The organism is Actinoplanes aureus (assembly GCF_015704865.1).
GTDB lineage: Bacteria > Actinomycetota > Actinomycetes > Mycobacteriales > Micromonosporaceae > Actinoplanes > Actinoplanes aureus.
This window is the reverse complement of sequence record NZ_JADQTO010000012.1, coordinates 191,865-249,179: the sequence shown is the minus strand read 5'-3', so window position 1 is coordinate 249,179 and position 57,315 is coordinate 191,865. Positions and strand designations below refer to the sequence as shown.

At 70.9% G+C, this 57,315-nt stretch carries 51 protein-coding genes (1 of these 51 cut by a window edge); 28 read left to right on the top strand and 23 right to left on the bottom strand.

The window, feature by feature from the left end:
- Together I4J89_RS25670 and I4J89_RS25665 are read right to left on the bottom strand one after the other, a co-directional pair.
- Positions 1-1,882, bottom strand: partial view of a S8 family peptidase gene (locus tag I4J89_RS25670; protein WP_196416612.1) — the 5' portion only. The gene continues 1,775 nt to the left of window position 1, outside the view; the window shows 1,882 of its 3,657 coding nt (coding positions 1-1,882); it begins with the start codon at positions 1,880-1,882; the stop codon falls past the left edge of the window.
- Positions 1,883-1,965: 83 nt separating this feature from the next.
- The gene (locus I4J89_RS25665) at positions 1,966-2,586 is read right to left on the bottom strand and encodes a putative glycolipid-binding domain-containing protein (protein WP_196416611.1); all 621 of its coding nucleotides are present in this window, start codon (positions 2,584-2,586) and stop codon (positions 1,966-1,968) included.
- A 145-nt stretch (positions 2,587-2,731) separates the two neighbouring features.
- On the opposite strand from I4J89_RS25665, the gene I4J89_RS25660 reads away from it, so the two are divergent.
- Entirely contained in the window at positions 2,732-3,721 is a 990-nt protein-coding gene (locus tag I4J89_RS25660) for a serine hydrolase domain-containing protein (protein ID WP_196416610.1), read from the top strand.
- Here I4J89_RS25660 and I4J89_RS25655 read toward each other — a convergent pair.
- On the bottom strand, positions 3,710-4,243 hold the full coding sequence (locus I4J89_RS25655) for a DUF1990 domain-containing protein (RefSeq protein ID WP_196416609.1): 534 nt from the start codon (positions 4,241-4,243) through the stop codon (positions 3,710-3,712). The two genes, I4J89_RS25660 and I4J89_RS25655, sit on opposite strands and share 12 nt — an antisense overlap.
- A 193-nt stretch (positions 4,244-4,436) precedes the next feature.
- On the opposite strand from I4J89_RS25655, the gene I4J89_RS51285 reads away from it, so the two are divergent.
- Both I4J89_RS51285 and I4J89_RS25645 read left to right on the top strand, forming a co-directional pair.
- Entirely contained in the window at positions 4,437-6,116 is a 1,680-nt protein-coding gene (locus I4J89_RS51285; protein ID WP_196416608.1) for a serine/threonine-protein kinase, read from the top strand.
- Positions 6,113-6,655 (top strand): DUF6529 family protein, encoded by a 543-nt coding sequence (locus I4J89_RS25645; RefSeq protein WP_373688157.1) that lies wholly within the window; start codon positions 6,113-6,115, stop codon positions 6,653-6,655. Before I4J89_RS51285 ends, I4J89_RS25645 begins: the two co-directional genes overlap by 4 nt.
- Before the next feature lie 3 nt (positions 6,656-6,658).
- Here the strand turns inward: I4J89_RS25645 and I4J89_RS25640 are convergent, their stop codons facing one another.
- Positions 6,659-7,375 carry a hypothetical protein gene (locus I4J89_RS25640; protein WP_196416606.1) on the bottom strand — a complete coding sequence of 239 codons (717 nt, stop codon included), beginning with the start codon at positions 7,373-7,375 and terminating at the stop codon, positions 6,659-6,661.
- Positions 7,376-7,385: 10 nt separating this feature from the next.
- Positions 7,386-8,396, bottom strand: coding sequence for a DMT family transporter (locus I4J89_RS25635; RefSeq protein WP_196416605.1), 1,011 nt, complete (start codon positions 8,394-8,396; stop codon positions 7,386-7,388).
- A 72-nt stretch (positions 8,397-8,468) separates the two neighbouring features.
- Here I4J89_RS25635 and I4J89_RS25630 point away from each other — a divergent pair, with 72 nt between their 5' ends.
- The 3 genes from I4J89_RS25630 (at position 8,469) to I4J89_RS25620 (ending at position 11,179) form a co-directional block, all read left to right on the top strand.
- Complete coding sequence (locus tag I4J89_RS25630; RefSeq protein WP_196416604.1) at positions 8,469-9,389, top strand: LysR family transcriptional regulator; 921 nt, start codon at positions 8,469-8,471, stop codon at positions 9,387-9,389.
- A gap of 84 nt (positions 9,390-9,473) precedes the next feature.
- Positions 9,474-10,568, top strand: coding sequence for an LLM class flavin-dependent oxidoreductase (locus I4J89_RS25625; protein ID WP_196416603.1), 1,095 nt, complete (start codon positions 9,474-9,476; stop codon positions 10,566-10,568).
- Entirely contained in the window at positions 10,565-11,179 is a 615-nt protein-coding gene (locus tag I4J89_RS25620) for an FMN reductase (RefSeq protein ID WP_196416602.1), read from the top strand. The genes I4J89_RS25625 and I4J89_RS25620 overlap by 4 nt, the downstream gene beginning before the upstream one ends.
- Before the next feature lie 84 nt (positions 11,180-11,263).
- Here I4J89_RS25620 and I4J89_RS25615 read toward each other — a convergent pair whose 3' ends face one another.
- Together I4J89_RS25615 and I4J89_RS25610 are read right to left on the bottom strand one after the other, a co-directional pair.
- On the bottom strand, positions 11,264-11,443 hold the full coding sequence (locus tag I4J89_RS25615) for a hypothetical protein (protein WP_196416601.1): 180 nt from the start codon (positions 11,441-11,443) through the stop codon (positions 11,264-11,266).
- Entirely contained in the window at positions 11,443-11,592 is a 150-nt protein-coding gene (locus I4J89_RS25610; RefSeq protein ID WP_196416600.1) for a hypothetical protein, read from the bottom strand. Before I4J89_RS25610 ends, I4J89_RS25615 begins: the two co-directional genes overlap by 1 nt.
- Positions 11,593-11,757: 165 nt before the next feature.
- Between I4J89_RS25610 and I4J89_RS25605 the strand changes: the two genes are divergently transcribed.
- Positions 11,758-12,345 (top strand): hypothetical protein, encoded by a 588-nt coding sequence (locus tag I4J89_RS25605; protein ID WP_196416599.1) that lies wholly within the window; start codon positions 11,758-11,760, stop codon positions 12,343-12,345.
- A 113-nt stretch (positions 12,346-12,458) separates the two neighbouring features.
- Positions 12,459-13,958, top strand: coding sequence for an Nramp family divalent metal transporter (locus tag I4J89_RS25600; RefSeq protein ID WP_196416598.1), 1,500 nt, complete (start codon positions 12,459-12,461; stop codon positions 13,956-13,958).
- 528 nt (positions 13,959-14,486) lie between these two features.
- Here I4J89_RS25600 and I4J89_RS25595 read toward each other — a convergent pair.
- The 5 genes from I4J89_RS25595 to pgi form a co-directional block, all read right to left on the bottom strand.
- Positions 14,487-15,515 (bottom strand): alpha/beta hydrolase-fold protein, encoded by a 1,029-nt coding sequence (locus I4J89_RS25595; RefSeq protein ID WP_196416597.1) that lies wholly within the window; start codon positions 15,513-15,515, stop codon positions 14,487-14,489.
- 145 nt (positions 15,516-15,660) lie between these two features.
- Complete coding sequence (locus I4J89_RS25590; protein WP_196416596.1) at positions 15,661-15,879, bottom strand: hypothetical protein; 219 nt, start codon at positions 15,877-15,879, stop codon at positions 15,661-15,663.
- A 144-nt stretch (positions 15,880-16,023) separates the two neighbouring features.
- Entirely contained in the window at positions 16,024-17,355 is a 1,332-nt protein-coding gene (locus I4J89_RS25585) for a carbohydrate-binding protein (protein WP_196416595.1), read from the bottom strand.
- Positions 17,356-17,415: 60 nt separating this feature from the next.
- Positions 17,416-18,483: a winged helix DNA-binding domain-containing protein gene (locus I4J89_RS25580; protein WP_309238481.1), complete on the bottom strand. Its 1,068-nt coding sequence runs from the start codon at positions 18,481-18,483 to the stop codon at positions 17,416-17,418.
- A gap of 33 nt (positions 18,484-18,516) precedes the next feature.
- Positions 18,517-20,145, bottom strand: a complete 1,629-nt coding sequence (gene pgi / locus I4J89_RS25575) for a glucose-6-phosphate isomerase (protein ID WP_196416594.1) — start codon at positions 20,143-20,145, stop codon at positions 18,517-18,519.
- A 195-nt stretch (positions 20,146-20,340) separates the two neighbouring features.
- On the opposite strand from pgi, the gene I4J89_RS25570 reads away from it, so the two are divergent.
- The 5 genes from I4J89_RS25570 (at position 20,341) to I4J89_RS25550 (ending at position 26,358) form a co-directional block, all read left to right on the top strand.
- Positions 20,341-21,669 (top strand): SWIM zinc finger family protein, encoded by a 1,329-nt coding sequence (locus I4J89_RS25570; RefSeq protein WP_196416593.1) that lies wholly within the window; start codon positions 20,341-20,343, stop codon positions 21,667-21,669.
- Positions 21,666-21,821 (top strand): hypothetical protein, encoded by a 156-nt coding sequence (locus I4J89_RS25565; RefSeq protein WP_196416592.1) that lies wholly within the window; start codon positions 21,666-21,668, stop codon positions 21,819-21,821. Before I4J89_RS25570 ends, I4J89_RS25565 begins: the two co-directional genes overlap by 4 nt.
- Positions 21,818-24,499 (top strand): DUF7824 domain-containing protein, encoded by a 2,682-nt coding sequence (locus I4J89_RS25560; RefSeq protein WP_196416591.1) that lies wholly within the window; start codon positions 21,818-21,820, stop codon positions 24,497-24,499. The genes I4J89_RS25565 and I4J89_RS25560 overlap by 4 nt, the downstream gene beginning before the upstream one ends.
- Positions 24,500-24,793: 294 nt before the next feature.
- Complete coding sequence (locus I4J89_RS25555; protein ID WP_309238480.1) at positions 24,794-25,459, top strand: RNA polymerase sigma factor; 666 nt, start codon at positions 24,794-24,796, stop codon at positions 25,457-25,459.
- Positions 25,456-26,358 carry a CU044_5270 family protein gene (locus I4J89_RS25550; protein ID WP_230859556.1) on the top strand — a complete coding sequence of 301 codons (903 nt, stop codon included), beginning with the start codon at positions 25,456-25,458 and terminating at the stop codon, positions 26,356-26,358. The genes I4J89_RS25555 and I4J89_RS25550 overlap by 4 nt, the downstream gene beginning before the upstream one ends.
- A gap of 75 nt (positions 26,359-26,433) precedes the next feature.
- Here I4J89_RS25550 and I4J89_RS50930 read toward each other — a convergent pair whose 3' ends face one another.
- On the bottom strand, positions 26,434-27,990 hold the full coding sequence (locus tag I4J89_RS50930; protein ID WP_196416590.1) for a CBM96 family carbohydrate-binding protein: 1,557 nt from the start codon (positions 27,988-27,990) through the stop codon (positions 26,434-26,436).
- A gap of 158 nt (positions 27,991-28,148) precedes the next feature.
- Between I4J89_RS50930 and I4J89_RS25540 the strand changes: the two genes are divergently transcribed.
- Positions 28,149-29,318 (top strand): dipeptidase, encoded by a 1,170-nt coding sequence (locus tag I4J89_RS25540; protein WP_196416589.1) that lies wholly within the window; start codon positions 28,149-28,151, stop codon positions 29,316-29,318.
- Positions 29,319-29,851: 533 nt separating this feature from the next.
- Here the strand turns inward: I4J89_RS25540 and I4J89_RS25535 are convergent.
- Positions 29,852-32,275, bottom strand: a complete 2,424-nt coding sequence (locus tag I4J89_RS25535; protein ID WP_196416588.1) for an APC family permease — start codon at positions 32,273-32,275, stop codon at positions 29,852-29,854.
- Between the two features lie 120 nt (positions 32,276-32,395).
- On the opposite strand from I4J89_RS25535, the gene I4J89_RS25530 reads away from it, so the two are divergent.
- On the top strand, positions 32,396-32,662 hold the full coding sequence (locus I4J89_RS25530) for a hypothetical protein (protein WP_196416587.1): 267 nt from the start codon (positions 32,396-32,398) through the stop codon (positions 32,660-32,662).
- A 231-nt stretch (positions 32,663-32,893) separates the two neighbouring features.
- Here the strand turns inward: I4J89_RS25530 and I4J89_RS25525 are convergent, their stop codons facing one another.
- Positions 32,894-33,544 carry a response regulator gene (locus I4J89_RS25525; protein ID WP_196416669.1) on the bottom strand — a complete coding sequence of 217 codons (651 nt, stop codon included), beginning with the start codon at positions 33,542-33,544 and terminating at the stop codon, positions 32,894-32,896.
- Entirely contained in the window at positions 33,541-34,773 is a 1,233-nt protein-coding gene (locus tag I4J89_RS25520) for a sensor histidine kinase (RefSeq protein WP_196416670.1), read from the bottom strand. The genes I4J89_RS25525 and I4J89_RS25520 overlap by 4 nt, the downstream gene beginning before the upstream one ends.
- A gap of 144 nt (positions 34,774-34,917) precedes the next feature.
- Between I4J89_RS25520 and I4J89_RS25515 the strand changes: the two genes are divergently transcribed.
- The 6 genes from I4J89_RS25515 (at position 34,918) to I4J89_RS25490 (ending at position 43,217) form a co-directional block, all read left to right on the top strand.
- Positions 34,918-35,829 carry an ABC transporter ATP-binding protein gene (locus I4J89_RS25515; protein ID WP_196416586.1) on the top strand — a complete coding sequence of 304 codons (912 nt, stop codon included), beginning with the start codon at positions 34,918-34,920 and terminating at the stop codon, positions 35,827-35,829.
- A complete protein-coding gene (locus I4J89_RS25510) occupies positions 35,826-36,581 on the top strand; it encodes an ABC transporter permease (RefSeq protein WP_196416585.1) in 756 nt (251 codons plus the stop codon). Before I4J89_RS25515 ends, I4J89_RS25510 begins: the two co-directional genes overlap by 4 nt.
- 221 nt (positions 36,582-36,802) lie before the next feature.
- The gene (locus I4J89_RS25505) at positions 36,803-38,746 is read left to right on the top strand and encodes an immune inhibitor A domain-containing protein (RefSeq protein ID WP_309238479.1); all 1,944 of its coding nucleotides are present in this window, start codon (positions 36,803-36,805) and stop codon (positions 38,744-38,746) included.
- Positions 38,747-38,915: 169 nt separating this feature from the next.
- Positions 38,916-39,497: a MerR family transcriptional regulator gene (locus I4J89_RS25500; RefSeq protein WP_230859555.1), complete on the top strand. Its 582-nt coding sequence runs from the start codon at positions 38,916-38,918 to the stop codon at positions 39,495-39,497.
- The gene (locus tag I4J89_RS25495; RefSeq protein WP_196416582.1) at positions 39,494-42,178 is read left to right on the top strand and encodes a VIT domain-containing protein; all 2,685 of its coding nucleotides are present in this window, start codon (positions 39,494-39,496) and stop codon (positions 42,176-42,178) included. Before I4J89_RS25500 ends, I4J89_RS25495 begins: the two co-directional genes overlap by 4 nt.
- Before the next feature lie 145 nt (positions 42,179-42,323).
- Positions 42,324-43,217, top strand: coding sequence for a ricin-type beta-trefoil lectin domain protein (locus tag I4J89_RS25490; RefSeq protein ID WP_309238484.1), 894 nt, complete (start codon positions 42,324-42,326; stop codon positions 43,215-43,217).
- 181 nt (positions 43,218-43,398) lie between these two features.
- Here the strand turns inward: I4J89_RS25490 and I4J89_RS25485 are convergent, their stop codons facing one another.
- The gene (locus tag I4J89_RS25485) at positions 43,399-43,821 is read right to left on the bottom strand and encodes a DUF2000 family protein (protein WP_373688155.1); all 423 of its coding nucleotides are present in this window, start codon (positions 43,819-43,821) and stop codon (positions 43,399-43,401) included.
- A gap of 50 nt (positions 43,822-43,871) precedes the next feature.
- On the opposite strand from I4J89_RS25485, the gene I4J89_RS25480 reads away from it, so the two are divergent.
- On the top strand, positions 43,872-44,345 hold the full coding sequence (locus I4J89_RS25480; protein ID WP_196416579.1) for an AraC family ligand binding domain-containing protein: 474 nt from the start codon (positions 43,872-43,874) through the stop codon (positions 44,343-44,345).
- Positions 44,342-44,575, top strand: a complete 234-nt coding sequence (locus I4J89_RS25475; RefSeq protein WP_196416578.1) for a hypothetical protein — start codon at positions 44,342-44,344, stop codon at positions 44,573-44,575. Before I4J89_RS25480 ends, I4J89_RS25475 begins: the two co-directional genes overlap by 4 nt.
- A 338-nt stretch (positions 44,576-44,913) precedes the next feature.
- Here I4J89_RS25475 and I4J89_RS25470 read toward each other — a convergent pair whose 3' ends face one another.
- The 4 genes from I4J89_RS25470 to I4J89_RS25450 all read right to left on the bottom strand — a co-directional run bounded on the left by I4J89_RS25470 (position 44,914) and on the right by I4J89_RS25450 (position 51,027).
- Positions 44,914-45,435: a flavoprotein gene (locus tag I4J89_RS25470; RefSeq protein ID WP_196416577.1), complete on the bottom strand. Its 522-nt coding sequence runs from the start codon at positions 45,433-45,435 to the stop codon at positions 44,914-44,916.
- The gene (locus I4J89_RS49825) at positions 45,432-48,161 is read right to left on the bottom strand and encodes a molybdopterin-dependent oxidoreductase (protein ID WP_230859554.1); all 2,730 of its coding nucleotides are present in this window, start codon (positions 48,159-48,161) and stop codon (positions 45,432-45,434) included. The genes I4J89_RS25470 and I4J89_RS49825 overlap by 4 nt, the downstream gene beginning before the upstream one ends.
- On the bottom strand, positions 48,158-48,946 hold the full coding sequence (locus tag I4J89_RS25455; RefSeq protein WP_196416576.1) for an FAD binding domain-containing protein: 789 nt from the start codon (positions 48,944-48,946) through the stop codon (positions 48,158-48,160). The genes I4J89_RS49825 and I4J89_RS25455 overlap by 4 nt, the downstream gene beginning before the upstream one ends.
- A gap of 167 nt (positions 48,947-49,113) precedes the next feature.
- On the bottom strand, positions 49,114-51,027 hold the full coding sequence (locus I4J89_RS25450) for an ATP-binding protein (protein ID WP_196416575.1): 1,914 nt from the start codon (positions 51,025-51,027) through the stop codon (positions 49,114-49,116).
- A 372-nt stretch (positions 51,028-51,399) separates the two neighbouring features.
- On the opposite strand from I4J89_RS25450, the gene I4J89_RS25445 reads away from it, so the two are divergent.
- Both I4J89_RS25445 and I4J89_RS25440 read left to right on the top strand, forming a co-directional pair.
- Positions 51,400-52,011, top strand: coding sequence for a DUF6230 family protein (locus tag I4J89_RS25445; RefSeq protein ID WP_196416574.1), 612 nt, complete (start codon positions 51,400-51,402; stop codon positions 52,009-52,011).
- A gap of 79 nt (positions 52,012-52,090) precedes the next feature.
- Entirely contained in the window at positions 52,091-53,482 is a 1,392-nt protein-coding gene (locus I4J89_RS25440; RefSeq protein WP_196416573.1) for a DUF6114 domain-containing protein, read from the top strand.
- Here I4J89_RS25440 and I4J89_RS25435 read toward each other — a convergent pair.
- Positions 53,469-53,858: a DnaJ family domain-containing protein gene (locus tag I4J89_RS25435; RefSeq protein WP_196416572.1), complete on the bottom strand. Its 390-nt coding sequence runs from the start codon at positions 53,856-53,858 to the stop codon at positions 53,469-53,471. The genes I4J89_RS25440 and I4J89_RS25435 overlap by 14 nt on opposite strands.
- A 38-nt stretch (positions 53,859-53,896) precedes the next feature.
- Between I4J89_RS25435 and I4J89_RS25430 the strand changes: the two genes are divergently transcribed.
- Entirely contained in the window at positions 53,897-54,166 is a 270-nt protein-coding gene (locus tag I4J89_RS25430) for a DUF2277 domain-containing protein (RefSeq protein ID WP_196416571.1), read from the top strand.
- 116 nt (positions 54,167-54,282) lie between these two features.
- Here the strand turns inward: I4J89_RS25430 and I4J89_RS25425 are convergent, their stop codons facing one another.
- Positions 54,283-55,500, bottom strand: a complete 1,218-nt coding sequence (locus I4J89_RS25425; RefSeq protein WP_196416570.1) for an NADH:flavin oxidoreductase — start codon at positions 55,498-55,500, stop codon at positions 54,283-54,285.
- A gap of 201 nt (positions 55,501-55,701) precedes the next feature.
- On the opposite strand from I4J89_RS25425, the gene I4J89_RS25420 reads away from it, so the two are divergent.
- Together I4J89_RS25420 and I4J89_RS25415 are read left to right on the top strand one after the other, a co-directional pair.
- Positions 55,702-56,385 (top strand): CBS domain-containing protein, encoded by a 684-nt coding sequence (locus I4J89_RS25420; RefSeq protein ID WP_196416569.1) that lies wholly within the window; start codon positions 55,702-55,704, stop codon positions 56,383-56,385.
- Between the two features lie 302 nt (positions 56,386-56,687).
- Positions 56,688-57,263, top strand: coding sequence for a DUF1062 domain-containing protein (locus tag I4J89_RS25415; protein ID WP_309238478.1), 576 nt, complete (start codon positions 56,688-56,690; stop codon positions 57,261-57,263).
- Positions 57,264-57,315 lie beyond the last annotated feature (52 nt).

Genomic DNA, 57,315 nt, shown 5'->3' with positions numbered 1-57,315 from the left:
TCGCGCCGGCCCGGTCCCGGATCGTGACGGTCAGGTCGTGCCGCTCGTCCTCGGCGTACAGGCCGAGCTGGGTACGCGCCCGCACCACCCCGCCCGAGCTGGCGGTCACCTCGCCGAGGTAGCGCCGCCCGTCCTGAGCCGCCTTCGGATGCGCGGTCGCGGTGACCGACGCGGTCCCGTGCGCCGGCACCACGACCCGATCCGCGGAGAGGGTGAACATGTCCGGTGCCGGGGTCCCCGCGCCGGCCCGCGGATCCGTGTCGTACGGCCCGCCGGCGATCTCGCCGCGCACGGTCAGATCCAGCGTCACCGCCTGGTCGCCGGTGTTGGTCCAGGTCAGGGTCCGGTCCACGGCGGCCGGGTCGGGATGCGGCCAGCCGGTGAACCCGAAGTACGCCGACCCGGTCCCGGTCAGTGTCGAACCGGCGGCCGCCCGTACGTCCACCCGTCCCGCACCGACCTGGTACGCGTCACTCCCGGCGATCGCGGCGGCCGAGCTCATCAGCGCGTTCTTGAGTTCGGCGGCCCGCCACTGCGGGTGCTTCTGAGCCAGGATCGCCGCCGCTCCCGCGACGTGCGGGGTGGCCATCGACGTGCCGCTCATCGACTGGTACCAGCCGTCCCCGGCGGTGCCGCCGGCCTTCGCGGCGAGCACGTCCACGCCGGGCGCGACGAGGTCCGGCTTGAGCCCGTAGTCGCCGAACCGCGGCCCGACGCTGGAGAACGAGGCGGGCCGGTCCTCGGCGTCGACGGCGGCCACGGTCAGGGCGGCGTCCGCGGCGCCCGGGGCGCTGATCGCCCCCTCCGCCCCGTTGTTGCCGGAGGCGATCACGAACAGCGCGCCGGTCTGCTCGGTCAGCCGGTTGACCGCGGTGCTCATCGGGTCCGTGCCGTCGCTCGGCTCGTTGCCGCCGAGGCTCATGCTGATCACCCGGGCGCCCTGGGCGGCGGCCCACTCCATCCCGGCGATCACCCAGGAGTCGGCGCCGGAGCCGGAGTCGGCGAGCACCTTGCCGACGAGCAGGTTCGCCTTCGGCGCGACACCGCGCTCGGTGCCGCCGGACGCCTCGCCGCTGCCGCCGACGGTGGAGGCGACGTGCGTGCCGTGGCCGTTCCGGTCGTCGACGCTCTCGCCGGGCACGAAGCTCACCGCGGCGCCGAGCCGGCCGGCCAGATCGGGGTGGTCGGTGTCGGCACCGGTGTCCAGCACCGCGACCGGCACGCCGGCGCCGTCCAGCCCGGCGGCCCAGGCGGCGGGCGCACCGATCTGCCCGGTGCTCTGGGCGAGGTCGGCGTGCACCTTGCCGTCGAGCCAGACGGTGGCGATGCCGCCGGGCCGTTCGGTGATCGCCTGCCAGGTGCGCCGGGCCTGCCGTTTCGTGGCCCGTACCGCGCTGCCGCGGACGCTGGCCAGCGAACGCACCTTGGACGTCCCCGCCGGTGCGGGTCCGCGCGCGGCGGTCGGGTCGGTGTAGCTCACGATCAGCGGAAGGCCGTCGGTGTGCCGGTCGTCGTAGCCGTCCCGGATCAGCTCGGTCACGTTGAACAGCCGCCGGTCGACGCGGTCGCCGGCCAGGTACGGCAGTGCCTCGTCCGGGATCACGTAGAGGTCCTCGCCGATGGTCTGCGCGTGCACCCCGCCGAGGGCGCCGTCCGGGCGCTGCACGTCGGTGGCGTACCGCCCGCCGCCGAGATCGGTGACCCGCACCCGGTGACCGGTGATCAGGGTGACCGTGTGAGCGGACGCGGCGGGCCGGACGGAGGCCGGTGCGGCGACCGCGGCGGCGGCCGGCGCGGGGAGCAGCGGCAGCGCGGTGAGGACGGCGACGGCCGCGGCGAAGGTGTGCCGGGCACGCCGCCGGACCGAGATCATCGGGGGCATGCCGAGAGTCCTACCTGGACCTCGGCGGTCTTGAAAGGGCTTCGCGTTGGCTGATCACTGCCATGGCAGTGATCAGCCAGACGTCACCGGACCAGGCGCAGGCGTCCGGCCTGGTAGGCGACCACTCCGGCGGGGTCGAGCTCGTACGTCACGCCCGGGCCGTCACCGGTGACCCGCAGCCGATTGGGGCCGACCAGGTGATAGGTGGCGGTGCCGGTGGCCAGGGTCAGCGACGGCAGCAGCACCCGTACCGACGGGACCGTCACGGCGCCGGCCTCGGCGGTGAGACGAAGCCGGCGTAGCGCCCAGGTCACGAAGATCGGTGAGTCGGCGAGGCGGATCACCGCGTCCGGCGCGATGCCGGGCGGCTCGACCGCACCCGGCGCGGGCATGCCGGCGTCACCCGACTCCTCGGCCCGGCAGGTCCACTCCTCGCCGGTACGCGCCAGCTCGATGCCGCGGCTCCACCCACCACCCCGGCAGGTGACGCTGAGCTCCCGGACTACCCCGTCGCTCTCGAACCCGGCGCGCCACTCCATCGCGTACGGCGTGGCACCGTGCACGACGGCCGTGCCGCTGCCGCACGGAAAGACCAGTTCGGTGCCGACCACGTCGGTACGCTGCCAGGCCATTGGCCCGGACGGCAGGGTCTCGAGCCGGTCCGCCGGGCCGGTACCGGCCCGGCCGACCAAGGTCTCGGACATCTTCGGCCTCCTTTGCCGCCGTGCCGGATTCCCATCGTGGCATCCGGCGAACAAGGATGCCGACAATACGCCCGATAGGGGCAGGCCGGTCACCCCTTTATCCCCGGGTTTCGACCCGTTGTGCCGGACGCCCATGATGGAGGGCATGAACGATCTTGAACAGCTGACCCGGGCCACCGTGACAAAGCTGGCCGCGAAGCGCAACGGGGTCGTGGTCGCCGCGATCGCCGGCGACACCGTCGAGATCCAGGGCAGCGGCGGGCTCGGCGCGGACACCCGCTTCGAGATCGGGTCGATCACCAAGGTCTTCACGGCACTCGCCCTCGCCAAGCTCACCGTCGCCGGCGTGACCAGCCTCGACGAGCCGCTGCGCGATCTGCTGCCGGCCGGCACGACGGTGCCGACCCGCGACGGCCAGGAGATCACCCTGCGGCATCTGGCCACCCACACCTCGGGGCTGTCGCGCCTGCCCACCGGCATGCTGCTGGGCGCGATCCTGCGGCCGCGCCAGCCGGACCCGTACGCGCACTGCACGCGCGAATACCTGCTCGGCGCGCTGGGCCGCGCCAAGCTCGGCGCGGCGCCCGGGCGCCGCTTCCGCTACTCCAACTTCGGCGCCGGCCTGCTCGGCCTCGCGCTCGCCAACCGCGCCGGCCTGAGCTACGACGCGCTCATCAGCCGCGAGATCAGCACGCCGCTGGGTTTGCTCGGTACGAGCACCGGAGGCGACACCACTCAGGGCCACCGGGCGAACGGCCGTCCCGAGGCACCCTGGCAGCTCGTCGACCTGGCCGGCGCCGGCGGCCTCCGGTCGACCCCCGCCGACGTGGTCACCTTCGTCCGGGCGCACCTGTCCCCCGGCGGCGAGCTGGCCCCGGCCATCCGGCTGGCCGCGGAGACCGAGCACCGGGTGAACCCGTTCCTGACCGTCCGGCTCGGCTGGATGGCCCAGCGTCTGCACGCCAAGCAGGGCGGCCATCTCCAGGTCTTCCACAACGGCGGTACCGGCGGGTTCTCCTCGATCGCCGCCTACGACCCGGACACGAACGTCGGCGTGGTGGCACTCAGCGACACCCAGCGTTCCGTCGACGCCCCCGCGTTCGAGCTGCTCAAGGCCCTCCAGTCAGGGGCGTGACAGCCGGCGCAGCGCGGACACGTAACGGTTCGTCGCGATCTCCTGGACCAGGACGCCCACCGGCCCACCGGCCCGGGCCAGCAGCGTGGCCGGGCGGGAGAACGCGGTGATCCGGAACCGGACCTGGCCGGACGCGGTCAGCTGCACGGCGAAGGCCTCCTCGCCGCGCTCCGGATGTCCCGGCAGGGTGCCGTAGGCGAACCCGCGCAGCCGGGGCTGCTCCAGGCAGTACACGACCCGGCACGGGATCTTCAGGCTCAGCGGTCCCCAGCCGAGCCGCAACAGCACCTGTGCGCCCGGCACGGCCTCCGCCGCCGAGCCGGGCGCCACCGCGAGCCCCGCCGCCCGGTGCATCCGCCAGCTCATCAGGGCCGCCGTGGCCCGCTCGAACACCGCCGCACCCTCGCCGATCACGACGTCACGCCGTACATGCCGGTAGCCCGCCGGCAGCGGCGCGTCGCGGGTGGCGCCGACCTCCGGGTATGTGAGACCGAGGTTCGTCGGCGCGGGTGATCGATCCATCTCGCGATTGTCCAGCACCGTCCTGGGAGATCCCCGTAGATCGACAATCGCCATCGTCTAATTGGCAGGCGATTGCGATGATAGGCGGGTGGTGCCGACAATGGCAGTCCGAGAGCATGAATTGGATCAATTGCGCGAGCAATTCCGAAACATCATGACCGCCGGCGGATAAAGATCATCGAGAGGTACGGGGATGGCCGCTGAGGAGCCGCTCGGCCGTGGATATCTGCTGCACGAGGAGATCGGCCGCGGCGCTGTCGCGGTCGTCCGGCGGGCCACCAGCCGAGACGGCGGGCCACCTCTCGCCGCGAAGCTGCTGCGCCCGGAGTACGCGGCCGACCGCCGCGTCCGCGAGCTGTTCCTCCGCGAGGAGGCGGCCCTGCGCGACCTCGACCACCCGTCCGTCGTCCGGCTGCGTGACCTGATCGTCGAGGGCGGCACGCTGGCGCTGGTGATGGAGCTCGTGGACGGGCCGAACCTGCGGCGCTACCTGTCGTACCGGGACGGGCGCCTCGATCCCGCCGAAGCCACCGCGATCACCGCCCAGGCCGCCGCCGCGCTCGCCGCGGCCCACGCGCAGGGCATCGTCCATCTCGACCTCAAACCGGAGAACGTGCTGGTGGCGCGGGGCTCCGTGCCGCCCTCGGTGCGCATCACCGACTTCGGTGTGGCGGTGCTGCTGCACGACGCCGACAAGGGCGCGGTCGGCGGGACGCCCGGCTACACGGCCCCGGAGATCTTCACCGGTGCGGCACCCACGGCGACGGCGGACGTGTGGTCGCTCGGGGTGTTGCTGGTGGAGATGGTCACCGGCAACCCGCGCGGCAACCCGGAAGAGCTGCCCGCGCCGTTGAACGCGGTGGCCCGCGACTGTCTCGCGGCGGACCCCCGGTACCGGCCACCGGCACGCCGGGTCGCCGCCTACCTGCACCAGCTCATCGCCGGACTCTCCGTCTCTCCTGCGCCCGGCACGCCAAGTCCTGCCCCAGTCGATGCGCCCCAGCCGGCTGCTCCCGCGCCCGGCACGCCCTATCCGGGCCGCCCGACCGCCCAGAACCTGGCGCACTGGGCCGGGCAGCTACCCGAGGGCGGGCAACGCGAGACCCGCCTGCGCCCAGGGTTCACCCCGCCCGCCCCACCGCGGGCGACCCCGCCACCTCGGCGCAAGGCCCGCTGGCGGCGCGGTCCGCTGCTCACGCTCGGCGCGGCCGCGCTGGTCGCGGCCGTCCTGGCCGGCCTCAACATGACCGCGTCGGCCGGCGAACGCCAGTTCCAGGCGGTCCAGCAGGTGAGCCTGCCGCCGCCGGTGACCCCGCGGACCGGCACCGTGGCGCCACCGGCGTCGCTGCCGCCGACCACGAAACTGGCGGCGCCACCGGCCAGCGCGGTGGAGGATCTGCGGGTCACCCTGGCCGGCGAGGTCGAGGACGACGCCGGGACCCTGGCCGTCTCGATCCGGGACGGGCGTGCCATCGCGTACGTCTGCGACGGCGACCGGGTCGAGGCCTGGCTCCAGGGCACCGCCAGCGCCGGGGCACTGGAGCTCAAGGGCAAGAACGGCAGCCGGCTCACCGGGACGTTCGACGCCGAGCGCGCCCAGGGACGGATTACCGTCGAGGACGAGACCCACGACTTCCGGCTCGGCACGGTCCGCAAGCCGTCCGGCCTCTACCGCCTCGCCACCCGGGTCCGCGGCGCCCAGCTCAACGGCGGGTGGATCGTGCTGCCGGACGGACGGCAGGTGGGCGTGCTCACCGAGAACGGCGTGCCGGCCCCCGCACCGCGGCTCGACGTCGCGAGCCGGACCGCCACGGTGGAGGGCACGACGGTCACCGCCACCACCATCGACGCCGACAGCGGCGAGGGATTCTGACCGTGGACGCCGGCGCCCTGGGGCGGCCCCGAGTGTGGCTGCCCGTGGTCGCCGGCGTCGGTGTCGCGGTCGCCCTCGGCGTCTACGGCCGGTTGCACGACCCGGCCGGCACCTCCGGGTTCGCCGCGTTCCTGCGGTTGCAGGACACCAAGGTGTGGCTGGCCACCACGGTCGCCGTCCTGGCCGTCGTGCAGCTGGTCTCGGCCCTGACCCTGTACGGCAAGCTGCCCTCCACCGGCTGGACCCCGGCCCTGCACCGGTGGAGCGGCCGGCTCGCCGTGCTGGTGTCCCTGCCGGTCGCCGTGCACTGCCTGTACGCGCTCGGCTTCCGCGGCGACAACCCGCGCGCGCTGGCCCACTCGCTGCTCGGCTGCCTGTTCTACGGCGCGTTCGTCGCCAAGATGCTGCTGTTGAGCCGCCCCGGCGAGGGGCGCGCCTGGGCGCTCCCGCTCGCCGGAGGGCTGGTCCTGACTGCCGTGGCCGGACTGTGGCTGACCTCGTCGTTCTGGTTCTTCACCACGATCGGCCCGGGCTGGTAGCCGTCACTCGGGTTCGGCCACGCCCAGCGACATGTACAGCACCACGCCGTCCTCGACCTCGAACCGCATCGTCCACCCGGAGTGCCCCTCGACCGCCAGCTCGTAGAAGTTCTCGTCGATCTCCTGAAGCTTCGGGTACGCCGACTTCAGCTCGGCCAGCTGCGAACCGCGCTTGATCCCGGCCTCGGTGGCCGCGCTCTCCGGCGCCGCGATGGAGACCAGCTTGCCGCCCGCGAAGCTGGCGCCGCCCGCCTCCATGTAGGCGATCAGCCGGTCCGAGATCCGCTGAGCCGACTTGGCATACGCCTCGGCGGCAGCGGCGTCGCCCGCCGCGGAGTCACCGAACCCTCCCTCGTCGGCCTTCACCACGTCCTTCTCGATCTTGTCGTCCGCGGCCATCCGGCTCGGGTCCGGCTTCGGCCCGCCGGTGAACGAGTAGACGTTCTTCCCCAGCACCGTCGACACCGGCTCGGTCTGGAGGTCTCCGGTGGCGAGCGCCTCGCTCTCCGACATGGTGATCTTCAGTTTGCCGAACCCGTCCGGCCCGAAGTGGGCGGCCGCTGCCGCCGCCGAGCTCGACGTGGCCTGCGGACCGCCGGCGTTCTCCGAACCCTTGTCGGAGTCCGAGGTACAGGCGGTGAGCAGGCCGGCCACCAGGGCGAGCGCGCCGGCGGCCGTACGGAATCGGTAGTTATTGTGTCGGTTGTCCCCGTGATGCATGGCGGCCAGCCTAGTGAGATCGACCAAATTGATCTTCCCGCCCCTCCCGGCGCGTCTGCGCCGCCGGGACCGTCCCGACCAGCACGGACACCTCCGGTTCGGGGTTCGGTAGCGCGGGTGATCCGTCGCCGGATCGTGATCTCGCGCGGTGCCGGGTCTCCACGCGCAGGCCGAAGTGGGTGCCGGCGAGGACCAGGGCGATGCCGAGGACGGTGGTCGCGCTCAGCTGTTCGCCGCCGAGTCCCACGCCGATCAGGACCGCCCACACCGGCTCCGTGCCGAGCAGCAGGCTGGCCCGTGAGGCGGAGGTGCGGCGTACCGCCCAGAGCTGCACCAGGAACGCGAAGAGGCTGCACCCGAGTGCCAGGTAGAGGACGCCCAGCCACTCCGCGGGGCCGAACGCGTGCACCGCGCCGGCCAGAACCGGCGCCGCGGCCGCGGTGAACACGACCGCTCCCACCACGGTCTGCACCGCGGTGAGCGTGACCGTGTCGTACGCCCGGTTCCGGGTCAGGTGGCCGGAGAGGGTGACGTGCGCGGCGCGTACCACCGCCGCGGCCAGCATCAGCGCGTCGCCGGCTGTCGGCGCCCGCAGGCCGGGCCCGGCCACCAGCAGCACCACGCCGCCGAACGCCACCGCCGCGGCCAGGAAGAACCGTCCGGGCAGCGGGCGCCGGCCGATCGCACCCTCCAGGGCCGGGGTGAGCAGGATGGTCAGGCTGATCAGCACACCGGCGTTCGTCGCGCTGGTGAGCGACACCCCGTACGTCTCCAGCACCAGCACCGCCGCCTGGGTGAGGCCGAGCAGCGTGCCCACCCCGAGTTCGCGCCGGCTCGGCCGGGCCGGCCGGCGGGCCGCCACGACCGGGACCATCGCGACGGCCGAGACCAGGAAGCGCAGAGCGAGCACGGCGAGCACCCCGCCGACCACGACCAGGCTCTTCGCGGCCAGGTAGCTGCTTCCCCAGATCACCGCCACCGCCAGCAGCAGCAGATCGCCCCGGCTCCGCAATATCGACATGGGGCCAGCCTTGGCCGTGCCGATGATGTAGACAAGACAGCAACCTCTGAATCAACGATGTAGTGAGGCCTTATGGATCTGCATCACCTGCGACTCCTGCGCGAACTCGGCGACCGGGGCAGCGTCGCGGCGGTCGCCCGCGCCCTGCACATCACCCCGTCAGCGGTGTCCCAGCAGTTGAAGGCGTTGCAGCGGTCCGCGCGGGTGCCACTGACCGAACTACGGGGCCGCCGCCTCGCGCTCACCGACGCCGGCCGGGCCCTCGCCGGCGTCGCGATCGAGGTGTCGACCGCCCTGGATCGGGCGAATCGGATCGTCGATGCCTACCTCGACGACCCGGGCGTACCCGTCACCGTGTCCGCCTTCCACAGCGCCGGGCTGACCTACTTCCCGCCGCTGCTCCGGCACCTGGCGTCCACCGGCGGCCCGCCGGTCCGCTGCTCCGACGCCGACGTGGCGCACGCCGACTTCCCCGGCCTGGTCGCCGACTACGACCTGGTCCTGGCGCACCGGCTGGCGCACAGCCCACCCTGGCCGGCCGACCGGGTCACCGTCGTCCCGCTGGTGCACGAACCGCTCCACGTCGCCATGCCCGCCACCCATCCGCTCGCCGCGAAGTCCCAGGTCACCGCGGCCGACGTCAGCACCGAACCGTGGATCAGCGTGCACGACGGATTCCCCCTGGAGGGCATCCTCACGGCGATCGCCGCTGCGGCCGGGCGACCGCTCGCCATCACCCACCGGATCAACGAGTTCACCGTCGCCGCCTCCGTCGTCGCCGCGGGCGCCGCGCTCGCGCTGCTGCCGGTCTACACGACCGTGCCCAGCCCGGGCATCGTCCTCCGGCCGCTGGCCGACCTGCGCGCCGGCCGCTACATCGACGTGCTCACCCGCCCGGAGAACCTGCACCGGGCAGCGGTCCGCACCGTCCTGGACAGTCTCCGCCGGATCGCGACGGCCGGTGTGACCCCCGCCGCAGCACAACTTCTTTGAATCTGAAATAGTTTCCCCGTCAAGGAAGTTGTGCAGGGCAGTCCGGGACGTCAGAGCCCCGGCCGGATAGTCCAGGAGCGGGTCATGCAGTTCGGCATCTTCAGCGTCAGCGACATCACCACCGACCCCACCACCGGCCGGACCCCGACCGAGGCCGAGCGCATCAAGAACATCGTCACCATCGCGAAGCACGCGGAGGAGGCCGGTCTCGACGTCTTCGCGCTCGGCGAGCACCACAACGAGCCGTTCTTCTCGTCCTCGCCGACCACCACGCTCGCGTACATCGCCGCGCAGACCAGCACGCTGCAGCTCAGCACCGCGACCACGCTGATCACCACCAACGACCCGGTGAAGATCGCCGAGGACTTCGCGATGCTCCAGCACCTCGCCGACGGCCGCGTCGACCTGATGCTCGGCCGCGGCAACACCGGCCCGGTCTACCCGTGGTTCGGCAAGGACATCCGCGCCGGCATCCCGCTGGCGATCGAGAACTACTCGCTGCTGCACAAGCTGTGGCGTGAGCACGTCGTCGACTGGCAGGGCAAGTTCCGCACCCCGCTGCAGAGCTTCACCTCCACGCCGCGCCCGCTCGACGAAATCCCGCCGTTCGTCTGGCACGGCTCGATCCGCAGCCCGGAGATCGCCGAGCAGGCCGCCTACTACGGCGACGGCTTCTTCGCGAACCACATCTTCTGGCCGGCCTCGCACACCCAGCGCATGGTCCAGCTCTACCGCCAGCGCTTCGAGCACTACGGCCACGGCTCCGCCGACCAGGCCATCGTCGGGCTCGGCGGCCAGGTGTTCATGCGCAAGAACAGCCAGGACGCGGTCAACGAATTCCGCCCGTACTTCGACAACGCCCCGGTCTACGGCCACGGCCCGTCCCTCGAGGACTTCACCCGGGAGACCCCGCTGACCGTCGGCAGCCCGCAGCAGGTCATCGACCGTACCCTCGGCTTCCGTGACTACGTCGGCGACTACCAGCGCCAGCTGTTCCTGATGGACCACGCCGGCCTGCCGCTCAAGACCGTCCTCGAGCAGCTCGACCTGCTCGGCGCCGAGGTCGTCCCGGTCCTGCGCAAGGAGTTCGCCGCGCTGAAGCCGGCCCACGTGCCGGACGCGCCGACCCACCGGTCCCTGCTGGCGTCGAAGAACATCAAGGAAGAGGTCCAGGCATGAAACAGCGCAAGCTCGTCGTCATCAGCGCGGGCCTGAGCCAGCCGTCCTCGACCCGCCTGCTCGCGGACCAGCTGTCCGCGGCGGCGGGCCGGGCCGCCGCCCAGCTCGGCGTCACCCTGGATGCCCAGGTCATCGAACTGCGCGACCTGGCCCACGAGATCACCGACCACATGCTGACCGGCTTCCCGCCGGCATCGTTGAAGCAGGCCCAGGAGGCGGTCACCGCCGCTGACGGCCTGATCGTGGTCACCCCGGTGTTCAGCGCCGGCTACAGCGGCCTGTTCAAGTCCTTCTTCGACGTCCTGGACAACGACGCCCTGGTGGACAAGCCGGTCCTGCTGGCGGCCACCGCCGGCACGGCACGCCACTCGCTGGTCCTGGAACACGCACTGCGCCCGCTGTTTTCGTACCTGCGGGCCGCGATCATCCCGACCGGCGTCTTCGCCGCCAGCGACGACTGGGGCGCCAACTCCGTCGAGGGCCCGCTGCGCGGCCGCATCGACCGCGCCGCGGCCGAGCTGGCCCGCGAGATCGACCGCCGCGAGCCGGTCACGGTGACGGACCCCTTCGCGCTCACGGCCAGCTTCGAAGACCTGATGAAAAACCTTTAGGCGTACGCCCACGCAAAGTCCCCGAACACTCCGCGGCGGCCCGGGCACGACCCCGGGCCGCAGCGCCGTTTCCGGGCTGATGCGTCAGACCGCTGCCAGATTCAACGCCTGGGTTTGCAGGACGTCGTCATGGCGAGCGATCTCCTCGCCGTCGCGGTAGACGGTCACCCCGTCGCGCCACGCGCAGTACGTCACGCGCTCGTAGCGGGTGACACGGTCGTCATGATGGCGGACCTCCAGCACGTCCGCTGCCGTCGCGGCCATCAGGCGGCCTCCCGTCCCCGGGCCTGCGCGGTGCGCGCCCAGTCCGCGAAGTCGTAGTTGGCGCGGGCGTCGGTGTAGGGCCAGGCCTCCCGCAGCGCCGTGTCGCGAATGGCCCGCTGTTCGGCGCTGCCGCGTTTGCGCTGTCGCATGTCGCTGTCCTTCCGCGATGGGTGCGGGGCGAGCCCGCACCCTCACGTTGGAGTACGCCGAGCGGGCCACGGCGGCTCGACGATGTGAGACGGCTCAAATCCGGGAGACGGTTTGGCACACTCCCAGCATCGACGCGGCCACGCAGCGTTGACGAAAGTGGTCAGGTGAGCACTCCCCGGGCCCGGAGGCTTCTCGCCGTCGCGCTTCTGCTCTGCTGCGGCCTGGCGGGCGTCGCCACGCTCCCGGGCGTCCGCTCTCCAGCCGCGACCGACGTCGCTCCAGGCGTCGCGGCCGACGGTCCACACGTCGCGGCCAACGCTGCAGGCGTCGCGGCCCGCGCTCCAGGCCTCCCGGCCCACGCTCCAGGCGCCGCGGCCCGGGCTCCAGGCCTCGCCGCCCACGCCCCAGGTGCCGCGGCCCAGGCCCCAGGCCTCGCCGCCCACGCCCCAGGCCTCGCCGCCCACGCCCCAGGCCTCGCCGCCCACGCCCCAGGCCTCGCCGCCCACGGTCCAGGCGCCACGTTGCACGCTCCACGCGTCGCAGCCCGCGCTCCAGGCGCCGCGGCCCGCGGTCCACGCGTCGCGGCCCAGAAGGGCGCCCGGATCGGACGCCGGTGTGCACCGAACGGGGCGATCGGCCGCACCGAGCAGAACGTGCTGGTGATCTGCGGACCCGACCGCCAGGGCCGGGACCGCTGGCGGCCGATGACCCCGGCCACCGTGCGCCTGCTCGCTTCCCGCAGCCGGGACTAATTGACTGATGTCGATCAGATTTCCAGATCACGCACCGAATCGCGGACCGCCTTGCCGCGCCGCAAGGGGAGGGCCAGATTGAGGGCTCGGGGTTCCCACCGAGGAGGCGCCGCATGGATCAGGAAACCGCCGCCCGCTCGTACCCGCTCGGTCGCAGCCGCCCGGACCTGGCGCTCGACGACCTGCCCGAGCCGGAGCAGGTCTTCAAGATCGACCGAATCGGCCCCCGCCAGCTGTTCATGTACGTGGTCGGCCCCAGCCTCATCGCACTCGGCATCTCGATCGGCAGCGGCGAGTGGCTGCTCGGCCCACAGGCCGTCGGCCAGTACGGTTTCGTCGGCGTCGGCTGGGTCATCCTGGTCTCCGCGGTGCTGCAGACCTTCTACAACGTCGAGTGCTCCCGGTACGTACTGGCCACCGGCGAGACCCCGGTGGTCGGCTGGGGCCGGGTGCCGCCCGGCTACCTGCTCTGGGTGCCGCTCTCGGTCTTCATCGTGATCTTCGCGTTCATCGCCGGCGGCTGGGCCGCGTCCGCCGGCCAGGGCATGTACGCGCTGGTGCACGGTGAGATCGCTCCCGCCGGCGCCGAAGAGCCCCGGCTGTGGGCGATCGCCCTGCTCATCGTGGTGTTCCTGCTGACCGCGTTCGCCCGGCGGATCAGCCGCACCCTGGAGCTGGCCAACTGGCTGATGGTCGGCACGATCCTGATCGCTCTGATCCTGATCGACCTGTTCGTGGTGCCGTGGAACGTGTGGTGGGAGGGCATCCGCGGGTTCGTCACCCCCGCTGCCCCGCCGAAAGGCATCACCGCGACCCAGCTCGGCGGCCTGGCCGGCTTCACCGCCCTGGCGTCCGGCCTGAACTGGTACGTGATGGGCCACTACCGCGACAAGGGTTACGGGATGGGCTACCGGACCGGCTTCATCTCCGGCATGCGCGGCACCCAGCAGAAGATGCTGGACGTCGGGGTGACCTTCCCCGACGACGCGGCCAACCAGAGCCGCTGGCGCCGCTGGTACCGCCTGCTGCTGGTCGACATGTGGGGCGTCTTCTTCATCGGCGCCATGATCGGCATGCTGCTGCCGACCATCCTGATGGCACACGCGGTGGAGGTCTCCGGCACCCGGCCCACCACCGCCGACGTGCCCACCTTCGTCGCCTCCGTGCTGGACGCCGAGTACGGCCGCGGCATGTTCTACATCGCGCTGATCCTGGGTGTGCTGATCCTGTTCAGCACCCAGCTCGGCATCTTCGAGGCGATGGTCCGCGTGACCACCGACGCCGGCCACGCCACCAGCCCGAAGCTGCGCGCGCTGATCGAGGGCGACCCGCGCCGGTTCTACTTCCCGTTCATGCTGTTCCTGCTGGTAGTGATCTCGGTGATCCTGCACCTGGCGCTCCCGGTGAACCTGGTCCAGTGGTCCGCGAACATGTCCAACCTGGGCGCGCTGATCTACCCGTTCATGCTGATGTACCTGAACAGCAAGCTGCCGAAACCGGCCCGCCCCCGCCCATGGCACTACGTACTCCTGGCGGCGAACGTACTGTTCTTCGGCTTCTTCTTCATCAACTTCATCGCCGACTTCTTCGGCGACCCGCTGGTCACCTTCTAGCACCTTCGCGGTCAGGGTCTTATCCAGCCCAACGTGGGTGCTGTCTGGTGGCCGCTGAGACAGCGTTGAGCGTGGGCCAAGCCACGCCGGCCACCCCGACTCGGCCCGCCCGCTCATGCGCACCACGCCCGCCGTTCCCACCCCGGCCCACTCGTCCCACCGCCGACGCCGACGATCCCCGCCACGGCTGACCCGTCGCTCACTCCACCCCGCCATCCCTCACCCGGCGCGCCCTTCCCTCACCCGACGCCGACCATCCCGACTCCGGCCATCCCATTCGCTCACCCCCCGCCCGCCATCCCCACCCCTGCTGCCCCCTTCGCTCACTCCACGCCCGCCACCTCCACTGCGGCTGACCCCCCGCTTCCTCCACGGCGGCCATCCTCACCCCGGCTAACCCCCCTCGCTCACCCCACGCCGCCATCTCCACCCGGCTGACCCGTCGCTCACCCCACCGGTCCCGTCGCCACCCCCGGCTGACCCCTCGCTCACCCCACGCCCGCCATCCCGTTCCGGCGTGCCGTTTCCTCAGTCGCGGCGCAGCCGTTCGGAGAGCCAGGCCACGGCGAGGGGGTAGCGGTAGTCGATGCCGCCGTGCTTGCCGGGGAAGAGCTCGAAGGCGATCTTCTCGTCCGGGACGCCGATCCGCTTCAGGCCGTCCTTGAAGGCCTCGGCGCCCAGGTCGAGGAACCATTCGTCGCTGGTTCCGGCGTCGATCCAGGCCGCGCGCAGGGAACGCAGCGCGTCCGCGTACCGATCGATCATGCGGATCGGGTCCCAGGCCAGCCACCTCTCCCAGATCTCCGGGATCAGCTGGCCGGAGCGCGGGTCGAAGGGCAGCCGCGGCGTACCGTCCTCGTCGGCGGAGAAGGCGGCCGTGCAGCCGAGCAGCAGCACGAGCGACATGTCCTCCTCCTTGGTGAAGGCGACCCGCGACCGGAAGTCCTTCCACCAGGCCTGGATGTCGTGGTCGTAGGCGCGCAGCGACCGCACCGCCTTGGCGAAGTCGTTGAGGTACATGTAGTCGTAGAGCGCGTCACCGGCGTGCGTGGCGAGCGCGCCGAACAGGTCCGGCCGCAGCATCGGGGTGATCATCGCGCCGAACCCGCCGGACGACTTGCCGGAGATGGCCCGCGACTCGCGGTCGGCGATGGTCCGGAAGTGGGCGTCCACCCAGGGCACTACCTCGTCGCAGAGGTACGAGTGATACTTCCCGGTGCCCGGCGAGTCGACGAACTGGGAGCCACCGTAGGCGGTCCAGGCGTCCACGAGGACGAGGATGCAGCCCGGCGCCCGCTCCTCGGCGAAGAGCCGGTCCGTGTTCTCGATGAACGAGTCCCGGAACGGCTGCTTGTTGGCCCACATCGTGACCTGGCCGGAGTAGCCCTGAATCACGTAGATGCTCGGGTAGCGGGTGTCGCCCTGCTCGTAGCCGGGCGGCGTGTAGACCCAGAGCGGCCGGACGTGCGGATCTCCGAGCGGGTTGTCCCGCAGCAGCGCCGAGTCGATGCTCTCCTGGTGCAGGGTCCCGGCGAGTTCACTTGTCCATATCGACATGAGGCCGAGTCAACTATCTTTTCCCGACGCCCGCACCCCGGATGGCTCGGCCGGGCAGCCGCGGCCTGCGAACGCCCGCCGGTCAGCGCACCGGCATCCAGCACGGCCGTGCACTTCGGCGTGTCGTGCTTGTCGGCACCGCAGATCACGCCGGGCGCGGTGCCGGGCAGTCGCACCAGGCGGTGGCCGGGATCGTGGTGGCGGCGGCCCGATCGCCGCCGCGGCTGACGACGATGAGCCGGTCGCGGGCCAGCGGCGCCGGCTCCTCGTTCACGCGGGCGAGGAGCCCCTCGGAACCGGTGCACCACGATATGCGCTCCGGGTGGGTACCGATCTCACCACCGGTGGCCGGGTCGGCGAACACGTCGCCCCGCTCCGGTCCAAATGTTCGAACCGGCCACAGTTCGCTCCCGCCAGAACCGGTAGTCGCAGCGACGTTCGTAGATCGACATCGTCCCGTGCCGGCCGCCTCAGGGACGGTCCTGGGCGGCCGGCACAGGACCACGCGTCAGCGACCCTGCAGGGCCTTGACGTTGTCGCCGAAGGTCCAGTTCTTCGAGCCGTCCCAGTTGATCGACCAGGTCATCAGGCCCTTGATGCCGGGGACGCTGTTCCAGGCCTGGGTGACCAGCGACGGGGCCATGTAGCCGCCGCCCGCCCCGGACTGCGCCGGCAGGCCCGGGACCTGCTTGTCGTAGGGGATGCGGATCGTCGTGCCCTGGATGGTCAGGCCGTTGGCGAGGCACTGGGTCTGCACGGTGAAGCCCTGCACGGTGCCGGCCGCATAAGAGTCACCGGAGCACCCGTACATGCTGCCGTTGTAGTACTGCATGTTGAGCCACCAGAGCCGCCCGTTGTCCAGGTACTTCTTGATGATCGGCAGGTAGGAACCCCAGATCGAGCCATAGACGACGCTGCCGCCGGTCACGTACGCCGTCTCCGGCGCCATGGTGAGCCCGAAGTTCGACGGCATCGCGGCGAGCACCCCGTCGATGATCCGGATCAGGTTGGCCTGCGAGGTGGAGAGCGTGTTGATGTTGCCGCTGCCGGTGAGCCCGGTCTCGATGTCGATGTCGATGCCGTCGAAGTTGTAGGCCTTGAGGATCGGCACGATCGTCGCGACGAACCGGTCGGCGACCGCACTGGAGCTCAGGTCGATCCCGGCGGTGGCACCGCCGATGGACATCAGGATGGTGGCACCCTGCGCCTTGGCCGCGCAGATCTCCGCCGCGGTCGGGACCTTGACGCCGGCGTCCATGCCGTTCTCCCAGAGCACGGTCCCGTCGGAGCGGATCACCGGGAAGGCGGCCATCAGTACGTTGTAGCCGTGCGCCGTGATCCGGCTGTCGTTGATCGGGATCCAGCCCATGCCGGGGTGCACGCCGTTGGAGGCGCCGTCCCAGTTCTCCCAGTAGCCCTGGAGCACCTTGCCCGCCGGGCGGCCCTTGATCGCGCAGGCCGGCTGGCTGGTGGACGGCGAGGCCGACGGGGACGTGGACGGCGAGGTGGACGGCGACGCGGAGGGTGACTTCGACGGCGACGGGGAGACGGACGGGGACGGCGAGGTGCCGCCACCGGTGCAGGCGCCGAGGTCGCGCCACAGGGTCGGGGTGGCCGCCGGGTTCCAGCCGGTGCCCGCGTAGGCGGTGTGCGTGACGAGCGCCTGGTACAGCTTGGACTGGTAGGTGACCTGCTGCCCCGCCGTGTAGGTGGGACCCTCGGCCCACACCGTCGACGAGCAGGCGACGGCCGCGGCCCCGGTCGGCGAGAACGCCACCACGGACCCGGTCGCCACCACCACTCCGGCGATCATCGCTATCAACCCGCGTCGAACTCTCATGGCGGCTCCCTGACACAAACGGACGTGTGCCCCACATAGTGGCGTTCACATCCATGAATATCAAGGGTTCTTAACTATTAACGGCAGACCGAGGTAGCCGGCGAATCCTTCCAAGGCCGGCCGGGCGTCGTCGAGGTCGAAGTCGGCGAGCGGGAGCACGGTCACCGTGACCGCCTTCTTGCCCAAGGTCCGTTTCCAGGTCGCCATCACCCGGCCGTCGTGCACCAGGGTGGACTGGAAGACGCCGTTGCCGCCGGGAACGATCTTGGCCAGCTGCTCCTTGGTGGCCATCATCGAGCGGTCCTTGTAGCCCAGCAGGTACTCGTCGAAGCCGGGCAGCGCCCACCACCCGGTCACCGGCCCGGCGTCGAGCGCCTCCGGATCGGCCCACATCTCGACCCCGTCGACATCCACGGCGACCAGGCCGGCGGCCGCGATGCCCGCTCGTGAATCGGTGAGCGTGAGGGTGGTCCAGCCGGCGAAGTCCTTTACCGTGGCCGGTCCGTGTGACCGGAAATAGCGGCGGGCCAGGATCGCCAGGCCCTCCTCACGCGACGGCCGGTTCCGCGTCGGGACCCACTCGTCGAGAAGCACGAACGTCTGCTCCGCTCCGGAATTGGGCGCGATCGCCGTCAACGAGCGCTGTGACGCGTACCAAAGCAGGTGGTAGCCCCGCTGACCGGTCACGTCGAGGCCGCCCTCGGCGAGCGCGCCCAGGCACTCGGATCGCGGCAGTCGCCCGCCGCCGGCCGCCAGGGCGGCGGCGAGAATCTCCATCGCGCGGTTGGCGATCTTCTCGTCCAGGCCCAGGTAGTCCCAGCGTTTGTTGACCGCGGTGAGCTGGCGGACGCCGGTGAGATCGAGCATCCAGTGCGCGTCGGCGGACGGGATGAGGTGGACGGTGCCGCGCATCGGCCAGGTGCGCACCACCTGCCGTTGCTCGGTCTCGGCGACGATCTCGGGCAGCGTGCGTCCGGGCAGGCGGGCGCCCAGCGACCAGAGCACGCTGTTGAGATCCTGTGCCTGCATGGCGCCGAACCACTCGACGATGCCGGGCACGTCGTCGACGGATCTCGCACCCAGGAGCAGGCTGGTCATGCGCAGGCTCAGTGCCGTTCTCACATCCACGGCACTGAGCCTAGAAGCAGGGTCTGACAGAAATCAGCGGCCGCGCTGCGAACGGTAGCGCTTGATCAGGACATTCGTGGAGGAGTCGGCGTCGTCGGCGGGCGCCGCAGCGGAGGTCAGCTTGGGCGCGAGCTGGTTGGCCATCACCTTGCCAAGCTCCACACCCCACTGGTCGAACGAGTTGATCTCCCAGATCACGCCCTGGGTGAAGGTGATGTGCTCGTAGAGCGCCACCAGCTGCCCGAACGTGGCCGGCGTCAGCCGCTCCGCGAGGATCGTCGTGGTCGGGTGGTTGCCCTGCATGACCCGGTGCGTGGCCACCTTCGCGTCGGTGCCCGCGGCCTGCACCTGCTCCAGGGTGCGGCCGAAGGCCAGCGCGCCGGTCTGGGCCAGGAAGTTCGACATGAACAGGTCGTGCATCTCGCCGATGTCGTGGTTCGGCACGCTGAAGCCGATGAAGTCCGCCGGGATCAGCTTCGTGCCCTGGTGGATCAGCTGGTAGAAGGCGTGCTGGCCGTTGGTGCCGGGCTCGCCCCAGAAGACCTCGCCGGTCTGGAAGGTGACCGGGTCGCCGTTGAGCCGCACCGACTTGCCGTTGCTCTCCATGGTCAGCTGCTGGAGGTAGGCGGCGAAGCGGTGCAGGTACTGCGCGTACGGCAGGACGGCGTGCGACTGGGCGCCGAGGAACGTGTCGTACCAGACGTTGAGCAGGCCGAGCAGGGCCGGCACGTTGCGCTCGATCGGCGTGCTGCGGAAGTGCTCGTCGACAGCGTGGTAACCGGCGAGCATGGTCCTGAAATTGTCCGGACCGATCGCGATCATGACGGACAGGCCGACCGCGCTGGGCAGCGAGTAGCGACCGCCCACCCAGTCCCAGAAGCCGAACATGTTATCGGTGTTGATACCGAAGTCGGCGACCTTTTCGGCGTTCGTGCTGACGGCGACGAAGTGCTTGGCCACCGCTGCGTCGTCGGTCAGGGTCTTGAGCAGCCAGGAGCGGGCCTCCTTGGCGTTGGTCAGTGTCTCCTGGGTGGTGAAGGTCTTCGACACGATGATGAACAGCGTCGTCGCCGGGTCGAGGTCCCGCGTCTTCTCGTAGAGGTCGGTCGGGTCGATGTTCGACACGAAACGGCACTCGATGTCGCGCTGGGAGAAGTCCTTCAGTGCCTCGTACGCCATCACCGGGCCCAGGTCGGAGCCGCCGATGCCGATGTTGACGACGGTCTTGATGCGCTGGCCGGTGTGCCCGGTCCACTCGCCGGAGCGGACCTTGTCGGCGAACGCGCCCATCCGGCCCAGGACCTCGTGCACGTCGGCGACCACGTCCTGGCCGTCGACGACCAGGGACGCGTCCCGCGGCAGCCGCAGGGCGGTGTGCAGCACGGCCCGGTCCTCGGTCACGTTGATGTGCTCGCCGGAGAACATCGCGGTGATCTTCTCGCTCAGCTTCGCCCGCTGCGCCAGCGCGAACAGGGCGGTCAGCACCTCGTCGGTGACCAGGTTCTTGCTGTAGTCCACGTACAGGTCGGCGACCTCGGCGGCATATCGCTCGCCGCGCTGCGGGTCACTGCCGAACAGGTCACGCAGGTGCACGGCCGAGAACTTCTCCGCGAGTCCCTGAAGGCTCTGCCATTCGGCGCTGTCGGAAACGTGTTCGCTCATCTCTCCCACTCCGAACCTGGACGTCGCACAAATCGTGGCACGAACCGGTGTCTCGCACCTGCGAACCGGCCCGCACGGACGACTACCCGCGAGGTTAGTCCCACGAACGGCCTAGGCATGCCAGGGGTACCGAATTGTCCCCTGGCGCGAGGTCCCGGTCAGAAATTGTCGTACCTACGTTCTAAGTTCTGCGCCATGGTTTCCGCGGCGTACTCGTATCTGGGCTCGTCCACCCTGGACGGCGACCTCACCCTGCAGACCTCCGGCGGTCCGGCGGCGCACCCCCGCTTCTTCACCGGCTTCCTCACCGATCCCGGCGCCGCGGCGACCGGTCTGCTGGCCGTCGCCGAGGTCGCCCGGACCAGATACTTCCGGCCGGTCAGCCCGGCCAGCCTGGACCCGGTGGTGACCGCCGGCTCGGACCGGCTGCGGTTCGAGTCGTTCTCCGGCTGCTGCGGCGTCTACGCCCGGATGGACGTGCTCCCCGCCGGACTGGATGGTGAGATCGTCGCGCACGGCACCACCAATGTGGACGTCAACCTGCCATTGCAGCGGGCGCTGACCCGGGTCGGGCGGACCGATCCGCTGCACGTCGCGGTCGGCCCCGACGACCTCACCGTGACCACGTTCGACGGTCCGCTGGTCGAGCGGAAGGTGCCGCTGCCGGCCCGCTGGCTGCGCGGCTTCGCCGAGGCGCAGGTGCTGACCGCCCGGTTCGACCCGCGGGCCGAGATCGGCGTGGCCGAGGCGCGGGTGCTGCTCAACCGGCTGCCCGCCAGCGACAGGTCGATCCTCTGGGCGATCCCGGCCGGCCGTTCGCTGCGCTTCACGTCCCGGCCGGTGCCGGGCGCGGTCTGCCTGCCGGGCGCCGGCCGGCTGTCCGCTTTCAAACCCTTCCTTCGGTACGCGAACACGCTGCGGGTGTACGGGCCGCCGGTTGCCGCCGGTAACGGGCCGGTCGCCAGCACCTGGGAGCTGAGCATGCCGGCTCTGCGGCTGTCGCTGACCCTGTCGCCGGAGCCGTACCGCGGGTTCTCCGGCGAGGGCGCGGTGCTGGGGTCGCTGGCCAGTGACGACGCGGCCGACGACGCCGACCTGATCAGCGCCCTGCTCTCCTGGGACCCGACGATCGACGTGGACGCTCTGGTCACCGCCTCCGGTCTGGACGCCCGCCGGGTGCATGACGCGCTCACCCAGCTCGGCACCGCCGGGCGGGTCGGCTACGACGTGGCCGAGGCGGGCTACTTCCACCGCACCCTGCCGTATTCGGCGGACGTGGTGGAAAGGATGAACCCCCGGCTGGCCGGCGCCCGGGCGCTGGTCGCGGAGGGGGCGGTCACCGCCGGGGCGGAGGTGTCGGTGGTGCGCAGCGGCGACGAGACGTACCAGGTCCGCGACGCCGCCTCCTGCACCTGCCCGTGGTGGGCCAAGCACCGCGGTGATCGCGGGCCGTGCAAGCACGCCCTGGCCGTCCAGATGGTCGTGGCCGGCGCCGCCACCGAGGACGCCGAGGTGCCGGCATGACCCTGAGCTGGGAGGTCCTGGACCGGCTGGCCCGCAGCGGCGACCTGGCCGCCGACAGCACGGTGACGCTCGGCCGGGTCGTGCCGGCCCTTGCCGATGCCCACCGGGCGGGCACCTCGAGGCTGCCGGCGGTCACGGAGGGCCGGGCATGAGCGGCACACTCACCTGGCCGGCCGTCGACAGCGCCGCCCGCGCCGGCGACCTCGACGGCATCACCGCCCTACTCTTGTCGGCGACCGAGGCGGAGCGGCTGGCGGCGGCGAAGCCGGTGGAGGCCGGCATCCGGGCCGCCGATCCGGACCTGTGGTGGCGGTCCGACATCAACCCCACCACCGGGTGGGCGCTCGCCGTGATCGGCTGCATGCCGACCGCCGCACGGGCCGCGGCGCTGCTCGGCCGGCGCAACATGCAGATGTGGAACCGGACCGCACCGGACCGGTTCCTGGCCGTCGCCCGGGCCCGGGAGCTCCCCTGGGTCGGTGACCTCGGCGTCCGCCTGGCCGAACGCCTCCCGGCCCGCGACGTCTGGTTCGAGGACTGGCGGTTCGCCGCGGCCCTGCTGCGGGCCGGCGCAGCGGAACCGCCGGCCACCGAGGGCTTCGTCCGGGGCTGGCTCAACCAGTTGCTCCGCACCCAGCGGCAGCCGCCGTCACTGCACCAGCGGCTGCGTGACGACCCGTTCCTGGACCGGCTGCTCCCCGGGGTCTTCGAGATCGACGGTCTCGGCGCCGACGCCGGTGTCGGTCACCTCAGTGCCCGGACCGGACGGTGGGACACCACGCCACGCTTCCCTACCGTCATCGCCGACCTGGTCGCCGAGGGCCGGCTGGACCGCAAGGTGATCCTGGACGCGACAGTGGACCGGCTGGCCCGCGGTGACCGGGTCAACGCCCTGCGCCCGTTCGTGCTGCTGCACGACGCGCTGGCACTCACCGTCGACGAGTTCGCCACGCATACGCCGGACTATGCCCGGCTGCTGCCGGACGCGCCGCCGGTGATCGCCGGTCTGGCTCAGCGCGCACTGCGTACTGTCGACGACGCCGGCCGCCTGGAGATGCGGACCCTCCTCGAGGTCAGCGCCGCCACCCTGCTGCGCACCGAGAAGACGCTGGTGAAGGCACAGCTCTCCTGGCTGGAGCGGGTGGTGCGCCGGGAGCCGGACCGGGCCGGCGAGATCCTGGAGACCGTGGCCGCCGCGTTCGGCCATCCCGCCCTCGACATCCAGGAACGCGCCCTCACCCTGATCGGCCGGCACACGAGCCGTCTCGACCCGGGCACTGTCGCGCGCCTCGCCGACGCCGCCACCGGGCTCGCCGGTGACCTGCCGGCTCGCAGCGCGGAGCTGCTCGGCGTCGCCGCGCCCGAGGAGGAGCCCGCCGCGCTTGCCGAGCTGCCGCCGCTCCCGCCGGTGACCACGGTTCCGCCGCCGATCGCGAGCGCGGCCGAGCTGGCCGAGGAGGTGATGCTTCTGACGTCCGAGGAGACGGGGCTGCGCTGGGAACGGGTGCTGGCCGCCCTGGTGAGCCTGCGCGAGTCGAGCCACACGGCCGATCTGGCGACGGCGCTGGCCCCACTGCTGGACCGCTACCCGCACCACTTCGCGGAGCAGATCTGGTATCAGCAACGCACCGCCTACCTCGGCGACGCGATCCGCGTCGTGACCGGGGTTCGGCGAGGCGGCGGCCTGTGGAACCGGATGATCCGCGCCCTCAAGATCGTCTGGGGCTCCGGCCGGCGTGGTGGTGCCGACTCGCCGTTCGAGCAGAACCCGGAGGGCGTGCTGTCCGCCCGGGTCGCCGAGGTGGCGCTGGAGATCTCCCGTTCCCCGGTTCCGCTGCTGCTCGCCACACCCACCCACGTCAACGGCAGCCTCGACGCCGAGGTGCTGCTGGACCGCCTCGCCCGCCTGGAGGCGGACGGCCGGCGTCCCTGGCCGCTGGACCTCCAGCAGGCCCTGTTGCGTCTCCCCCGCCCGGCCGCGCCCGACCCGGCCCTGGCCGAGCGCGCCGCCGGGCTCACCTCGCCGGCCGGCCTCCAGTTCGCCGCCTGGCTGGCCGAGGGTGGCCTGCCCGATCCGGCCAGCTCCAGGATGGAGCAGTGGGTCGGGGCGAAGTCACCGGGCTCCAGCCGCCCGGACCGGATCCTCGTCGACCTGCGGCCGGCCCGCACCGGTGGGCTCCTGCTGGAGGAGCAGTTGCTCACCCTGAAACGCCCGCGGATCCCCCACCACCTGCCGGCCGACGGCCCCGCCGAGTCCGACATGGTCACCATGGTCCTGCCGCACCACCGCGAGGCCGTCGCGGCGTGGGCGCTGACCGGCCTGGCCTCCCTGGCCGATCGGGACCAGCGCGGCGGCGGACGCCTGCTGCCCCTGCTGGCCGAGTGCACCGGCCCGGTCGGCCCGGCGATGACCCTCGCCCTGGCATACGTACTGGCCGCCCGCCACGAGGCGGACCGGGTGGCCGGGGTGGACGCCTTCCTCACCCTCGCCGCCGGCCCCGAGCCGTTCGCCGCCGCCCTCGGCACCGAACTCGGCCGCCTGTGCGGCCCCGACAGCCAGATCAAACTCACGCGCGTAGTCCCCGCCCTGACCGACGCCCATCGCGCGGGCGCCACCGCCGCGGTGTGGCAGGTGCTGGCGAACGCCCTGCCACTGCTGCTGCCCAAGTCCCCCCGCGGCCTGCCCGACCTCCTGGAACTGGCCACCCAGGCCGCCCGCGCCGTCCAGGCCCGCGCCGACATCCCCGAGCTGACCGCGGTCGCTTCCCGCAGCGGCTCATCCCGGCTGTTCAAGGAGGCGAGGCGCTTGCACAGCATCCTGACCACCTGACACCGCGACCGGGCGGCCTCAGCCTCGGCCGGCCGGCGGCGGCCCCACCAGTCACTCAGCTCTAGAGAGCCTTCGCGGTCACGGTCTTGTCGGCCCAAACCTGGGTGCTGTCTGGCGGCCGTTGAGACAGCAGTGAGCGTGGGCCAAGCAAGATCACCGCCTGGGACCCTGACTACGGAAGCCCTTTAGCTTCGCCCGCCACCTGCCGTCCCGGCGCGGGCCTTGCGGGGGCCTAACGTCGGGCGCGCGCTGGATCCGGATGGAACTCGATGTCGTTAGCGGACAGGACACGGTGTGACTGGAGAGATGCGGGCCCGGATACGGGCCGGTGACCAGGACGCCTTCGGCGACCTGTTCGACGAACACGCGCGAGCCGTCTACCGCTACGCCGTCTGGACGGAGGGCGACCCCACGAACGCCGAGGACGTGGTGTCGCTGACCTTTCTGGAGGCGTGGCGGCTGCGGGCTTCGCTGCGGCCTGACGGTGAGAGCCCGCGCCCGTGGCTGCTCGGCATCGCGACGAATGTGCTGCGCAACCGGCGGCGGGCGGCCCGGCGGCATCGTGCGGCGCTGTCCCGGGTTCCGGCTGCCGACGCGCTGCCCGACTTCGCCGACGAGGTGGTGGGCCGGATGCACGACGCCGCGCAGCTCGCCGCCGCGACCGCCGCGTTGCGCGCGTTGCGCCGGGCCGACCGGGAGGTGTTTCTGCTCTGCGTCTGGCATCAGCTGGACTATGCGGCCGCCGCCGAGGCGCTCGGCGTGCCGATCGGGACGGTCCGGTCGCGGCTGTCCCGGGCACGGAGCCGGTTGCGCGTACTCACCGAGGCCGAGCTCGCGCAGGGCCCGACCGTGACCGGGACGGCGTCGACCCCGACGACCGAATCGGTGCTCCTTGAGGAACGGGCGGCTTTTACCCGTACCCAACAATGTTTTTCGATCTTGCCGGAGGAGACGCGATGAGCGACTTGATGACGGCCCCGCCCACCGGCCCGGATCTGCCGGAGGCCCGCTTGCGGGCCCGGCGGGCTCACCTGATGGCCGAGATTCACGGCTCGCCGAAGCCGGCTCGCCGCTGGATGCTCGTCGCCGCGCCGGCGGCGTGCCTGCTTGCCGCGGTGATCGCGGCCGCTGTGATCGCGGCGCCGTGGATCGACTCGGTGAAGCCGAATCCGACCGCTCAGGTGCTGCCCGGCGATCGCGCGGCCGCGCTGGTCTTTCTGGATCGGCTGGCCGCGGCCGCCGGCGTCACGCAACCGAGCACTCCCACCGAGGGCCGCTACCTGTACGTGAAGAGCCGCATCGCCTACATGGAGTTCACCGACGACGGTGGTGAGCTCGACGAACTGCACGACCGGGAGATCTGGCTCCCGCTGTTCGCCGGTGGCCGGGGACGGCTCAAGGAGGCCGAGCGGCCCTCCGACCTGGGAGTGTTCACCGCCGAGCAGGTGCACGCCGACCTGCCCGACGACCCGGACGAACTGCTCGCGAAGATCTACGCCGAGTCGGCCGGGAAGGGCCACAGCCGCGACGGGCAGGCGTTCACCGTGATCGGTGATCTGCTGAGCGAGGCCATGCTCCCGGCGCGGACCACGGCGGCGCTCTACCAGGCCGCGGCGAAGATCCCCGGGGTGGAGCTGATCGCGGACGCGGAGGACGCGGCCGGCCGGCACGGCGTCGCCGTGGCCCGCGTCGAGCAGGGCGAACGCCGCGAGTGGATCTTCGACCGGGAGAGCGGTGAGTATCTCGGCGAGCGATCCTACCTGGTCGAGGACCAGCCCTACGGCAAGGCGGGAATGATCACCGCGACCACCGCGGTGACCGCACGGGCGGTGGTCGGCAACCTCGGCGACCGACACTGACATGCCCGGCCGGGAAAGCAGGAAAGCGCCGCCCGGCGGGGGACCGGACGGCGCTTTCCTTGAGGGAGGGCTAGGTCAGCCGAGCTTCACGTTGAAGATCGGGTTGGCGGCCAGCTTCTTGAAGGCGGCCAGGCCGGCCGGGGTGCTGTCGATGCTGATGTCGCGGTTGCCCTCGTCGTCGGCCTTGGTGTCGAAGTGCACCATCGCCTTGATCGCGGGACGCTTGACCAGCTCGGCCATGACGCTGTTGTAGACCGCGGACTTGTCGGTGGTCTTGCCGATGCGGTGGTAGCCGCCCCACTCAGCGATCATGATCGGCTTGCCGGCGTGCTTGGTGGTGGCCCACTCGTAGAAGCCCAGGCCGCCGCCCTTCGGGGCACGGTCGAGCAGGTCGGCGAAGTCACCGAAGTGGTAGTAGCCCTTCTCCACCGAGACGTACGAGTCCAGGCCGATCCAGTCCACGATGTCGTTGCCCGGGTAGAGGTCCTTCCACCAGGTCTGCGCCATCCACTTCTCGTTGCCCATGTAGGCGAGCACGTTCACCACGTTGGTCACGCCCTTGGCACGCAGGCGCTCGATGGTGTGGCGGTACATGGCGGCGAAGTCCTTCGCCTCCCAGCCGGAACCGGCCTTGGCGACGACGTCGTTCTCCGGCTCGTGGTTGAGCACGAGGAAGGTCTTCTTGCCGTACGCCTTGATCCGGGTGGCGAACGCGTCGATCCGCTTGTCCTGCTCACCCTTGGCGACCTTGGCCCAGTTGGAGCCGTACGCGATCTTCCAGTTCAGCAGGAGCACGCGCGGGTTGGCGGCGTCCTTGGTCATGGCGATCTCGGCCTTGGTCGGGAACGGCTCGTCGCCCTTGTGGTACGTGTGGAAGATCGTCGCGGTACGGCCGCTCAGCTTCTCCCAATTCTTGTGCTCGAGGTCACGCGGCTTGCTGGTGAAGCCGCCGGCCGCGCCGCCCCACAGCACGCCGCAGGAGGGCACGAGCTTGGCGTCGGTGACGCAGTTCTTGTAGTCACCGGCGGCGACCGGCTTGGCCGGCTTGGCGGGCACGGCAGGAGCGGCGGCCTTGCCGTCGGTGGTGATGACCAGCTCGGGGCCGCCCTTGGCCTTGTTCTCGGCCGACTGGAAGCGGTTGAGGCTGGTGGCGGTCACCGCGAACGAGTAGGTGCCGGGGCCGGTGACCTCGGCGCTCAGGTCGAACCCGACCCGGGTGTCATCCGTGCGAGGGGTCACCGAGGCAACCGCGAGACCCAGCTTGGGCGCGTTACCGGAGGTCAGCTTGCCCTCGGTCCACGAGTTGTCGACAACCCGCGACACGGTGACCTTGCCGGACGGCTTGCCCGACGGGCTGAGGAACAGCCGCGCGGCCTTGACGTCGGTGCCGGCCGGAACCGTGAACTTCAGGAAGGCGGTCTTGCTGTCCTTGCCGCTCTTGCCGGCAGCGAGCTTGTCCTCCGCGCCGAACGCGGCGGTCTTGCGGCTGCTTGAGGTGTAGCTGTCGTCGGCGGCCTGAACGGCCAGCTCGGCGTTGGCCGCGTTAGCGGCACCCGGCACCAGCACAGCGCTGGTACCAGCGAGTACGGCGGTCAGAGCTGTCAGAGACTTCGGCAGCTTGGCGCGTCGCAATGTAAATCTCCCCCGGTTTGTCCGGCCCATGTCGGCCGGGCATGTGAAAGAGATTCCAGGTCGGCGGGTGCACGCCAAGTGCCCGTGCAGGTGCTGGCAGGTTGCGGTGTTTGCGGGTTCTGCTTGCACCGCGGGCCGGGGAACGGTAGCCAGAGAGCATGCTGCTGATCATCGACGGCCACAACGACCTCCCGATGCGCCTGCGCGAGTGGCACGGGTCGAGCGTGGCGGGGCTGGAGCAGGAACGCCCACCCCTGCACACCGACCTGCCACGACTGCGCGCCGGCGGCGTGGGCGGCCAGTTCTGGTCCGTCTACGTCCCGTCCGACCTGCCCGAGCCGGTCGCTCTCGCCCACACCCTGGAGCAGATCGACGTGGTCTACCGGATGGTCGCCGCGTACCCGGACGACCTGGAGCTCGCCTACACCGCGGACGACGTGGAGCGGATCATGGCGGCCGGGCGGATCGCTTCGCTCATCGGCGTGGAGGGCGGCCACAGCCTGGCCGGTTCACTCGGCGTGCTGCGGTCGCTCGCCCGGCTCGGCGTGCGCTATGTGACGCTCACCCACAATCACAACACCGCGTGGGCGGACTCGGCGACGCAGCCGCCGGCTGTCGGCGGCCTCACGGCCGAAGGGCGAGCGATCGTACGCGAGATGCAGCGCATCGGCGTTCTCGTTGATCTCTCCCACGTCTCCGCCGCCACTATGCACGCGGCACTCGACGTCGCCACCGCTCCGGTGATCTTCTCGCACTCGGGTGCCCGGGCGGTCACCGACCATCCCCGCAACGTGCCGGACGACGTGCTCACCCGCCTGCCCGGCAACGGCGGCGTCATCCAGCTGCCCTTCGTGTCGTACTTCGTCTCCGCCGAGACGTTCGACTGGAAGCTGGCTGCTGACGCCGAGTGGGAACGGCTGGGCCTGCCGCCGGTTCCGTACGAGTGGCCTGAGACCCTGCGGCCTGGTTCGGAGCCGTCCGGGGTACCGCTCAATCCGCCGGTCGACCCGGCCGCCGAACCTTCCTTATATGCCTGGCTCGCCGCCCATCCGAAACCGTCCGCGACCGTCGGCCAGGTCGCCGACCACATCGAGCACGCCCGCGAGGTGGCCGGGGTTGATCACATCGGCATCGGTGGGGACTACGACGGCACTCCTGAGGTGCCTGTCGGGCTGGCCGACGTCTCCGGGTATCCGCGGTTGTTCGCCGAGCTGAGCAGCCGTGGGTGGTCGGAGGGTGAGCTTTGCAAACTTGCCAACGGCAACATTCTGCGCGCGTTGCGTGAGGCTGATCGGCTCGCTACGGAGCCGCTGCATCCGTGCTGTTGAGCCTTGTCGCCTGGCTTCGGAGTTGGGCCGGGCGCGGTCTATCTGCGCGCGGGCGGCTTGGGAGGCCTCGGCCTGCGGTTGCCGGGCGGCTGGGCGCCTCGGCCCGGCGGTCGCCGGGCGGCCGGGTGTGGGCAGTTGGCTCGCGTGGCGAGGCGGGAGGTGTGGCTGCGGTTGGCAACAGCCGAAACGCGTACCAGAAAAGGGCGCAAGCGAAACGCCCTAGGGTGATTTGCGGATCCGCCGGCGGCCCAGCTGGTGGGTTCGGACGCCGGGCCTACCGGCGGATCGGCCGGCACGCACCGTGATGCCTGGTGGGCTTCGCGACTGCTGCCGGTACGCAAGCGGTGTGGCCGCTTGACATGAAGACTCTACGGTTTCCCATGATGCGGGAAACGGAGAGGGTCCCCCACATCTACGGTGGGGGACATGCGGTTCCGGTCATGAGCATGCCGTGCGGCGGCGCCCGTCCCACCTATAGGGAACGCTGTACCGAGAGCGAGGCATCACTCACCTCAGTTTTGCGTTTGTGCAGTTCAGGGTGTTTCCTCCGGCGCATCGGGATTGGCTTCGCGCGCACGCGGAGCGCGGGTCCGTGGTTGTCCCGGCTGAGCTTTTTCGGCCACCGGCTCGGTCTGGGTCGGTTCGTTGATCGTTGCCGGCTCGGCGGCTGACGGCGATCCGGTGATCTCGTCGGGGCGCGTCGACGAGGAGGCTGACGCGGCGGATATCTGCGCGGATCCGGATACCTGCACGGACGGTGATCCTGGGTCGGATACGAAGGGTTGCGGAGCCGCTGCTTCGCCGGATGCCGTTCCCTTGGGCTGTGGCGCGGTTGCCTCACTGGAAGCCGTCGACGCGGCGGATTCGCCCGGCGAGGCCGGCACGCCTGGCGTGGTCTGCGCTGGATGTGCCGATCCGGTGGGACCGTTGCCGGACGGCGGCTCGGCCGCGCCACGTCCCGGCGCGCGCCGCGCTCGCGGCGTCCTCGGCCGGCGGACCGTCTCCGCTTCTCCGGAAGCGCCGTTCGGCGGCGTGGCCTCGACGGCCTCACCTGGCACCGAGGTAGCGGGCGGCCCGTCGGCCGGAGGGCGGGTCGCACGCCTGCCGGTTGCGGCCTGTTTGCGTGGATTCGACGCCCGCCGGGGCGGAGCGGGCCGCGCGGCGCCGGCTTCGTCCTCCCGGCCGGCGGGCTCGCCCGGCGCGACATCACCGGCCTTCTCGCGCACGCTTGCTAGGCCGGCCGGTCCGGAGCCCGGCGTTTTCTCCTCACGGGAAGCAGGGTCACCGGCTGCAACGTCGCTTGATGCCGGGCTCGCTTCCGGTGCGGGTGATCCAGTCTTCTGCGCGCGTGCGGCCGCTTCGCCGGATGCCTCCGTCCGGGTAGCGGGCGTGCTGACCGCGCGGGCGGCCGCATCGTTGCTGGTCGCGGTGGCCGGATCGGCTGCAACGGTACCCGGAATGTCGCCTCGCGGTTCAGCGACCGGATCATCGATCTGGTCCGCATCGCGTTGCGGTTCGACGGCGGCTGCCGCCGGCGAGGGAGGCAGGCCGGAGCCGATCCCCGCGTACACCTCCGGCCGCTCGTGCCGCAGCCGTCGCCCCCAGTACACGCCCAGCAGGAAGAGCAGCAGGAACGCCAACGGCGGCGTCCACACCTTCACCAGGTTGTCGGAGTCGAGCAGGATGCCGAACGAAGCCACCGTCAGCAGCAGGATCAGCACCAGGAACACCAGCGCGATCCACGGCGCGATCGAGCGCCGCCAGCGGCTTTCGCCATGGTCGTCAGCGCGGAAGTAGCGGACTACCGCCACGGCGGCGATGGCCATCAGGACGAGGACGCCGAGGCCGCCCGAGACGGTGCCGAAGAAGAACAGGTCGGTGGTGGGGTTCCAGCCGGCCACAGCGAAGATCAACAGTACGGCGACGGCGAGCCCGGACTGGGCAAGCGACGCGGTGACCGGCACGTCATCACGGGTGCGCGCCAGCGAACCGGGCAGTACGCCCTCACGCGCGACGGTCAGGGCGTACCTGGCGACGGTGTGGTGGAAGGCGAGCATCGCGGCGAACAGGCTGGTCGCGAAGAACACCCGGGCCAGATCGATGACCACGGCCGGCAGATACGGCTCGGGCAGGAAGAAGAACAGGTCGTCAAGGTGGTCGGCGGCGATCACGATGATCTGGTCGGGTCCGGCGACGACCGACATCACCCAGGCGGTGCCGCCGTAGAGGACGGCCGCGACGAGCAGGGTGAACCCGATCGCGCGGGCGATGGTGCGGCGCGGATCCTTGGCCTCGGCCGCGTAGACGAGGGGCGCCTCGAAGCCGACCATTCCGGCGATCGCGGCGACCAGCAGGGCGACGCCTCCGGCGCTGGCGATCAGAGCCGGGTTGAGGGTGTCGAAGGTGACCGTGCCGCCGGCCGGGTTGGCGAGCATGACGGCGTCGAGAATCAGCACGATCAGCACTTCGGCGCAGACCAGGACGGTCAGGATTCGGGCGTTCAAATCAATGTTCAGCCGGCCGAGTACGGCGATCAGCGCCCAGCCGAGCAGCGCCCAGATCACCCATGAGATCTCGACGCCGAAGGCGGCCAGCACGTGGTGCGCGGCCACCCCGAAGGCGCCGTAAAGACCGATTTGCATGGCGTTGTAGGCGAGCAGCGCAACGAAAGCGGTGCCCACACCGGCCGGGCGAGAGAGACCGGCCGCAGCGTACGCATAGAAGGCGCCGCTGTTGGGAACGTGCCGCGCCATCGCGGCAAGCCCCACCGCGAAAACGCCCAGCACGGCCGCGACCAGCATGTACGCGACCGGGATGCCCTTCTCCTCGACCTGGCCGTAGCCGAGCGGCAAAGCCCCGGCCACGACGGTCAGCGGCGTCATGGCGGAGACCGCGATGACGAAGATCGGCCACGTGCCGAGCCGCCGCTCGGTCACCGTGGTAGCCGGCTGGGGCATGGCGCCTCCTCATCGACGAACCGCCCTCCATCATGTCCTCCACAACGTACGAGCGACATAGAAAGTTCTCGATCTTGGAGGGCCGCGTTTGGTGCCTGGGGCGCCGGGTACGCTCCGCCCATGCCCCTCGGACCGCAACCGCGTGGTCGCCGCGGGACGGTGGAGAAGCCTTACTCTCCGCTCAATCTGCGGCTGGTCCTGGCCGTGTTCGGGCTGGTCGTCTGCACCGGCTTGGCGGTGTTCCTGTTCCGCGCCGGGTGGACGGTCCCCGCCTGGCTGATGGTTGCTTGGGCGGCGGTCGCCGTTATCGACATCGTGGTAGTGCAGCTGCGCCGCCGGGCCCGTGCCCGCGCCGAGGGCGGCCGCCATCACTCCCTGTTCGAGTAGCGGACGGGGAATTCAAGCCAGACCGGGCATCGGCTACCAAGTCGCCGGGTCTCGGCGCTGCTCGATCGAGCCGCCGCGCGCCGCCCAACCGAGTTGCCGCACGCTGCTCCAGGAAACCTCGGCACGCCGCCCAAGCAGGCGCGGTGCGCTGCCCGGTCAAGCCGCCGCGCCGGATCGGTGATCGCCCAGACGTCAGCGTCGCTCTGTCAGCCCGAGCCGTGCACCGCCCGATCAGGCCAGGCCCGCGTCGTGCACGAGCAAGGCCACCTGTACCCGGTTGTTCAGGTCCAGCTTGGTGAGCACCCGGGAGACATGTGCCTTCACCGTCGCGACCGACATGAACAACTCGGCTGAGATCTCCGCGTTCGACCTGCCCTGCGCCACGGCGAGCGCCACCTCACGCTCTCGGGTACTCAGGCGAGCCAGCCGCCCAGCGGCCTGACCGCGATCCGGCGGCCCGGCCGCGACATGCGTGATGAGCTGTCTGGTCACGCTCGGCGACAGTGTCGCCTCCCCCCGGGCCACCCGCAGCACCGCCTGTTTGATTTGCGCGGGTGGAGTGTCCTTGAGCAGGAAGCCGCTGGCGCCCGCACGCAGCGCCCGCAGCACGTACTCGTCGGCGTCGAACGTCGTCAGCACCAGCACCTCCGGCGCACCGGGGCGATTGCGCAGTGCCTCGGTGGCGGCCAAGCCGTCGACGCCTGGCATGCGGATGTCCATCAGCACCACGTCGGGCCGATGTTGGGTAACCGCGGCCGCCACCTCGCCGCCGTCAGCGGCCTGCCCGACCACGCTGACCTCCTCGCCACCGGAAAGGATCATGGAAAGCCCGGCGCGCACCAGTGGATCGTCGTCGACGATCAGCACGCGAACGGGCTTCATTCCGTCCACGGCAACCACGCGGTCACGACGAACTCGTCGCCATCGATGCCGTGGCTGAGCCGGCCACCGGCGAGGGAGGCACGCTCAGTGAGACCGATCAGGCCCATGCCGGTGCCTGGAATCGGCATTGCGGGGACGGTCACCGCGAGTGGATTGCGGATCTCGATGGTCAGGCCCTTCCCGGGAGCGCCGCCGACGGCGACGCTCACCGCGGCAGCCGGGGCATGCTTGCGAGCATTGGTCAGGCTTTCCTGGATGATCCGGTACGCGGCCCGCCCGGTCACGAGCGGCACCGTGTCGGGCTCGGTCGCCATGTTGAGCCGTACCCTGATGCCCGCCGACCGTGACTCGTCGGCCAGCGCGGGCAGCGCGCTCAGGGTGGGCTGTGGCCGCTCCGGCGGCCGGTTCTCCTCGGACTGTCCCTCCCGGAGCACACCGATCACCGCCCGCAGATCCTGTAGTGCCTGGTGGGCACTTTCCCGGACGATGGCCGCTGCTCCGGCGATCTCGGCGGCCGGGGCGTCCGGCCGGAACTCGAGTGCCCCGGCGTGCAGGCTGAGCAGCGAGATCCGGTGAGCGAGGACGTCGTGCATCTCGCGGGCGATGCGGGTGCGTTCCAGGACACGGGCCTGGGCCACCCGTAGCTGCTGCTCGGCCTCGGCCCGCTCGGCCCGCTCCCGCCAGGAATTGATCAGCTGTCGGCGCGCTCGCACCAGCATGCCCCAGAGGCAGGCCATGACGACCATCACGGTGCCCCAGCCGAACGTCGACCAGAAGCCGGCGCCGGTCCCCGGCCGCAGGTAGGCGAAGACAGCATTGGCGGCCACCACGGCCATGACGAACATCGCCACCCATCGGAAGCGGCGGTGCACCGCGCCGGTGAACACGACGATCAGCAGGGTGATGCCGCTGGCGACCGAGAAGAAGGCGAGCAGTAGGAGATAAAACGCGAGTGGGGTCAGAAGGCGACGGCGCCACCAGAGCGCGATCCCGGCGATTGCGCTCAGCACACCGTCGGCCACCACCAGCCACACCGGGGTGCCCACCCACTGCTGCGTCATCCCCGGGTTCGGCTGGAGAAGATCGATGGTGGCCGCCGCGGTGAACCCGAAGCCGAGCAGGAAGCAGAGGGTGTCGACCACCCAGTCACGCATGGATCGGCGCGCCGAAAGCGGGCCGGCCGGGTCCGCCGCCAGCGCGGACGGCCACAACCACCGGTATTCCGTCATCGACGCCCCCACGTGTCCGACGATACGGGCCGGCCGCACCGGGCCGATACCGACCAAAGTCGTAACCGGTCTATCGACCAAGGTTCGCGGGCATCGACCTGCGGCCGAAGCGCGGGCACCATGGGCGGCCGCAGGCTGAGTTCCATGATTGAGGTCGAACATCTCACCAAACGGTACGGCGGCCAGCTCGCCGTCGATGACGTGTCGTTCACCTGCGAACCCGGCACGGTGACCGGATTTCTCGGCCCCAACGGTGCCGGCAAGTCCACCACTATGCGGATGATCTGCGGTCTCACCCCGCCCACCTCGGGAGGGGCAACGGTGGACGGCGTCCCGTACCGCCGGCTCGGCAACCCGGGGCGCAAGGTCGGTGTGCTGCTCGACGCGTCGGCGCAGCACGCCGGTCGGACCGGCCGGGAGATCCTGGCCCTCGCCGCGATCACGATGGGCCTGGACACCGCCCGCATTCCGGAGCGGCTGGCGAAGGTGGGGCTGGACAAGACCGCAGCACGCCGACGGCTGCGCGGGTACTCGCTCGGCATGCGGCAACGGCTCGGTCTCGCGTACGCGATGCTCGGCGACCCGGCCGTACTGATCCTCGACGAACCCGCCAACGGCCTGGACCCGGAGGGCATCTTCTGGATGCGCGGCCTGCTGCGTGGCTTCGCCGACCGGGGTGGCACGGTCCTGCTCTCGTCGCACCTGCTGCGTGAGGTGGAGGCGGTCGCCGACCGCCTCGTCGTGATCGGCAACGGCCGGATCCTCGTCCAAGGCGGCAAGGACCAGTTGCTCGGTGAGGCCGGCACCCTCGTACGTGCCGCCGACCCGGCCGAACTGGACTCGCTGCTGCAGAGCATGGGCATCACCGGCTCGCGCTCGGCGGACGGCAGCATGCTGGTGCCCTCCGATCCGCAGACCATCGGCAAGGCCGCCGCGGCCGCCGGCGTGGTCCTGCTGGAGCTGCGACCGGCGGGGGCTGGCGGGCTGGAGGAGATGTTCCTGCGGCTGACCGGCAACGGCCACGGCGACTCCAAGCTCGAGGAGGTCACCCGATGAGCGTCCTGACCGAGAACCGTGCCGTGCCGCTGGGCCGGCTGACCGTGGTGGAGCTGCGCAAGCTCGCCGACACCAGGGCTGGATTCTGGCTGCTGCTGATCATCGGTTTGGCCACCGTGGGCACCTCCGCGATCCTGCTCGGCTGGGCGGAGGACGCCGAGCAGACGTTCTCCGGCTTCTTCCTCTTCGGCCTGGTGCCGTCGGCGGTGCTGCTGCCGGTGCTCGGCATCCTGTCGGTGACCAGCGAGTGGTCGCAGCGCACCGCACTGACCACGTTCACCCTGGTGCCGGCACGAAGCCGGGTGATGTTGGCGAAGCTGGCCGCGGGTGTTCTGATCGCGATCGCGGCGACCGTGGCGACCGGGCTGCTGGCCGCGGTAGCCAACCTGATCGCCGGGCCGCTCGGAGGTGACGCGTCGTGGACTCTGGACTCGTCGCTGATCTGGCAAAGCCTGCTCCTTCAGGTGATCTTCGTGCTGATGGGGATCGGCTTCGGTGCGATGCTGCTCAACACCCCGCTCGCGATCGTGATCTACTTCGCGCTGCCCACGGTCTGGACGGTGATCGGCGAGATCGTCACCAAACTCGCCGAGGCCGCCAAGTGGCTCGACCTGAATGTCACCTCGCAGGCGTTGTCGGAGGCGGACGCGACCGGCGGCGAGTACGCCCGGCTGGCGGTTTCGACAGCGCTCTGGGTGATCGTTCCGCTGGTGTTCGGCTTCATCCGGGTCCTCCGCCGCGAAGTTTCGTGATCCACTGGGTGGTTTCCTGACTGACAACAACCGGTGTTGGCGTCACGGCCTCGCGATCGCAGGTAGCGTCGCGAGACGTGACGCGCACCCTATTTGCGAGCTTCGCGGCCTTAACCGTTACTGTCCCGCTATTCGCTGGCCCGGTCTCCGCGGGCGCGGTGCCGCCCACGCCACCGCCTTCCCCCAGCCCCAGCGAGACGGCAGCCGTACCGGCGGACGAAGTGCGCGAGCTGATCCCGGACCGGCTCACCCTGAACGGGGAACCGCTGCCGCCGGCCAGCTACCGCCCGAGGCCGGCCGCGCGGCGGGCAACCGCCGAGACACCGCCGGTCGGGACGGTCCGCAGCTGGGCCGGCCTGAACGCGATCACCAACGACGTCTATCGCAAGGACTACAGGCTGCGGGCGGTCGGCGAGTACATCGAGGTATGGGTCGCCGACGACCTCGCCTTCCCGGAGGGTGACTGCCGCGGCGACGCCACGCAGGTCACCGACGCCCAGATCGACGCCCTGGTACGCGAGTTCGACGAGACCATCTACCCCAAGGAGACCGCGGCGTTCAGCAGGCCGCCGGACCGGACCGGGGCGAACGCCGGGTTGCCGGACGACTTCAGCGGGGCGGGCGAGCGAACCGTCACACTTGTCGACAACGTCCGCGACGAGAACTACTTCAACTTCCTGGAGCGTCCCACATACGTCGCCGGGTTCTTCTCCGAGCAGCTCAACGAGCTCTTCGACCGCAATGTGGTCACGATCGACGCCTACGACTGGCTGCATCAGACCGGCGCGGAACCGAAGAATGAGCCCACGGACGACCGGTGCACCAGCCGTCCCGCCCGTCCCCGCCTGTACGAGTCGACGTTTGCCCACGAGTGGCAGCACCTGCTTGCCTACTACGTCGACGCGACGGAGGAGGACTGGGTCAGCGAGGGCCTCGCCGAGTACGCGCAGACGCTTGTCGGCTATGTGGATCCGAGCATCAACGTGTACCGGCGCGGTTTCGACCCCCACATCGCCTGCTATCAGGGTTTCGGCATGGTGAAAACGGCCTACAACCCCAATCCGCGCGACTGCAACGCCCCGGCCAACTCGCTGAACCTGTGGAAGGAGGGCGGACCGAACGAGATCCTGGCCGACTACGGCATCACGTACCAGCTGATGATCTACCTGCATGACCGATTCGGCCCGGAGATCATCTCGACGCTGCACCGGGACTCCACCAACAAGGGGCTGTCCGGGATCGCCGCCGCGCTGCCGAAGGGCACCGATCTGCACGACGTGCTGCACGACTTCCAGATCATGACGCTGGTGGACAAGGCCGTCGGCCAGCCGGGCGGGGTGATGAAGGGTCTGCCGCGCGAGCATGTGACCGCCCCCGGGCTGCGTTCCACGGTCAACCTGGCCGACACGTCCGCCTACGGCGCACCGGGCGCCGCGCCGAACGGCGCCGATTACGTCCGGCTGCCGCGGGATCTGCGGTCGGTCGATTTCCGGGGCGCCGACACGCTGCCGCCCAGCCCGTTGCTGTGGACGGTCGACAGCGGAATGCTCTTCTCCGGCAACGAACCGGACACCGACGCCACCGCGGTGCGGATGGTCGACGTGCCGGCCATCGACCCGGTGCTGCGCTTCACGTCGACGCACGGGTTGGAGAAGGACTTCGACTACGGGTATGTGACGGTCTCCGCCGACGGCGGAAAGACCTACCAGCCGGTGACCGGAGACGAAACGGTGCAGGGTCCGCTGGGCGCCGCGATCACCGGCCAGGCCGCGGACGTCACCCTGAGCTACGACCTTGCCGCGTACGCCGGGCGGAGCGTGCTCCTCGGTTTCCGGTACGTCAGCGACGGCGCCGTCAGCCTTGGCGGCTGGCACGTCAAGGATGTCAAGATCGGCGCCACCGCCGTGGACAGCGACACGCTCGACGGCTGGAACTCGCCCACCCAGATACGCCCCACACCCGTGCACAACTGGCACGTCACGCTGGTCGGGCTGGGCCGTTCCCGCGCCAAGGCGGTGTCGCTGGATGAGCTCGCCAAGCTGGGCTCTTACCCCAGGGTGATCGCGGTCATCGCCTACGACGAGCCCACCGGGGAGGTCACCCAGTACGCCCCGTACACCCTCACGGTCAACGGTCAGCCCTATCCGGTGAGCGACGCCTCGTAGCCCTCCTAACCATCTGCCCGCCACCGAACGCCCACGCGACGGCGGCGGGTAGCTCCGTTTCCTGCCCCGGCCCCGGACACTCGTCACATCAGCCTCCCCCGTCGCACCGCCTTGCCCGCCCACATTGACAGTGTCAGCGTGACAGTGTCAATATCGAAGCATGTGGACGATGGAACAGTTGGTCGAGCGGGTACACACAGCGCTCGCCGCTGAGTACCCCGGCGCCCCCAACGGCCGCATTCGTGAGGTGCCCGACCGCCGTTCGATCCGGTGGTATACGACGATCGGCCTCGTCGACCGGCCGCTCGGCACCCGCGGCCGGGTCGCCCTCTACGGCCCTCGCCACCTGCTTCAACTGGTCGCGATCAAGCGCCGCCAGGCCGCCGGGCGCACTCTCGCCGAGATCCAGGTGGAGCTGACCGGCGCCTCCGACGAGGCGCTCGCTGCCACGGCCCGCGTGCCGGACGAGTTGCTGAGCCCCGGCATGCCGGCGGCGGACGGCCCGGTCCGGGCCGCCTTCTGGAAGCACTCCCCCGCACCGCCGCCCGCGCCGGCGGAGCTCGCGGTCCTGCCCGGCAACCCGTCGGACGATACCGGCCTGATGCTGACCGGTGTGCCCCTCGGCATGGGCGTGATCCTGCTCGTCCCGCACGCCCTCGACCACATCGACCGTGGCGATCTGGCCGCGGCCGCCCGACCCCTGCTCGATCTGCTCGCGTCCCGTGGGCTCACCGATGGGAGAGATGAATGATCATTTCCGTCAATCCGATGCGCCCCGAGGAGCGGGACCGTCTTCGCGACCAGCCCGGCTCCGGTGTCGGCACCCTGCACACCGAGCGGGGAAACCTGCCGCTCGACCGGCTCGACGTCCAGGCGCGGATCAGTGGCCTGCTCGTCCGGACAGAGCTGACCACCGAGTTCGTCAACGCGCACGACACCGCGCTCGAGGCGACCTACATCTTCCCGCTGCCGGACCGGGCCGCCGTCACGGCCATGTCGATGACCGCCGCCGACCGCACCGTCGCGGCCGAGCTGCGAGAGCGCGGCGAGGCCCGGGCGGAGTACGACCGGGCCGTCGCGGCCGGCCAGCGCGCGTCTATCGCCGAGGAGGAACGGCCCGACGTCTTCACGATGCGGGTCGGCAACATCCTGCCGGGCGAGCGCGTGACAGTCCGGCTGCGGCTGGTCGGCCCGCTGGCGTACGAGGACGGCGCAGCGACCTTCCGGTTCCCGCTTGTCGTCGCGCCTCGCTACGTGCCAGGTGCCCTGCTTCCCGGGCCGTATGTGGGTGACGGCCAGCATCCCGACACCGACGCGGTGCCGGACGCTTCCCGGATCTCTCCACCGGTGCTGCTGCCCGGCTTCCCGAACCCGTTGCGACTCTCGATCGGCGTCGACATCGACCCGGCCGGACTGGACCTCGGCGAGGTCAGGTCCAGCCTGCACACAGTGACCGACGATGACGGGACGCTGCGGATCGCCCCGGGCGAACGCGCTGATCGCGACTTCGTGTTGCGCCTGGCGTATGCGGCAGGCGGCGAGACTGCGGTGGCCGTCCCGGACGAGGAAGGAAACGAGGGGACGTACCAGCTCGTGGTGCTCCCGCCGGAGGCCGCCGCCACCCCTCGCCCCAAGGACGTCGTGCTATTGCTGGACCGGTCCGGCAGCATGAGCGGCTGGAAGATGGTCGCCGCCCGGCGGGCCGCGGCCCGGGTGATCGACACCCTGACCGCCGCCGACCGGTTCACCGTGCTCACCTTCGACCATCTGGTGGAGCGACCGGACGGGCTCGCGGACGGTCTGGTGGAGGCGAGCGACCGCAACCGTTACCGCGCGGTCGAACACCTGGCCCGCGCCGACGCCCGTGGCGGCACCGAGCTGCTCTCGCCGCTCACCACCGGATTGGCCCTGCTCTCCGACAGCACCGGGCGTGACCGTGTCCTCGTGCTGGTCACCGATGGTCAGGTCGGCAACGAGGACCAGATCGTGCGAGAGATCTCCGGGCAGATCGGCACCACCCGGGTGCACACCGTCGGCATCGACCGCGCCGTCAACGCCGGTTTCCTGGGCCGGCTCGCCGCCCTCGGCGCCGGCCGCGCCGAGCTCGTGGAGAGCGAGGACCGGCTGGACGAGGCGATGGAGCACATCCACCGCCGGATCGGAGCACCGGTGGTGACCGGGCTGTCGGTCACCGACGACGGCATCACATTGCTCGGTGACACCCGCAGCCCAGCGCGGTTGCCCGGCCTCTACCCGGGCGTGCCACTGGTGGTGACCGGACGGTACACGGGCACACCCGGTGGAAGTCTGAGCGTCACCGGACGAACCCGCGACGAACAGGACTTCCGGACGGCGGTCGCGGTCCAGCAGCGATCCGAGCAGGCGGTCACGTCGCTCTGGGCGCGGGCCCGGATCCGCGACCTCGAGGATGCCTACGCTGCCGGCAACCGGTCACTCGAGCAGCAGATCGTCGCCACCTCGTTGCGCTTCGGGGTGCTTTGCCGGTTCACCGCCTACGTGGCGGTGGACGAGCGTGTGGTCAACGAGGGTGGTCAAAGCAAGCGGGTGACCCAACCGGTGGAGTTGCCATCGGGATGGGAGCCACCCGCGACCGGCGTGGCAGCCCGCGCATCGGGCGCGTGGCTCGGCCTCGCCAGTGAGGCGTCCCTTGCCGCTCCGGTAGCGCCGATGCCTCCGCCCGCACCGGGCGGCCCGATGCCCTCCAAGCCGCCGTTCTCACCGGTTCGCGCCCTCAGCGCCGACGCTGCCGGTACACCTCGTGGAGCCGCGAAGCAGGGGCGTCGTGCAACCCCTCCCGCACCGCACCGGGTGCCGTTGGACGACGCCGACGTTCCGTACTTCACGCAGACCGGTGCCACGTCGGCACCGGGTTCGACGGGGGCAGGGCAAGCCCCCTACGACGTCGCCGTGCCAGACCAGGTCACCGAGTTCCGGGCGTTGCTCGCCGTCGAGGCCGGCCGGCTGCGGGACGCTGCGCACCTGCCCCCAGCCGACCGCCGTGATCTGCTCGACGACCTGGTCACCCGTCTCGCCGTACTGCTCGAAACGGTGCCTGGGCGCTTCCCGCAGGTACGCGCGCTGGTCGAGCTACTACACGGCACCGCATCGCTGGAGGAGAAGTGGGCGAAAGCGCTCCAGGTCCTCACCGAGGACGGCGGCGACACGGCGCCATCGTCCGGCGACGTCGACGGTGGCCGCGATGCCCGGCCCGGCAGCGAGGCCGGAACGGCATCGGCCGGCGACCGCCGGACGCCGCCAACGAGCAACCCCGGAACAGCACCCGCCGGAGAACGCGGGAAGGCGCCGGCCGAAGACTCTTCCGGTTCTCCCGGCAGCGGGAACACGCCGCCCACCGGCACCGGTCAGCCACCGTCCCGCGGTCCCGGAGAGGTTCCGTTCTGGAAACGTTGAGGGTGATCTTCGACCGAATGGCCGGGTGCCGGTAAGTTGGGTCATCGACGTGCCTGATCGGGGGGTGGCTTAGGCAGTGAGCACGGGCTCAACAGGCGGGGATGCGAGAACCGACGGCGATGGCGACGGTCGCGATCCGTTGCTTGTGCGACCGTTCGTGCTGCAGGACGGGGACCGTGCCGAGGTCCCCGCTTCCGGCGCGACCTGGCCCGCGGACCCGACCCGGGAGACTCCCACTCAGTTGATCCCGGTCGTGCCGGCCGAGCCCGGGCCACCGACCCGGCGTGTCGAGCGAGCCCGCCGTTCATTGCTGCTGGCCGGCTCCGCGGTGGTGGCGTTGCTGGCGGTCGTCGGTTGGACGGTCGTGCGGCCGGCGCTGGCGCCCACGGTCTCCACCTCGCTGCCGGACCAGCAGTTTCCCGTGGTCAGCGGACCAGCTCCGGCAGCGAGCGTGACGACGAGCGGGGAGTCGGTCGCCGGTGGCGGGAACGCCGACGACACCGGTGGGGAGGCTTCGGCCGACGACGCGGTCGAGCCCCGCAACCCTTCGACGTCACGGCCGTCCGTATCCACGGCGCGGCCGCGGACGCCGCAGCCGACGTCGCCCGCCGCCACCGCGACCAAGCCGACGACGGCCGCCCCGCCGGCCGGCCTGGCGCCGTCGCCGCTGACCGGTCCAGCCGCACTGGTCAGCGGCAACGGACTCTGCCTCGACCTGCGCGGCGGCGACATCGGCGAGGGCAGCGACGTGCATGTCGACGATTGCAACGGCACCAGCCCGCAGCGCTGGCTCCTGAACAGTGATCGCACCCTCGAGGTCGGCGACCTGTGCGCGTACATGGAGGGCGACGGCGGCGTCGAGCTGGCCCGGTGCGACGGCCGGAACACCGCCCAGTGGGCCCTCAACAACGACGGGCGCGTCATGAACGCCGCGAACGGACGCTGTCTCACCGACCCGCACTTCGGCGCCCGCCCGGCGAACGAGGTCGTCGTCGCACCCTGCGCCGGCACCTCGAACCAGCGCTGGACCTTCCGCTAGCAAGCCCGGCGCAACCGCCGGGATCCGGCAGACCTCCTGGCAGCCTGCCGCGACGCCAGCGTGGCAGGAGGCCCGGCCGCCCTCCGGCACTGCGGCGGCTGATCGGTGGGTCGGGTACCTGGTGGCGGGTTCCGATTCTCGGCGGGCGAACCACGCCTCCGGCTGCGTCGCGGCGCGTGACTCAGCGGTGCATGACGGCGCCCTTGAGGATCTTGTCGATGGCGGTGCGTGGTCCGTGCACTGCCAGGCCTACCAGGTCCAGGTCTTCGGTGCGTACGGCGCGGACGGCGGCACGGTTGTCGGCGTCGTGACCGGTGGCGAACAGGTCCGAGGTGAAGATCGACATGGCTACGTCGCGGGTTAGCGCCCGTCCGTGGGCTGCCTTGAGTAGTTCCTTGCCGCCTTCGAAGATCAGCACCGGCTGGCGGAACATCGGTAGGTAGGAGACGTCGTCGGCGTCCGCGTACGGGTCGCCGATCACGTCGGGTGCGGCCATGGGGATGCCGCTGACCAGGAATGCTGTGACGTTCAGGCGTTGCCAGCCGAGCAGGTCGTCGCGGAGGAGGACGGCGATCTTGGTGGAGAAGCGGACCGGTGCGTTCATGCCGCTCATCGTCTTCCGGGAGTCCCCACCAGGTCTTGTACGATTTTGACGTGCCCGGCGGGCCCCAGATCCGAGCCTGGCGGCCGCCGCTGGACGGGGTCGCCGAAGTGCTGCACGCCCGTTTCGGCGAACACGCGTACCCGATGCACGCCCATGACACCTGGACCGTCCTTCTCGTCGACGACGGTGCGGTCCGCTACGACCTGGATCGGCATGAGCGCGGCGCCTTCGGTGACCTCGTCACTCTGCTGCCGCCCCGGGTGCCGCACAACGGCACCGCCGCTCGCCCCGGTGGCTTCCGTAAACGGGTGCTCTACCTGGAACCGGCGCTGCTGCCGCCCCGGCTGATCGGGGCGGCCGTCGACACGCCCGCGATCACCGACGAGCCCCTGCACCGGCTGGTCTCGAGCGTGCACAAGCTTGTGCGTACGCCCGGGGATGAGGCCGCGGCAGAAGGCATGCTGGCGCTTGCCGTCGAACGTCTCCGCGTTCGGCTCGGCGATCGGGCCGAGGCCGGGTGGTGACCTGCGGTGGAGGCAGCGAGACCTCGTGGATCAGCGCGCTTCTCGTCTTCCCGGCGCCGTTCGCGGTGGCCGGGTCGTATCTCTATCTGTCGTCACGACTGGTGCGCGCGGCGAAGGCGAAGCGGCGGGAAACGCTGCGGTCCGCACTGCGGTGGCGGTTCGGGCTGGTGCTTCTCGGGGCGGTGGCGCTCGGCGTTCCCGCGTCCCTGCTGTTGCGGGCGGCGCTGTAAGCGGGATGGACCTGCGGTCAGGGGCCGTCCCGCAAGCGGGTCGATGACCACGCCGTGACGGCCGGTGGCCGAGAGGGCCGCGCAGCTGAGGGCCAGACCGCGCACGTCAGAGACCGCGCGCCTCGGAGACCGCGCAGCTTGGAGACCGCGCAGCTCGGAGACCGCGCAGCTCAAGGGCTTCCGTGGTCAGGGTTCCCAAGCGGTGATCTTGCATGGCCCACGCTCAATGCTGTCTTAACGGCCGTCAGACAGCACCCACGTTGGGCCGGGCAAGACCCTGACCGCGAAGGCTCTTTAGAGACCGCGCCTCACAGGCTGCGCACCTCAGGGATCACGCCTTACAGGCTGCGCAGCGCGAGGTGCCACGGGTAGCCGTCGACGGCGGAGCCTCCGGCACCCGGTTCGTGCGGTTCGAATTCTCCCGATCCCAGCAGCACCTGGACGCCTTCCGCCCGCAGGTCCGTCACGCTGCGCCGGAACACCGGCCTCGCGGCGAGGGCCGTGCTGACGAACGGGAGAACCACGACCGGGATGCCCAGGCCTGGAGCTTCGGCTAGCAGGCTCAGGGCGTACGTGTCGGCGATGCCCTGTGCGAACTTGTTGATCGTGTTGTAGGTGGCGGGAGCCACGACTATCGCGTCGGCGCGGGGTGGTCTGGGGGCGTCGGGTGAGCGGTAGCGGCTGCGTACCGGGCGGCCGGTCTGTCGTTCCAGGGCTGCCGCGTCGATGAAGTTCAGCGCGGGCGGGGTGGCGATCACCTGGACGGTCCAACCGCTGGCCTGGGCTAGGCCGACCAGGCGGCCCACCTGGCCGGCGGCGCCGGCCGCGCACACTATGACGTAGAGCAGGCCTCGGCTCACTGCTGCATCGCCTGCCAGATGCGGTCGGCGGTGAGAGGCAGATCAGTGAGGCGTACGCCGATGGCGTCACGCACCGCGTTGGCCAGAGCGGGTGACACCGGGTTGAACGGGCTCTCGCTCATCGACTTCGCACCCAGCGGGCCGATCGTGTCGGAGGTGGACGCGAGGTGCACCTCGGTCGGCGGCACGTCGGCGAAGGTCGGCAGGTGGTAGTGGCGGAAGCTGGTGGTGGTCACCTCACCTGAAGCGGAGATGTCGACGTGTTCAGCGAGGGTCGCGCCCAGGGCCTGGGCCACGCCGCCTTCGATCTGGCCGCGCAGCTGGAGCGGGTTCATCACGGTTCCGGCGTCCGCGCTGTGCACGCTGCGGAGGATGCGCAGCTCGCCGGTGTCCGGGTCGACCGCCACCCGGAACCATTGCGCGTTGAACGCCACCGAACGTGGCGTTCCGTCGAAGTGACCGTGGCCGGTGGCCGCTACGCCGGGAACGTCGGAGGCCGTGAGCTGGGCGCGAAGGGCCCGCGCCGCACGCAGCACCGCCTCACCGGCCACCACCACGCCTGTCGAGGCGAACGCTCCGGTGTCGTGGCGGACGGCGTCGGTGTCCGATTGGCGCAGCACGATCCGGTCGGGTGTGGTGCCGAGCTCGTCGGCGGCGATTTGAGTGTGGACCGTGGTGCTGCCGTTGCCGAAGTCGGCGGTTCCTACGGCCAGTTCGTAGCGGCCGTCGGGGAGCCGGGTGATCGTCGCGTCGGCGAAGTGGCCGCCGGGAGGGCCGGCCGCGATCATCGCGATCGCCATGCCTTCGCCGACCAGCCAGCCCGGCGGGGCGTCATCGGTGGTAGCGGCGGCTGAACGGATGTGGGAGAGGCACTGGTCCAGGCCGTAGCTGGCGATGCGGAGGTCGTCGACGTGGTCGCCGGGCGCGGTGAGATCGTCGCCGGCGCGGACCACGTTGAGTTCGCGGAACGTGACCGGGTCCATGCCTATCCGCCGGGCCAGTTCGTCCAGGACCGACTCGACGGCGAAGGTGACCTGGCCCAGGCCGTAGCCCCGGAACGCGCCGGCGGGCACGGTGTTGGTGTAGACGGTCACCGCGTCGGTCCGCATGTTCGGGCATTTGTAGACGGCCAGGGATTCGTGGCAGCCGTGGTGCATGACGGACGTGCCGTGGTTGCCGTAGGCGCCGGTGTCGACGAGGACGTTGAGCCGCATGGCTGTCAAGAGACCATCGCGGCGCGCCCCGGCCTTCAGGGCGACCACGAACGGATGCCGGGTGGTGGCGCCCAGGAACTGCTCGGCGCGGGTGTACTCCCAGCGCACCGGCCGGCCGGTGCGTAGCACGGCGAGCGCCACCAGGTCCTCGACCAGCATCTCCTGCTTGCCGCCGAAGCCGCCGCCGACCCGGCCCGCGATCACCCGGACGCGTTCCGGCGGCAGGTCGTAGAGCCGGGCGAGGAGACGCCGAGTGAGGAACGGGGTCTGGGTGCTGCTGCGGATGACGAGCCGGCCGTCGTCGTCGAGCCAGCCGATCGCGCCGTGGGTCTCCAGGCTTGCGTGCTGTGCGCGTGGCGTCCGGAATGTCGCTTCATATACGACATCGGCCGCCGCAAAGCCGGCGTCGACGTCACCAAGGGAGGCATGCAACTCCCCCACGACGTTGGAGCAGGACGAGGGCTCGGAGGAGGACGAAGGCGAGGGTGAGGGCGGAGTGAAAGAGGCCGAAACGGCGGGGCGCGACGAAGGCGAGGGCGTGGGCGACGGCGCAGGCGAGGGCGAAGGTGAGGGCGACGACGAGGACGAGGACGAAAGCGCAGGCGAAGGATGCACCACGGGCGCGCCGGGAGCGAGGGCCAGCTCTGGGTCGACCACGAACGGCAGGACTTCGTAGTCCACGACCAGCCGACGACACCCCTCCTCCGCAGCCGCCTCTGAGCTGGCGACCACCGCCGCCACCCGCTGCCCGACAAACCGGACAACCTCATCGAGCACCCGCGTGTCGTAGGGATCCTCGGCCTCATGCTCGTGCTGAGCCGTGGAGAACAGCACGTCCGGCACGTCCTTGTGGGTAAGCACCGCCTGAACCCCCGGAACCGCCAAGGCCTCCGAGGTGTCCACCGAGATGATCCGGGCGTGCGCGTGCGGGGATCGCAGCACCTTGAGATGCAGCACGCCGGGCACGTCCAGATCGAACGTGAACCGCGCACTGCCGGTGACCACCCCCGGCCCAGCGGGAGCTCCGAGGCTCGATCCGACGGCCGCGCCCGGTGCCGGCTCCGTTATAGCGGGCGGCCGGCCCTCGATCGCATCGGTGATCGCGCGGTAGCCCGTACACCGGCAGAGGCTTCCCTTGAGCGCGCGCGGCAGATCCTCGCGCTGATCCGCGGGCAGTGCCGCCGCGGTCATGATCATGCCGGCGGTGCAGAAGCCGCACTGGAAACCTTGCGCGTCCAGGAAGCTCTGCTGGACCGGGTGCAGCCCGGACGGACCCGCCAGGCCCTCGATCGTGGTGACGCTGCGTCCCCGGGCGCGGAAGGCCGGGTAGACGCACGAGTGCACCGGCTGGCCGTCGACGTGCACGGTGCAGGCGCCGCAGTCGCCGGTGTCGCAGCCTTTCTTGACCCCGAAACAGCCCTCTTCCCGCAGGTAGGTACGCAGGCACTGACCGGGGCGCGGCGCACGCTCGTGCGCGCTCCCGTTGATCAGGACGCTGTCCGGGCGGGTCATGCCCCGAGCTCCGTCCTGATCTGTTCCGCGTAATGCCCGGTCAGATGCCGTCGCCAGACCGGCCGGCCGTGCACGTCGTCCATGTACTCCTCCGCCGGGATGGCCCCCAAAGCCGCCGCCAGCTCGTCCGCCTGCGGCGGCGAGGCGAAACGCAGGACATGCGGCCGGCGGGTGGCGGCGGTCACGGTGAGCGTCAGGCTTCCGGCGGGCTCCGCCCGGCCGATCAGCAGCACGGCCGAGCGGCCATGGGGATGCAGAGAACCACGGCGGTACGCGGTACGCGCGGTGAGCGCCGCGGCCGGCAGGTGGATCGACCTGAGGAGTTCCCCGTCCCGCAGCACGGTCGTCCCCTCCCCCGTCACGAAGTCGGCGGCCGCCACCCGGCGCTCGGTCCGGTCCGGTCCGATCAGCAGCAGGGTTCCGTCGAGGGCGACGCTCAGTGAGATCATCGGCCCGGCCGGCAGCGCGGCGCACAGGTTGCCGCCGACGGTCGCGACGTTCCAGATCTTGAACGAGGCGAGGAACGCGTGGCAGCACTGCCGGACGATGCGGTGCCCGGCGATCCGCTCGGCGAGTTCGGCGATGGTGCAGGTCGCGGCGATCTCCACGCCGTCGTCGCCGGTCCGCAGCGGCGGCCAGCCGGCGGTCGTCAGGTCGAGCAGCCGGCGGAGGTGCGGGCGTGGCTCGCCGAACAGGGCCGTTCCGCCGCCCAGCCAGGCGTCGCCCGGCCGCCACGATCCGGGGGCCGCCGGGCTGATCACTTCGGTCACCGTGTGCAGATCCACGTTCGTACGCTACGCGCCCGATGTTTCCGATCTTGGCGCTCCGGAAGTGGAGGTCCAGGGGTTTGCGCAACCACCCGCATGGGCCCGGCGGGCGCGGTGGGGCGTCTCCCCGTGGCTGGTAGCGGGGTAGCGCGGGGACTTCGCGAGACGCGTACCCCCAAGGGTTTTCAAGCGGGCACCGGAGCCGGCGCCGCCGGCAGCGTGATGGTGAACGTGCTTCCTCGGCCCACCACCGACTGGACCGCGATGCTGCCGCCGTGGTCGCGCACGATGTCGCGGACGATGGCCAGGCCCAGGCCCGGTCCTTGGACCGCCTGGTCCATCGCGTTGCCGGCCCGGTGGAACGGGGTGAAGAGGCCGGGTACGTCCTCGGCCGGGATGCCGATGCCGGTGTCGGTCACCGACAGCGCGACCGTGTGGTCGTCGGCGGTGAGCTGCCAGCTCACGCTGCCGCCGGCCGGGGTGAACTTGATCGCGTTCTCCATCAGCTTGCGCAGCGCCCGCCGGAGCTGGGTACGGTCGCCGCGCACCCACGCCTCGCCGGCCTCGAAGTCGACCTCGAGTTCCTTGGCGCGGGCGAAGTTGTTCAGTTCGCCGTGCACGACGGTGGCGATGCCGGCCAGGTCGAGCACGTCCGACTCCACCGGGGTGTCGCTGTCCGGGCGGTCGAGCAGGATCAGGTCACCGATGATGTCCTGGAGCCGGTGGGCGTTGCGCAGGATGGCGTTGAGGGCCCGCTTCTGCAGCGGGTCCAGTTCCCGGCCCTCCTCCTCGACGATCATCTCGGTGTAGCCGAGGATGCTGGTCAGCGGCGTGCGCAGTTCGTGCGTGACGGTCTGGATGAAGACGTCCTTGCGCTGGTCGAGCATGCGCAGTTCGCTGATCAGCCGGTCCTGGTAGCGCTGGAAGGTGAGCTGGTGCAGCGCTCGCTCGATCTCCCGGGCCGCGCCGGCCAGCAGCCGGTGCTCGGCGTCTCCCCAGGCCGCGCCGGAACGGGTGACCAGCAGGTAGCCGGGCTCGCTGTCGGCGCTGTCGCCGAGCTTCACCGCGAAGCCGCCGCCCGGCCGGATCACCGGCCGCCCGGACGGGCCGGCCAGCACCTCGGCGATGACGTCGGCGGGCGGTTCGGCGGCGCCGGCCGGCCAGTGCACGGTGATCGGCCCGGTCGCCGGGAAGCAGATCTCCGAGTGCACGGTGTCGGCGCCGGCGGCCGCGCCGATCAGGGCGGCGATGCGGCGCACCGACGCCGCCGGGTCGCGCAGCTCCTGCAACTCGGCGACGACGGCCTGCCGCAGTCCGGCGCGGGCGGACCGCGCCTGCTCCGCGGCGAGCAGCGTCTCGGTCTGGGCGGCCAGGTCGTTGAGGGCCTCGATGACGGTACGCAGTTCGGCCGCCCCGACCGGTTCGGCCCGTGCCGAGCGGTCCCCGGCGGCGAGCCGGCGGATGGTGTCGCCGAGCCGGCCCAGCGGCGCGAGCAGTTGCCGCCGGCCGGTACGCGCGACCGCGCACCCGACCACCAGGATCGCCGTCACCAGCGCGACCGCGAGCCCGTTGAACAGTCCCGCCGTCCCGGCGGCGGCCCGGTCGGCGTCCCAGCGTTCGGCGTCGATCGCGGCCGCCACCGCGTCGTTGACCAGCCGCAACTCGTCGAAGAGCAGTTTGCCGCGGGTGGCCCGGTCCTCGTCGGCGTCGGCCACCCCGGCCGTGACGATCGGCGTCGCGTACTCGTCCAGCCAGGCGCGCACCGCCTCGCGTTCCCGGGCGAGCAGCTGCCGGACGGCCTCGTCCCGGGTGTGGGCGGCGACCTGGCCGAGGGCTGTCTCGGCGGCGCCGGCCCCGGTCTCGTACGGTTCCAGGAACAGCCGCTCGCCGGTGAGCTGGAAGCCGCGTACCCCGGTCTCGGCGTCGGTCATCCGCTGGAGGACCTCGCCGTTGGCCAGCTGGGCGCGGCCGATCCGGGCGATGTCCCGCTCGTGGGCGGCCCGGTGCCGCTCGCCGAGGCCGACGGGCACCACCAGGAAAACCACGAACAGCAGGAACAGGGCGGCGAAGCCCAGGTTGAGCCGTCGCTGCACGTTCATCAGCGGCGGTCCCGGCCAGCGGTCATGCCCTACAGTTCGGCAAGCCTGGGGTGAGACCTAAGTCACGGGTTCCGCATCCTCTCTCACTGCGCGTAGCGGCGGAGATTTGTTACCTACCCGTGACAATCCAGGCCTTGCGTACCCGGGGTAACGGGTAACTGGCCGCCCGGCGGATCTATGTCCGGAATGTCCGGCCGGGCCGTGGTGGACCTCACCCTGAGTCATTTTGATCAAGTGGCGTGGGTTACTGACTGGTAGCGACGGGTCTTGTAGTCGCCGACCTTGACGGGCAACATTTCCGGCACATTACGGCCGCGACATCGACGGACATCGCTGTCAGCTCGCCGGCCGCAGCCATCACTAGGAGGTTCCGTGGAGGATGCGCAAAGCGCTCCGGCGTACGGGCGCACCAACTGGCGCCGGTTCGCCGTGGCGGTGGGCGTGCCGACGGTTGTCGCCGGTGGCCTGGTCGTGGCGCTCGCCGAGGGCGCACTCGCGGCCAATTTCACCATTTCCGGCAAGCAGTTCAAGCTGTCCGCCGCCAAGCTGGAGGGCTCCGGCTTCACCCAGTACAGCGGCGAGCTGGACACCAAGGACGGGAAGGTCCCGGCCGCGATGTCCGGCATCGAGAGCGCCACCCTGAACGATCTCTGCCAGTCGGTGGCGGTCGGTCCGATCACCCTGCGGATCGAAGCCGGCGGCGACCCGGAACACCCGGTGGAGGCGACCAACCTGCTGATCGGCATGTCCGAGCTGGGCGGCGACGCCACGTTCGAGAACATTCAGATCGGTCTGGACGCGGCGACGCTGAACGCCGCGCAGGACGAGGCGCACGGCGCCCCGGGCGGCTTCGGCCAGCAGGCCACCAAGGTCACCATCATCAACCTGCGCCAGCAGGCGTACTACACCTCGGCCTCGACCTTCACGCTGAACGGGATGAGCCTCAAGCTCCACGTCGGTGGCGAGCACGAGTGCTACTCCTGATGATCTCCGGTTGTGCGGGCTCGCGGAGGATCACTCCGCGAGCCCTCCCCTGTTCCGTGCAGAGCTAGTGGAGGAACGCGTGGCAACGGAGAGCTTCTGGGTCCGGTTCGGCCGGTGGCGGCGCGGCCGGCCGTTCTGGGGCGGATTGTTGCTGGTGCTGTCCGGGCTGGAGATGTTCTTCAGCGCGAACATGGAACTGGACAACATCGAGATCCATATCGGACCGCAGGGCTTCCTGTCCTACCTGCTGCCCGTGATCATGCTGATCTGCGGTGCGCTGACCTGGATCACCCCGGCGCAGCGGCTGTTCTACGGCATCGTCGGCACGCTCACCGCGCTCTACTCGTTCGTCGGCCTGAACCTCGGCGGCTGGATCGTCGGCATGCTGCTCGGCATCGTCGGCGGCGCGCTCGCCATCGCCTGGGGGCCGCCCCGGCAGCCCCCGGTGGGCACCGGCGGCACCCCGCCCGGTGAGCCCGGCCCGCCGGCGGTGAGCGACTCGACGATCGTGCCGGGGCTCGATCCACAAGCCGCTCCCGACCCGAACCGGCGCCCGCCGCACCGCAAGGCGCTGATGCTGATCGTGCCGCTCGCCGTGGCCGGCGCGGTGGCGGCCATGGGTAATCCGCCCGCCGACGCCGCCGAGTGCCCGGAAGGGCTGCCGTCGCGTACCGCGACCGCCACCCCCACGCCGAAGAAGAGCACCGGCAAGCCGGCGAAACCCGGGAAGAGCGTCGCACCGAGTGCCGCCGCCCCGTCCCCGTCGGCCTCGGCGCCGGTCCCGGCCGAGGAGGGCACCGGCAACCCCATCCTGGACGGCATCGGAGACGTCGTCGAGGGCATCGGAGACCTGCTGGGCATCGGCGACGACGACAACGCGACGCCCGCGCCCAGCCCGTCGGCCGTGCCTTCAGCCGCCGCGCCTTCGTCCGCCGCGCCGGCTCGTCCGGTGGCACCGTCGCGTTCCGCCACCAAGGCGCCGGCCCCGAAGCCCAGCAGGTCGGCCGAGGAGATCCCGTGCCTCGGGCCCCGGCAGGAGGGCGTGCTCGCCGCGGCCGACGGCCTGCCGCAGGTCGGGCTCAAGCCGGGCATCATGAAGGTCGGATCGCTGACCATGTACAACTCGACCTACGAGGGCGTCACCGAGCTGCCGACCCGGAACGGGACGATCCGGGCCCTGAGTTTCGTCATGGACAAGGCGGTCAACAAGCCGTTCAGCCTGGAGATCGACGAGCCGGGCGACGCCACCACGCTGATCAAGAGCAATGAGCTGATCACCGACGGGAACGTCGAGTTCTACACCCCACGCATGACCGGCAAGCTGTTCGGCCTGATCCCGGTGACCTTCACCCCGGAGCAGCCGCCGCCGCTGACCCTGCCGATCCTCTGGTTCACCGACGTGACGATCGACCTCGCGTACGTGCGATGCGACGTGCTCACCGCCGACCCGATCGCCATCACCGAGACGTAGCCCGTCGCCAGCGCTCGAGCACCTCATCGACGTCGAAGAGCGGCAGCACCACCGGCGGGCCGTCGATCAGCCCGCGCCGCGCCTTCTCGATCCGCTCGTTCAGCTCGGCGACGTGCTCCCGCACCGCCTGCTCGCTCCGCAACCCGGCGACCGTCTCCGGCAGGTCCTCCGCGGCCCGGCGGACGGCCAGACTCGCCGGAATCACACTGGCGCCGCCACCCTCCCGGCGCAGCCAGTCCTTGACCCACCAGTCCTCGTCATACTCCTCGCCGTAGCCCACCAGGGGTTTCCCGGCGCCGGACAGGTTGTCGAACTCGCCCCGCTCGGTAGCCTCGCGCAACTGCCGGTCGATCGACGACTCGTACCAGTGCACCATGGATCCGAGATTACTGTCCCAGCCCCAAGGAGCCCGACGTGTGCCGGAACATCCACCAGCTGCACAACTTCGACCCGCCGGCCACGCCCGACGAGATCCACGCGGCCGCCCTGCAGTACGTCCGGAAGGTCGCCGGCAGCACCCGGCCGTCGCAGGCCAACCAGGCGGCCTTCGACCGGGCCGTCGCGGCCGTCGCCGCGGCCACCGCGGAGCTGCTCGATGAGCTGGTCACGACCGCGCCGCCGAAGAACCGCGAGGAGGAGGCGGCGAAGGCCCGGGCGCGCGCGGAGAAGCGCTACGCCTCCTGACCCGGTGCGGCGGGAGCCTTCACCAACCTCGAGGTCGAGGTTTGCATTGCCGGTCCTGCTTCTTCGGGACGCCGGTCACCCGTACCCCGAAAGAGCTGGACCGGCAGGCCGGGGTTCTAGGGGGTGACCGGCCGGGTGCCGGCTTTGAGGAGTGCCGCTGTGCCCTCGGTGTTCAGCGGGCAGTGCGTGCCGGTGAAGATGGTGGCGGCGCACAGGTTGCAATGCGTGCACAGGGAGCGCTTGGTGTGGTCCTGCTGGATCTGGTTGATCAGGTCTGGCTCGCGTAACAGGGCTCGGGCCATCGCGACGTACTCGAAGCCGTCGCTCATGGCGGTCCGCATGCCATCGAGGTCGGTCACGCCGCCGAGCAGGATCAACGGCATGGAGAGCTCGCGACGGAAGCGCAGCGCTAGCTCGCGGAAGTAGAGCGGCTCGTAAGGGTAGTGGCGGAACAAGGTTCGGCCGAACATCTTCATGCCTAGCCGGAGCAGGGGGCGCTGTGCGTCGGCCATGGCCGGCATCGGGACGTCGCCGCGGAACAGGAACATGGGGTTGAGCAGCGAGGATCCGCCGGTGAGCTCGATGGCGTCGAGGTGCCCGTCGGCCTCCAGCAGGCGCGCGAACGGGATGGACTCCTCGGGGTCGAAACCGCCGCGTACGCCATCGGTCATGTTCATCTTGGCTATCACGGCGACGTCGTCGCCTACGGCTTCCTTGACGGCGGCCAGGATCCGGCGGGGGAAGCCGGCGCGGTTGGCCAGCGTGCCGCCGTATTCGTCGGTGCGGTGGTTGACCCGCGGCGACAGGAAGGACCCGGCCAGGTAGGTGTGGCCCAGGTGCACTTCTACGGCGTCGAAGCCGGTGTCGCGCGCGGATGCGGCGGCCAGGCCGTGCGCGTCGACGACGCGGTGGATGTCGGCCGCGGTCGCGGCGCGGTCGAAGGCCATCGCCAGCGGATTGAACCGCACCGACGGCGAGAGCGAGGGCAGCCCGTTCGAGCGGGCGTTCGCCACCGGACCCGCGTGCCCGATCTGGGCGCTGACCTTGGCGCCGGTGGCGTGCACCGCCTCGGTCAGCCGGCGCAGGCCCGGTAGCGCGTCGGGACGCCAGTAGATCTGGCCACGCTCGGTACGCCCCTCGGGTGCGACGGCGAGGTAGGCGACCGTCGTCATACCTACTCCGCCGCGGCCCACGGCGGTGTGGTACTCGATCAGCCGGTCGGTCACCAGGGCGTCCGGGGTCGCTCCTTCGAACGTGGCGGACTTGATGACGCGATTACGCAGCCGTACCGGCCCGAGCATGGCCGGGCTCAACGGGTCAGGAGCGGTGGTCACGCGTTCTCCCTGAGCGCGGTGTCGTCAGCGCCTGTCCGGGCCATGCGACCACCTCGTGGCCGAGCCTGTCAACGCGCTGACCGGCATTGCCGGAGCCCGGCAAAGTGGCCGGCTTTGGTTGACCGCCGGGCACCCTGCCGGCCGCCGGCTCCGCGACGAATGCTGGTAGGAGAGTGACCGCTGAGCTGAGGAAGGTTCCACATGCAATGGCACGTAGATGACGTGATGACCCGCGACGTGACAACCGTGAGCATCGAGACGCCGCTACACCGGGTGGCCGGTCTTCTCGATCGTGAAGGCATCAGCGCGGTCCCGGTCATCACCGGCGATGGCCGTGTCGCCGGCATCGTCACCCAGGCCGATCTGCTCACCGGCATCGTCCGCGGCTCACCCCGGATTCACCGGGACGACGTCACGCCGCCGCGTGCCGGTGACGTGATGACCGCGCCCGTCGTGCACATCGGTCCCGACGCCACGCTGCCGCAAGCCGCCCACATCATGCAGCGGCGCGGAGTCCGGCGGCTGGTTGTCACCGACCCGCGCGGGCGGCTGCTCGGCGTGGTGTCCCGGAGCGACCTGCTGCGCCCGCACGCACGAGGTGACGCGGCGATCGGCGGCGAGGTCGCGGAGGTGCTGCGCCGCCGGCTGTGGATCGGGCCGCCACAGCTGCGCGCCCACGTTCGGGAAGGCACGGTGGTGCTGACCGGGGACGTGGACCGTCGCTCGACCGCGGACATCGCCGCCCGGCTGACCGCCGCCGTGCCGGGAGTGACCGCCGTCGCCGACCGCATCCGATTCGGATACGACGACGGCGACCTGGTCCGCTCCAGGGTCAGCAGCACGCATCCGTTCAGCGCCGAACCGTTTCCCCCCGGTCGATCATGAATAACCGGTGGAGTCGCCCGGCGGCGCGCTGCTAGCGTCGCCGGAGCCAGGTGGCCTCCCGCCACGCCGGATCCGCAAGGGACGGGCCGTTGTACATCAGCTGAGACATTCACCGCGCCGAGTAGCCACGCCGTGATCTCCGAGCGTGCGAGCCTCGCGCACTGACATCCCGCATGGACCAAGCGAGTAGGGCGCGCCGTCGTGACACACGGCCCGCCACTCGCTTCTTCGTCATGCGCGGATCTCCTCCGCGGAGCGCCGTCTCCGCACGGAAATGTCGCAGCAGATCGGTACATCCACCGGTGACCAACAACGAATCAGTACGACGACTGGCGACGCAGTGGCTGGTGTGCCCGACGGGCCTGCCGCTCATCCGTCGCCGCTGCCTGAGCTGTACATCGGCGCGATATCGCGCACACGGCAAGTTCCGGGTCAACGCGAACCACAAACTCCTCGACGTCTGGCTCCTGGCGCTGTGCGTCGGATGCGGGGAGACCGTCAAACTGACGGTCCTGGAACGAGTCCACGTCCGCACCATCGACCCCTCGACCCTGACCCGATTCCACGACAACGACGTCGAACTCGCGGCGACGTTGCTGCACGACCCGGGACTGCCGCGCCGCAACGGCGTCGCGCTCGACTGGGACGGTGCGTGGACGGTCCGGAGGACGGCAGTCGACGTCTCGCAGGCCGAGGTGCTCGACGTATCGGTCCGCTTCGTCCGGCCGATTCCGGTCAGGCTGACGACATTGCTGTCAGCCGGGTTGGAGGTGTCGCGATCTGAGGTGCGGAGGCTTGTCGCCGCCGGTGACCTCTCATCGACGCGCCGGCTCAGCGGGCGATCGTCGAGCGACTTCAGCTTCACCCTTCGCCTTTAGGCGGAGGGTGACTGCCGGCGGGCGAGGCCGGCGAGGGCCCCAGGACCCCCCC

Bases quoted from the DNA above. Each gene is read 5' to 3' on its own strand.
- I4J89_RS25660 (WP_196416610.1), top strand. From the start codon at position 2,732: ATGAACGATCTTGAACAGCTGACCCGGGCCACCGTGACAAAGCTGGCC.
- I4J89_RS25630 (WP_196416604.1), top strand. From the start codon at position 8,469: ATGGATCTGCATCACCTGCGACTCCTGCGCGAACTCGGCGACCGGGGC.
- I4J89_RS25550 (WP_230859556.1), top strand. From the start codon at position 25,456: ATGAGCGACTTGATGACGGCCCCGCCCACCGGCCCGGATCTGCCGGAG.
- I4J89_RS25560 (WP_196416591.1), top strand. From the start codon at position 21,818: ATGAGCGGCACACTCACCTGGCCGGCCGTCGACAGCGCCGCCCGCGCC.
- I4J89_RS51285 (WP_196416608.1), top strand. From the start codon at position 4,437: ATGGCCGCTGAGGAGCCGCTCGGCCGTGGATATCTGCTGCACGAGGAG.
- I4J89_RS25610 (WP_196416600.1), bottom strand. From the start codon at position 11,592: ATGCGACAGCGCAAACGCGGCAGCGCCGAACAGCGGGCCATTCGCGAC.
- I4J89_RS25635 (WP_196416605.1), bottom strand. From the start codon at position 8,396: ATGTCGATATTGCGGAGCCGGGGCGATCTGCTGCTGCTGGCGGTGGCG.
- I4J89_RS25530 (WP_196416587.1), top strand. From the start codon at position 32,396: ATGCCCCTCGGACCGCAACCGCGTGGTCGCCGCGGGACGGTGGAGAAG.
- I4J89_RS25450 (WP_196416575.1), bottom strand. From the start codon at position 51,027: ATGAACGTGCAGCGACGGCTCAACCTGGGCTTCGCCGCCCTGTTCCTG.
- I4J89_RS25625 (WP_196416603.1), top strand. From the start codon at position 9,474: ATGCAGTTCGGCATCTTCAGCGTCAGCGACATCACCACCGACCCCACC.
- I4J89_RS25495 (WP_196416582.1), top strand. From the start codon at position 39,494: ATGATCATTTCCGTCAATCCGATGCGCCCCGAGGAGCGGGACCGTCTT.
- I4J89_RS25520 (WP_196416670.1), bottom strand. From the start codon at position 34,773: ATGACGGAATACCGGTGGTTGTGGCCGTCCGCGCTGGCGGCGGACCCG.
- I4J89_RS25420 (WP_196416569.1), top strand. From the start codon at position 55,702: ATGCAATGGCACGTAGATGACGTGATGACCCGCGACGTGACAACCGTG.
- I4J89_RS25435 (WP_196416572.1), bottom strand. From the start codon at position 53,858: ATGGTGCACTGGTACGAGTCGTCGATCGACCGGCAGTTGCGCGAGGCT.
- I4J89_RS25525 (WP_196416669.1), bottom strand. From the start codon at position 33,544: ATGAAGCCCGTTCGCGTGCTGATCGTCGACGACGATCCACTGGTGCGC.
- I4J89_RS25485 (WP_373688155.1), bottom strand. From the start codon at position 43,821: ATGAACGCACCGGTCCGCTTCTCCACCAAGATCGCCGTCCTCCTCCGC.
- I4J89_RS25535 (WP_196416588.1), bottom strand. From the start codon at position 32,275: ATGCCCCAGCCGGCTACCACGGTGACCGAGCGGCGGCTCGGCACGTGG.
- I4J89_RS25665 (WP_196416611.1), bottom strand. From the start codon at position 2,586: ATGTCCGAGACCTTGGTCGGCCGGGCCGGTACCGGCCCGGCGGACCGG.
- I4J89_RS25585 (WP_196416595.1), bottom strand. From the start codon at position 17,355: ATGAGAGTTCGACGCGGGTTGATAGCGATGATCGCCGGAGTGGTGGTG.
- I4J89_RS25570 (WP_196416593.1), top strand. From the start codon at position 20,341: ATGGTTTCCGCGGCGTACTCGTATCTGGGCTCGTCCACCCTGGACGGC.
- I4J89_RS25540 (WP_196416589.1), top strand. From the start codon at position 28,149: ATGCTGCTGATCATCGACGGCCACAACGACCTCCCGATGCGCCTGCGC.
- I4J89_RS25500 (WP_230859555.1), top strand. From the start codon at position 38,916: ATGGAACAGTTGGTCGAGCGGGTACACACAGCGCTCGCCGCTGAGTAC.
- pgi (WP_196416594.1), bottom strand. From the start codon at position 20,145: ATGAGCGAACACGTTTCCGACAGCGCCGAATGGCAGAGCCTTCAGGGA.
- I4J89_RS25615 (WP_196416601.1), bottom strand. From the start codon at position 11,443: ATGGCCGCGACGGCAGCGGACGTGCTGGAGGTCCGCCATCATGACGAC.
- I4J89_RS25655 (WP_196416609.1), bottom strand. From the start codon at position 4,243: ATGGATCGATCACCCGCGCCGACGAACCTCGGTCTCACATACCCGGAG.
- I4J89_RS25565 (WP_196416592.1), top strand. From the start codon at position 21,666: ATGACCCTGAGCTGGGAGGTCCTGGACCGGCTGGCCCGCAGCGGCGAC.
- I4J89_RS25510 (WP_196416585.1), top strand. From the start codon at position 35,826: ATGAGCGTCCTGACCGAGAACCGTGCCGTGCCGCTGGGCCGGCTGACC.
- I4J89_RS25600 (WP_196416598.1), top strand. From the start codon at position 12,459: ATGGATCAGGAAACCGCCGCCCGCTCGTACCCGCTCGGTCGCAGCCGC.
- I4J89_RS25640 (WP_196416606.1), bottom strand. From the start codon at position 7,375: ATGCATCACGGGGACAACCGACACAATAACTACCGATTCCGTACGGCC.
- I4J89_RS25620 (WP_196416602.1), top strand. From the start codon at position 10,565: ATGAAACAGCGCAAGCTCGTCGTCATCAGCGCGGGCCTGAGCCAGCCG.
- I4J89_RS25515 (WP_196416586.1), top strand. From the start codon at position 34,918: ATGATTGAGGTCGAACATCTCACCAAACGGTACGGCGGCCAGCTCGCC.
- I4J89_RS49825 (WP_230859554.1), bottom strand. From the start codon at position 48,161: ATGACCCGCCCGGACAGCGTCCTGATCAACGGGAGCGCGCACGAGCGT.
- I4J89_RS25595 (WP_196416597.1), bottom strand. From the start codon at position 15,515: ATGTCGATATGGACAAGTGAACTCGCCGGGACCCTGCACCAGGAGAGC.